51 protein-coding genes and 1 pseudogene (2 of these 52 running past the window's edge) are annotated in these 57,052 nt (G+C 69.3%); 18 read left to right on the forward strand and 34 right to left on the reverse strand.

What is annotated here, in order from left to right; all coding sequences use genetic code 11:
• The 5 genes from Aco03nite_RS33665 to Aco03nite_RS33685 all read left to right on the forward strand — a co-directional run.
• Nucleotides 1–392, forward strand: partial view of a bifunctional DNA primase/polymerase gene (locus Aco03nite_RS33665; protein ID WP_203802377.1) — the end only. Its footprint begins 661 nt before the window's first position; the window shows 392 of its 1,053 coding nt (coding positions 662–1,053); its start codon lies beyond the left edge, outside the window; its stop codon occupies nt 390–392.
• Entirely contained in the window at nt 389–1,609 is a 1,221-nt protein-coding gene (locus Aco03nite_RS33670; protein ID WP_203802387.1) for a DUF3631 domain-containing protein, read from the forward strand. Before Aco03nite_RS33665 ends, Aco03nite_RS33670 begins: the two co-directional genes overlap by 4 nt.
• A gap of 118 nt (nt 1,610–1,727) precedes the next feature.
• Nucleotides 1,728–2,072, forward strand: a complete 345-nt coding sequence (locus Aco03nite_RS33675) for a helix-turn-helix domain-containing protein (protein WP_239145663.1) — start codon at nt 1,728–1,730, stop codon at nt 2,070–2,072.
• A gap of 98 nt (nt 2,073–2,170) precedes the next feature.
• The gene (locus tag Aco03nite_RS33680) at nt 2,171–3,331 is read left to right on the forward strand and encodes a tyrosine-type recombinase/integrase (protein WP_203802390.1); all 1,161 of its coding nucleotides are present in this window, start codon (nt 2,171–2,173) and stop codon (nt 3,329–3,331) included.
• Between the two features lie 335 nt (nt 3,332–3,666).
• Nucleotides 3,667–4,476, forward strand: a complete 810-nt coding sequence (locus tag Aco03nite_RS33685) for an HAD family hydrolase (protein ID WP_203802392.1) — start codon at nt 3,667–3,669, stop codon at nt 4,474–4,476.
• Nucleotides 4,477–4,946: 470 nt separating this feature from the next.
• Here Aco03nite_RS33685 and Aco03nite_RS33690 read toward each other — a convergent pair whose 3' ends face one another.
• Complete coding sequence (locus Aco03nite_RS33690; RefSeq protein WP_203802393.1) at nt 4,947–5,567, reverse strand: TetR/AcrR family transcriptional regulator; 621 nt, start codon at nt 5,565–5,567, stop codon at nt 4,947–4,949.
• Between the two features lie 100 nt (nt 5,568–5,667).
• Here Aco03nite_RS33690 and Aco03nite_RS33695 point away from each other — a divergent pair, with 100 nt between their 5' ends.
• Nucleotides 5,668–6,705: a medium chain dehydrogenase/reductase family protein gene (locus Aco03nite_RS33695; RefSeq protein ID WP_203802394.1), complete on the forward strand. Its 1,038-nt coding sequence runs from the start codon at nt 5,668–5,670 to the stop codon at nt 6,703–6,705.
• Here the strand turns inward: Aco03nite_RS33695 and Aco03nite_RS33700 are convergent.
• Together Aco03nite_RS33700 and Aco03nite_RS33705 are read right to left on the reverse strand one after the other, a co-directional pair.
• Nucleotides 6,702–7,178, reverse strand: coding sequence for a PH domain-containing protein (locus Aco03nite_RS33700; protein WP_203802395.1), 477 nt, complete (start codon nt 7,176–7,178; stop codon nt 6,702–6,704). The two genes, Aco03nite_RS33695 and Aco03nite_RS33700, sit on opposite strands and share 4 nt — an antisense overlap.
• Nucleotides 7,179–7,198: 20 nt before the next feature.
• On the reverse strand, nt 7,199–7,930 hold the full coding sequence (locus tag Aco03nite_RS33705) for a Fic family protein (protein WP_203802396.1): 732 nt from the start codon (nt 7,928–7,930) through the stop codon (nt 7,199–7,201).
• Nucleotides 7,931–8,142: 212 nt separating this feature from the next.
• Between Aco03nite_RS33705 and acs the strand changes: the two genes are divergently transcribed.
• The 4 genes from acs (at nt 8,143) to Aco03nite_RS33725 (ending at nt 14,269) form a co-directional block, all read left to right on the forward strand.
• The gene (gene acs / locus Aco03nite_RS33710) at nt 8,143–10,104 is read left to right on the forward strand and encodes an acetate--CoA ligase (RefSeq protein WP_203802408.1); all 1,962 of its coding nucleotides are present in this window, start codon (nt 8,143–8,145) and stop codon (nt 10,102–10,104) included.
• A 286-nt stretch (nt 10,105–10,390) separates the two neighbouring features.
• On the forward strand, nt 10,391–12,715 hold the full coding sequence (locus Aco03nite_RS33715) for an immune inhibitor A domain-containing protein (protein ID WP_203802543.1): 2,325 nt from the start codon (nt 10,391–10,393) through the stop codon (nt 12,713–12,715).
• Between the two features lie 111 nt (nt 12,716–12,826).
• Nucleotides 12,827–13,276, forward strand: coding sequence for a hypothetical protein (locus Aco03nite_RS33720; RefSeq protein ID WP_203802410.1), 450 nt, complete (start codon nt 12,827–12,829; stop codon nt 13,274–13,276).
• Nucleotides 13,277–13,342: 66 nt separating this feature from the next.
• A complete protein-coding gene (locus Aco03nite_RS33725; protein ID WP_203802413.1) occupies nt 13,343–14,269 on the forward strand; it encodes an alpha/beta fold hydrolase in 927 nt (308 codons plus the stop codon).
• A 496-nt stretch (nt 14,270–14,765) separates the two neighbouring features.
• Here the strand turns inward: Aco03nite_RS33725 and Aco03nite_RS33730 are convergent, their stop codons facing one another.
• Both Aco03nite_RS33730 and Aco03nite_RS53350 read right to left on the reverse strand, forming a co-directional pair.
• Nucleotides 14,766–15,131, reverse strand: coding sequence for a UCP033725 family protein (locus Aco03nite_RS33730; RefSeq protein ID WP_203802416.1), 366 nt, complete (start codon nt 15,129–15,131; stop codon nt 14,766–14,768).
• On the reverse strand, nt 15,128–17,413 hold the full coding sequence (locus Aco03nite_RS53350) for an SseB family protein (RefSeq protein WP_239145664.1): 2,286 nt from the start codon (nt 17,411–17,413) through the stop codon (nt 15,128–15,130). Before Aco03nite_RS53350 ends, Aco03nite_RS33730 begins: the two co-directional genes overlap by 4 nt.
• Nucleotides 17,414–17,546: 133 nt before the next feature.
• Between Aco03nite_RS53350 and Aco03nite_RS33740 the strand changes: the two genes are divergently transcribed.
• Nucleotides 17,547–17,864, forward strand: a complete 318-nt coding sequence (locus tag Aco03nite_RS33740; RefSeq protein ID WP_203802419.1) for a hypothetical protein — start codon at nt 17,547–17,549, stop codon at nt 17,862–17,864.
• 1,177 nt (nt 17,865–19,041) lie between these two features.
• Here Aco03nite_RS33740 and Aco03nite_RS55070 read toward each other — a convergent pair.
• From Aco03nite_RS55070 to Aco03nite_RS33750, 3 genes and pseudogenes are all read right to left on the reverse strand, one after another.
• A pseudogene (locus Aco03nite_RS55070) lies at nt 19,042–19,441 on the reverse strand (SseB family protein); the annotation flags it as partial.
• A 253-nt stretch (nt 19,442–19,694) separates the two neighbouring features.
• Nucleotides 19,695–19,988, reverse strand: a complete 294-nt coding sequence (locus Aco03nite_RS33745; RefSeq protein WP_203802422.1) for a WXG100 family type VII secretion target — start codon at nt 19,986–19,988, stop codon at nt 19,695–19,697.
• Between the two features lie 22 nt (nt 19,989–20,010).
• Complete coding sequence (locus Aco03nite_RS33750) at nt 20,011–20,328, reverse strand: WXG100 family type VII secretion target (RefSeq protein ID WP_203802425.1); 318 nt, start codon at nt 20,326–20,328, stop codon at nt 20,011–20,013.
• Nucleotides 20,329–20,626: 298 nt separating this feature from the next.
• Here Aco03nite_RS33750 and Aco03nite_RS33755 point away from each other — a divergent pair, with 298 nt between their 5' ends.
• The 3 genes from Aco03nite_RS33755 to rarD all read left to right on the forward strand — a co-directional run bounded on the left by Aco03nite_RS33755 (nt 20,627) and on the right by rarD (nt 24,446).
• Nucleotides 20,627–22,408 carry a type VII secretion protein EccE gene (locus Aco03nite_RS33755; RefSeq protein ID WP_203802427.1) on the forward strand — a complete coding sequence of 594 codons (1,782 nt, stop codon included), beginning with the start codon at nt 20,627–20,629 and terminating at the stop codon, nt 22,406–22,408.
• A 263-nt stretch (nt 22,409–22,671) separates the two neighbouring features.
• Nucleotides 22,672–23,049, forward strand: a complete 378-nt coding sequence (locus Aco03nite_RS33760; protein ID WP_203802428.1) for a phage holin family protein — start codon at nt 22,672–22,674, stop codon at nt 23,047–23,049.
• Between the two features lie 464 nt (nt 23,050–23,513).
• Complete coding sequence (gene rarD / locus Aco03nite_RS33765) at nt 23,514–24,446, forward strand: EamA family transporter RarD (RefSeq protein WP_203802430.1); 933 nt, start codon at nt 23,514–23,516, stop codon at nt 24,444–24,446.
• Here the strand turns inward: rarD and Aco03nite_RS33770 are convergent.
• On the reverse strand, nt 24,443–25,144 hold the full coding sequence (locus Aco03nite_RS33770; protein ID WP_203802432.1) for an anti-sigma factor family protein: 702 nt from the start codon (nt 25,142–25,144) through the stop codon (nt 24,443–24,445). The genes rarD and Aco03nite_RS33770 overlap by 4 nt on opposite strands.
• A gap of 219 nt (nt 25,145–25,363) precedes the next feature.
• Nucleotides 25,364–26,158, reverse strand: a complete 795-nt coding sequence (locus Aco03nite_RS33775; protein ID WP_203802434.1) for an IclR family transcriptional regulator — start codon at nt 26,156–26,158, stop codon at nt 25,364–25,366.
• A 154-nt stretch (nt 26,159–26,312) separates the two neighbouring features.
• Between Aco03nite_RS33775 and Aco03nite_RS33780 the strand changes: the two genes are divergently transcribed.
• Entirely contained in the window at nt 26,313–27,497 is a 1,185-nt protein-coding gene (locus tag Aco03nite_RS33780) for an MFS transporter (protein ID WP_203802436.1), read from the forward strand.
• A gap of 67 nt (nt 27,498–27,564) precedes the next feature.
• Here Aco03nite_RS33780 and Aco03nite_RS33785 read toward each other — a convergent pair whose 3' ends face one another.
• The 19 genes from Aco03nite_RS33785 to mqnC form a co-directional block, all read right to left on the reverse strand.
• A complete protein-coding gene (locus Aco03nite_RS33785; RefSeq protein WP_203802438.1) occupies nt 27,565–28,524 on the reverse strand; it encodes a polyprenyl synthetase family protein in 960 nt (319 codons plus the stop codon).
• 435 nt (nt 28,525–28,959) lie between these two features.
• Nucleotides 28,960–30,489, reverse strand: a complete 1,530-nt coding sequence (nuoN, locus tag Aco03nite_RS33790; RefSeq protein WP_203802441.1) for an NADH-quinone oxidoreductase subunit NuoN — start codon at nt 30,487–30,489, stop codon at nt 28,960–28,962.
• Nucleotide 30,490: 1 nt separating this feature from the next.
• Nucleotides 30,491–32,029, reverse strand: coding sequence for an NADH-quinone oxidoreductase subunit M (locus Aco03nite_RS33795; RefSeq protein WP_203802444.1), 1,539 nt, complete (start codon nt 32,027–32,029; stop codon nt 30,491–30,493).
• Nucleotides 32,026–33,954 carry an NADH-quinone oxidoreductase subunit L gene (nuoL, locus tag Aco03nite_RS33800; RefSeq protein WP_203802447.1) on the reverse strand — a complete coding sequence of 643 codons (1,929 nt, stop codon included), beginning with the start codon at nt 33,952–33,954 and terminating at the stop codon, nt 32,026–32,028. Before nuoL ends, Aco03nite_RS33795 begins: the two co-directional genes overlap by 4 nt.
• A 13-nt stretch (nt 33,955–33,967) precedes the next feature.
• A complete protein-coding gene (gene nuoK / locus Aco03nite_RS33805; RefSeq protein WP_203802451.1) occupies nt 33,968–34,267 on the reverse strand; it encodes an NADH-quinone oxidoreductase subunit NuoK in 300 nt (99 codons plus the stop codon).
• Between the two features lie 34 nt (nt 34,268–34,301).
• On the reverse strand, nt 34,302–35,045 hold the full coding sequence (locus Aco03nite_RS33810) for an NADH-quinone oxidoreductase subunit J (RefSeq protein WP_203802452.1): 744 nt from the start codon (nt 35,043–35,045) through the stop codon (nt 34,302–34,304).
• Nucleotides 35,042–35,608, reverse strand: coding sequence for an NADH-quinone oxidoreductase subunit NuoI (nuoI, locus tag Aco03nite_RS33815; protein ID WP_239145665.1), 567 nt, complete (start codon nt 35,606–35,608; stop codon nt 35,042–35,044). The genes Aco03nite_RS33810 and nuoI overlap by 4 nt, the downstream gene beginning before the upstream one ends.
• Before the next feature lies 1 nt (nt 35,609).
• The gene (nuoH, locus tag Aco03nite_RS33820; protein ID WP_203802455.1) at nt 35,610–36,977 is read right to left on the reverse strand and encodes an NADH-quinone oxidoreductase subunit NuoH; all 1,368 of its coding nucleotides are present in this window, start codon (nt 36,975–36,977) and stop codon (nt 35,610–35,612) included.
• Nucleotides 36,974–39,469: an NADH-quinone oxidoreductase subunit G gene (locus tag Aco03nite_RS33825; protein WP_203802457.1), complete on the reverse strand. Its 2,496-nt coding sequence runs from the start codon at nt 39,467–39,469 to the stop codon at nt 36,974–36,976. The genes nuoH and Aco03nite_RS33825 overlap by 4 nt, the downstream gene beginning before the upstream one ends.
• Nucleotides 39,469–40,785, reverse strand: coding sequence for an NADH-quinone oxidoreductase subunit NuoF (gene nuoF, locus Aco03nite_RS33830; RefSeq protein WP_203802459.1), 1,317 nt, complete (start codon nt 40,783–40,785; stop codon nt 39,469–39,471). The genes Aco03nite_RS33825 and nuoF overlap by 1 nt, the downstream gene beginning before the upstream one ends.
• Nucleotides 40,782–41,618: an NADH-quinone oxidoreductase subunit NuoE gene (nuoE, locus tag Aco03nite_RS33835; protein WP_203802462.1), complete on the reverse strand. Its 837-nt coding sequence runs from the start codon at nt 41,616–41,618 to the stop codon at nt 40,782–40,784. The genes nuoF and nuoE overlap by 4 nt, the downstream gene beginning before the upstream one ends.
• Nucleotides 41,615–42,940 (reverse strand): NADH-quinone oxidoreductase subunit D, encoded by a 1,326-nt coding sequence (locus tag Aco03nite_RS33840; RefSeq protein ID WP_203802465.1) that lies wholly within the window; start codon nt 42,938–42,940, stop codon nt 41,615–41,617. The genes nuoE and Aco03nite_RS33840 overlap by 4 nt, the downstream gene beginning before the upstream one ends.
• Nucleotides 42,937–43,644 (reverse strand): NADH-quinone oxidoreductase subunit C, encoded by a 708-nt coding sequence (locus Aco03nite_RS33845; RefSeq protein ID WP_203802468.1) that lies wholly within the window; start codon nt 43,642–43,644, stop codon nt 42,937–42,939. The genes Aco03nite_RS33840 and Aco03nite_RS33845 overlap by 4 nt, the downstream gene beginning before the upstream one ends.
• A complete protein-coding gene (locus Aco03nite_RS33850; protein ID WP_203802471.1) occupies nt 43,641–44,312 on the reverse strand; it encodes a NuoB/complex I 20 kDa subunit family protein in 672 nt (223 codons plus the stop codon). The genes Aco03nite_RS33845 and Aco03nite_RS33850 overlap by 4 nt, the downstream gene beginning before the upstream one ends.
• 6 nt (nt 44,313–44,318) lie before the next feature.
• On the reverse strand, nt 44,319–44,684 hold the full coding sequence (locus Aco03nite_RS33855; RefSeq protein ID WP_203737666.1) for an NADH-quinone oxidoreductase subunit A: 366 nt from the start codon (nt 44,682–44,684) through the stop codon (nt 44,319–44,321).
• Between the two features lie 86 nt (nt 44,685–44,770).
• A complete protein-coding gene (locus Aco03nite_RS33860; protein WP_203802476.1) occupies nt 44,771–46,066 on the reverse strand; it encodes a geranylgeranyl reductase family protein in 1,296 nt (431 codons plus the stop codon).
• A gap of 118 nt (nt 46,067–46,184) precedes the next feature.
• Nucleotides 46,185–46,445 carry a hypothetical protein gene (locus Aco03nite_RS33865; RefSeq protein WP_203802479.1) on the reverse strand — a complete coding sequence of 87 codons (261 nt, stop codon included), beginning with the start codon at nt 46,443–46,445 and terminating at the stop codon, nt 46,185–46,187.
• A gap of 41 nt (nt 46,446–46,486) precedes the next feature.
• Complete coding sequence (locus Aco03nite_RS33870; RefSeq protein WP_275415929.1) at nt 46,487–47,182, reverse strand: demethylmenaquinone methyltransferase; 696 nt, start codon at nt 47,180–47,182, stop codon at nt 46,487–46,489.
• A gap of 301 nt (nt 47,183–47,483) precedes the next feature.
• A complete protein-coding gene (gene mqnC / locus Aco03nite_RS33875) occupies nt 47,484–48,722 on the reverse strand; it encodes a cyclic dehypoxanthinyl futalosine synthase (protein WP_203802487.1) in 1,239 nt (412 codons plus the stop codon).
• An 88-nt stretch (nt 48,723–48,810) separates the two neighbouring features.
• Between mqnC and Aco03nite_RS33880 the strand changes: the two genes are divergently transcribed.
• From Aco03nite_RS33880 to Aco03nite_RS33890, 3 genes are read left to right on the forward strand one after another with little or no spacing between them, the layout of a single operon-like run.
• Nucleotides 48,811–51,801 carry a DEAD/DEAH box helicase gene (locus tag Aco03nite_RS33880; protein WP_203802490.1) on the forward strand — a complete coding sequence of 997 codons (2,991 nt, stop codon included), beginning with the start codon at nt 48,811–48,813 and terminating at the stop codon, nt 51,799–51,801.
• On the forward strand, nt 51,801–52,616 hold the full coding sequence (locus Aco03nite_RS33885; RefSeq protein WP_203802492.1) for an SWIM zinc finger family protein: 816 nt from the start codon (nt 51,801–51,803) through the stop codon (nt 52,614–52,616). The genes Aco03nite_RS33880 and Aco03nite_RS33885 overlap by 1 nt, the downstream gene beginning before the upstream one ends.
• The gene (locus tag Aco03nite_RS33890) at nt 52,609–53,562 is read left to right on the forward strand and encodes an aldo/keto reductase (protein WP_239145666.1); all 954 of its coding nucleotides are present in this window, start codon (nt 52,609–52,611) and stop codon (nt 53,560–53,562) included. The genes Aco03nite_RS33885 and Aco03nite_RS33890 overlap by 8 nt, the downstream gene beginning before the upstream one ends.
• 40 nt (nt 53,563–53,602) lie before the next feature.
• Here Aco03nite_RS33890 and Aco03nite_RS33895 read toward each other — a convergent pair whose 3' ends face one another.
• The 5 genes from Aco03nite_RS33895 to Aco03nite_RS33915 form a co-directional block, all read right to left on the reverse strand.
• On the reverse strand, nt 53,603–54,454 hold the full coding sequence (locus tag Aco03nite_RS33895; RefSeq protein WP_203802495.1) for a menaquinone biosynthetic enzyme MqnA/MqnD family protein: 852 nt from the start codon (nt 54,452–54,454) through the stop codon (nt 53,603–53,605).
• 67 nt (nt 54,455–54,521) lie between these two features.
• A complete protein-coding gene (locus tag Aco03nite_RS33900) occupies nt 54,522–55,736 on the reverse strand; it encodes an MFS transporter (protein WP_203802497.1) in 1,215 nt (404 codons plus the stop codon).
• A 61-nt stretch (nt 55,737–55,797) separates the two neighbouring features.
• Nucleotides 55,798–56,376, reverse strand: a complete 579-nt coding sequence (locus tag Aco03nite_RS33905) for an ArsR/SmtB family transcription factor (protein WP_203802499.1) — start codon at nt 56,374–56,376, stop codon at nt 55,798–55,800.
• 44 nt (nt 56,377–56,420) lie between these two features.
• Entirely contained in the window at nt 56,421–56,738 is a 318-nt protein-coding gene (locus tag Aco03nite_RS33910; RefSeq protein WP_203802501.1) for a helix-turn-helix domain-containing protein, read from the reverse strand.
• A protein-coding gene (locus tag Aco03nite_RS33915) for a type II toxin-antitoxin system RelE/ParE family toxin (protein WP_203802503.1) crosses the window boundary here: on the reverse strand, nt 56,738–57,052 show its 3' portion. It continues 81 nt past the right edge of the window; 315 of the gene's 396 nt are visible here — the last part of the coding sequence; its start codon lies beyond the right edge, outside the window; the stop codon is at nt 56,738–56,740. The genes Aco03nite_RS33910 and Aco03nite_RS33915 overlap by 1 nt, the downstream gene beginning before the upstream one ends.

Consider the following 57,052-nt stretch of genomic DNA (forward strand, 5'->3'; position numbering starts at 1 on the left):
AGCCTTACCGCCGCATCGGGGACCGGGACCTGGCCGAGATGCCCCCGCCGCTGGTCGCGTTGTGCCGGCCGATTCCCGCGCCGACCGCGTTACCCGTTGGCACGGTGACGCCACTGCGCCGGGGGGAGGGCATCTCGGACCCCGCCGCGCTGCTCGACGCGAACCTACGGGCGGTCGCCACCGCTCCTGAGGGCCACCGCCGCAACGTCCTCTACGGCGCGGCACGCGGCATCGCTCGCATGGTCGCCGCCGGAGCGCTCACCCCCACCGACGCCTACACCGCGCTCTATCAGGCCGGACGTGCCGCCGGACAGACCGACCGGGACACCCGCACGGCCATCACGGGCGGCTTCCGCGCCGAAGCCGTCCCCACGGAAGGGATCGCCGCATGACCCAGCTCCATCGGGTGATCGAAGGAACCGCCATCCTCGATCGCCTCCACCAGGCGCTCACCCGCTACGTCGTCCTGCCGTCGCCGGAAGCGATCGACGCCGTCGTGTTGTGGGTCGCCGCCAGTCACGCCGTACCCGCTTGGGCCTACGCGCCCCGGTTGGTCATTCGCGCCCCGGAGAAACGGTGTGGCAAGTCGAGGCTGCTCGACATCGTGGAAGGGACGTGCTTCAACCCACTGATCACGGTCAACGCGTCACCGGCCGCCGTCTACCGGTCGATCGGCACCGACGACCCGCCGACGATCCTGCTCGACGAGGCCGACACGATCTTCGGTGGCAAACAGGCGGAAGCCAACGAGGATCTACGCGGCCTGCTCAACGCTGGTCACCAGCGCAACCGGCCCACCATTCGATGGGACAACGCCCGCAACCGGATGGAGAAGATCGGCACGTTCGCCATGGCCGCGCTCGCCGGTATCGGGCAGATGCCCGACACCATCGAGGACCGAGCCGTTGTGATCCGGATGCGCCGCCGGGCCAACGGCGAAAAGGTCGCACCGTACCGGCAGCGCCGCGACGGCCCAGGACTTCAGCAGATCGCCAACGACCTCAACCAGTGGATTCGTGGTCACCTGCCCGCGTTGGAACGCGCCGAGCCGACCATGCCGCTGGAGGACCGGGCAGCCGACACGTGGGAACCGCTGATCGCCGTCGCCGACCTGGCCGGAGGTGACTGGCCCGGCCGGAGCAGGCACGCCGCCGAATCGCTCACCGCCGAACGCGACGGCCATACCGTCACCTCCGACCGGATCCGTCTGCTGACCGACTGCCGCGCCGCTTTCGGCCAGCACGACGCGATCCCGACCGCCGTCTTACTCGACCGGCTCAAGACCGACCCCGAAGCGCCGTGGGCCGACTACGGCGGTACCGGCCTGAGCGCGATGAAACTCGGCTCGCTGCTCCGCGAGTACGACATCACCTCCGGCAACGTCCGCTTCACCACCGGACAGGCCAAGGGCTACCAGCGCGCCGACTTCACCGACGCGTGGCAGCGCTACTGCCCCGACCCCGATGGAGAGGCGTCCCAGCCGTCCCAGCCGTCCCCTCCCAGCTCAGCACCGGGACGGCTCGCCAAGGTGGTACGGCTCAAGCCGTCCCAACCCGCCCTCGACGACGGGATGCCCCCGCCCCCGGCCGACGCCACCGGGACGGCTTGAGCCGTCCCGCTCCCCCAGCCGTCCCAGCCCTGACCTGCACCGGGACGGGTGGGACGGCTGGGACGACTCACCCCGACGGACCACCTCTCGGACCCCTCTCCTTGGAGGTATCGCCCCTGTGAATGCCCGCGTCTACGACTTCACCCCGCGTACCAGCCCGACCGCACCCACCGATGCGGAGACGCCCGCCCCGGTCGGCCGCGTGGTGTACACCGTCAAGGAGGTCGCCGGGATGCTCTCGCTCAACCTGGGCGGCACCTACGCCCTGATCCGCTCCGGAGAGATCCCCGCGATCAAGTTGGGCGGCCGATGGGTCGTCCCGAGGGGTCGTTTCCACACCTGGCTGGAAACCTGCCACGCCGAGCCCGAATCGGTCGCGCCCGTCGGCCTCGCCCCGATCGAGCAGGCGCACGCCGAAGTGCTCGCCGCCATCACGCGTCGCCGTAGCCGGCGCGGAGCCTGACCCCAGCGTGACCCCGGCGGGTGCGGCCATCCCGACATGGCCGCACCCACCGGCATGCCATCCCGCGACGACATCCCACTCAGAGGAGATCCGCCACCATGGGTCACGTAACCCCGACACCGGCAGGCAATTGGCGTGCCAACTGGCGCGACCCTTCCGGCAAGCAGAAAGCCAGGACGTTCAAGACCAAGAAGGCAGCCAATGCCCACCTCGCCGACGTCGAAAACAGCAAGCACCGAGGTACCTACGTCGATCCGGACGCGGGCAAAGTCCGGTTCGCTGACTTCGCCGCGCGCTGGCTTCTCGGCCGCGAGGTCGAGGCCCGGACGGCGGAACGCACGATGTCGCTACTGCGGACGCACCTCATCCCCCGGTGGGGCACCTTGCAGCTCGCGCAGATCGACTACATGTCGGTTCAGCATTGGGTGGTGGACCTGGGTACCAAGCTCGCTCCGCCGACCGTCTCCAAGTGCTACGGCCTCTTAAAGGCCATTCTGGACACAGCGGTCCGGGCGCGCATCCTGCCGTTCAATGCGGCTGAGGGTGTGAAGGTGCGCCGGGAGGCACGCGAAGCCACCCCGCGTTCTTCGGCGATCACCCGTGACGAATTTTTCGGCAAGCTGTTGCCGGCCGTGCCCGTCCGGCACAAGGCGATCGTCTGTCTGGCTGCGGGAGCCGGTCTGCGCTGGGGAGAGTGCGCCGGACTGACGTGGGGCGCCCTTGAACTCGACGTTGCCACGGTGCGCGTGGTCCAGGTCGCCGAGGAGACGCCCCAGGGCGTGACCCTCCGGCCGTACCCGAAGACGAAGTCCGGTGTTCGCACCGTGCCGCTCCCCTCGTTCCTGAAAGCGGAACTGTGCGCCCATCTCGGTCGGTTCGGCGAGCGGCCCGCGCCGACCGATCTCGTCTTCCAGACCCGACACGGCAGACCGATCCTCCGGGGCAACTTCCGCCGGGAGGTGTGGAATCTCGCGCTCGCTCGCTCCGGCCTGCCGACGACCCTTCGGTTTCACGATCTACGGCACTCGTACGCGACGTGGCTCATCTCCGACGGAGTACCCGTCAACGCCGTACAGAAGGTCATGGGGCACGCCAACGCATCCACGACCCTCGACCGCTACACCCACGCCCCGACCGACTATCAGGCGCTTGTCCGGGACGTTTTCGACCCCTCTGCTGACGATCTGCTGACTTTTCCGGCCCCGGACCGCTCGGACGATGACGACGAGGGTGGGGCAGCCTTGCCGATACCTGCATAGAAACGCGATCGGGGGTCGGTCCCGGATAGGGAACGACCCCCGTCGGGGGAGACGGGGGCCGTCCTTGGATTCGGCTCCGGGGGGGGTCGAGCCGAATCGCCCGGTGATCGCGGGGGGCGCAATCACCGGAAACCGATATGACTCACCGCAGTGGTGACAGCACTAAGTCGGTAGCAAACACAAGTTTGCCTCAGTATCGGGCTCCCCGTCGAGTACCGAAAATCGCCCGCTCGGGCACTCCCGGCCCGCCTGACCGTTTTCACTGCGCGTCACCGGCGGGCGCGTCGGACGCGCGGGGCGGCCCTGGCGCGCGGTTGCGGCTACACTTTCGGCCCGTGGGCTTGAGCGCCGCGTTTTTCGACCTCGACAAGACCGTCATCGCCAAGTCCAGTGCGCTGGCTTTCGGACGGCCGTTCTATCGTGACGGCCTGATCAGCCGCCGTGACGTGGTGAAAACCGCCTATGCCCAGCTGATGTTCCGGCTGGGTGGCGGCACCGATGAGCAATCGATGGCACGCACCCGCGACTACATGGCCGCCCTGTGCAAGGGCTGGAGTGTGGAACAGGTGCGGCAGATCGTCGCCGAAACGCTCAACGATCTCATCAACCCCTATGTCTACGCCGAGGCCGCCGCACTGATCGCCGAGCATCAGGCCGCTGGTCGGGACGTGGTTCTGGTCTCCGCCTCGGGTGACGAGATGGTCCGCCCGATCGGTGCCCTGCTCGGCATCACCGATGTCATCGCGACGCGAATGGCCATCACCGACGGTCGATACAGCGGCATGGTGGAGTTCTACGCGGCCGGCCCGGCGAAGGCGGTCGGGGTGCGCGAATTGGCCGGCGAGCGCGGCTACGACCTGACCGAGTGTTACGCCTATTCGGACTCCAGCAGCGATCTGCCCCTGCTGGAGGCGGTCGGTCATCCGAGCGCGGTGAATCCGGATCGCGCGCTACGCCGGGTCGCCACCCAGCGCACCTGGCCGATTCTCGAATTCCGCCACCCGGTGCCGCTCGGAAAGCGTCTTCGCGACCGTCCGGCGGTTCCGGTCGCCGCGGCTTTGAGCGTCGGCGTGGGGGTGGCGATCGGGGTGGCCCTTTACGGCCGTCATCGCCGCATCCGGGCAGCGGCCACCACGGCCCCTTAGACCCATTTTCCGGTACGCCACAGCAAGGAACCGTCGCCACCACGCGAGCGATGCGCGGCACGGGACCGACCCGCGACCGCCGGGCCGATTGCGGTGGTCACCGTCGAAATCCGGCGTGGCATTCCACGGTGCCTCCCGGCGCTGTGGTCCGGCGCCGCGCGCTTCCCGGCGTACAAAAATCGGTCTGAGTATTAAAGGTCCTGCTCCCGGGGTTGCCAGAAATCTGGTGATCTTGGGTTGGGCGGCGTAGAAATGGGAGTGCGGGGCCCGTTGATTCGGGAACCGTGCACGGCCACCGGGAACCCACGCGCGATCAGCCACGTTTGGCACGTTGCGACGGGACCTCCGCCTCTCGCAGGCCCAGGACCGTCGACAACGACCCAGGTGCACGCCTGATAACCCGGTCCGGACGCGCAAAGCCGGCGCCCCCGCGAGGGACGCCGGCTCTTTTTCTGCGTGCCGGACCCGGATCAGCTCTCCCGTAGCCGGGCCAGCGTCGTGACCATCCGGTCGTCGATGCCGGGTGGGCCGGGGAAGATCCGGGTGGCGGCGCGCTGGTGGGCCAGCCCGTGCAGGCCGAGCCAGAGCGCGATCGTGTCGGTGGCCGGATCGGTGCTGGTGGAGATGCCCGCGGCCACGCACCCGGCGAACGCCTCGCCGAGCAGGCCCAGGCAGTCCGCGCCGAGTTCGACGAGATCCTGCTCGGTCACCGAGCTCTCGCCCAGCACCGGGATCCACAGGCCGCCGAACATCGTGCGGTAGCGCTGCGGGTGGGTGCGGGCGAAGTCCAGGTACGCATGGCAGATCGCGTGCAGCCGGGCCGCCGGATCGTCGCCGGCCGCGTCCAGTGCGGTGCTCAGCGCGACCGTCAGCTCCGCGAACGCGCTGCGCACGACGGCCAGCATGACGGCTGGCTGGTCCGGGAAGTGCGCGTAGATCGACGGCGCCGCGATCCCGGCCCGCCGGGCGATCGAGCGCAGCGTGAGGGTGCGCTCGTCACCGGACTCGTCGAGCAGATCCACGGCTGCTCTGACGATCTCGTCGCGCAGCAGCGCCCCCTGGCCCCGCCGGTTGCGGACTCTGTTTTCCATGCTCAGAACCTTACAGGCAAAAGCTTATGCCCGTAAGCTTGCGACCGTTAGGTTACGTGTGTAAGTTTATCGGCATCGCTACCGAGATCGGAGTTCCGAGATGAGCAGCACCGCCACCGAGATCGTTCTGCCCGGCAAGGTCGAGCCCACCGGCCTGGAGATCCGCGTCCGGGAGCTGCCCGCCCCCGCCGCCGGCCAGGTGATCCTGCGGATGGACGCGACCGGCGTCTCCTTCGCCGAGCAGCAGATGCGCCGGGGGAAGTACTACGACCAGCCGGCGTTCCCCTTCGTCCCCGGCTACGACGTGGTCGGCACGGTCACCGCGGTCGGCCCCGGTGTCGACCCGGCCATGGTCGGCGGGCGCTACGCGGCGGTCACCAAGATCGGCGGCTGGGCCAGCCTGCTGCGGCTCGACGCCGCCGATCTGGTGCCGGTGCCGGACCGGCTCGACCCCGCCGAGGTGGAGACGGTCGTGGTCAACGGCATCACCGCCTGGCAGATGCTGCACCGCGTCGCCAAGGTCCGCCGGGGCGGCACCATCGTGGTGCTCGGTGCCAACGGCGGTGTCGGTTCGACCCTGGTCCAGCTGGCCCGGCACGCCGGCATCACGGTGATCGGCACCGCCGCGGCCCGGCACCACGAGATGGTCCGCGAGCTGGGCGCCACCCCGGTCGACTACCGCGGCCCCGGTCTCTACGCCCGGATCCGCGAGCTGGCGCCGGACGGGGTGGACGCGGTCTTCGACCACGTCGGCGGCGACGGCCTGGTCGAGTCCTGGCAGCTGCTGCGCCGCGGCGGCACCCTGGTGTCGTACGGCACGGCGACCAGCAAGGACGTCGAGGGCAACTCGCAACTGCCGGTGCTGAAGCTGTTCGGCCGCCTGATGCTCTGGAACTACCTGCCCAACGGCCGGGGCGCCCACTTCTACAACTTCTGGGCCGGTCGCCGCTTCACCCTGAAGGCCTTCCGCAGCCGTCTCCGCACCGACCTGACCGAGGTCCTGAAGCTGCTGTCGGCCGGTGTCGTCACCCCGCAGGTCGCCGCCCGCATCCCGCTGTCACAGGCCGGCACCGCCCTGACCCTCGCCGAGTCCCGCACCGTGGCCGGCAAGGTCGTCCTGCTCCCCGACGCCGCCTAGACGCCGGTCGCGGTCTGATGCCGGCCGCGAATCTCCTGGTAGACGGCTCGGAAGAGTTTGGGGCGGGCGTGGAAGTCGACGCCCTGGGCCCACAGTTCGGTGTTGACGGTGGCGCCGTCGTGGCGCTCGATCACCACCGTCATGTCCTTCTGCAGCTCCCACCGGCCCAGTTTGTGAATGGACTGGTGCAGGTGCACACCGGCGATGTCGTGCCAGTGCATCCGCCGGGAGCGCACCAGGCCACGGATCAGCAGGCCGTGGCTGCTGACGTAGACGCCGTGTTGCAGGATCCGCCACGCGCCGATCACCCAGACCAGGCCGAGCACCACGGTGATCGCCTTGACGCCGTGCCCGATCAGGTCGAACTGACGGATCGAGGCCCAGGTGAGGAAGCCGAGTGCGACCGCCTCCCAGGCGATCACGAGCCAGCGGCCGGTTCCGGGCGGGTAGGGGCGGATCCAGTACGAAGCCACGAGATGAAGTATGCCGCCGCTTATACGCCGGCCAGCACCCGATCCCCGATGACGGTGATTTCCTCAGCGCCCGCGGTGATCGCGGCCGCGTAGTGCCGCAGCCACGACCGGACGCCGTCCGGGGTGCCGGTGGCGTAGGCGCCTGCCGATCCGACGTACTCCGGTTCCCGGTCCCGATGACCGACCTCGACGGCGACCAGGCCGCGTGGGTCGAAGCCCCGGCCGACCAGGGTGAGGCGGGCGGCCGCCCGGGCCACCACACCGGCCGGACCGGCGAACGGGCGCAGCGTGATCAGCTCCGCGTGCACGACGGCGGCGAGCAGCATCGGCGGGGTGGTCTGATTGCCCGCGACCAGTCCGGCAAGGGCGTCGATCCGGTCCGCGCCGGAGGTGAGACGGCCCAGATCGTGGTCGTGCACCACACCACGGGCGGCGAGCACGTGCAGTTTCGCGAGGACCTGGCGAGGCGCGCGGGACCAGAGGTCGACCAGTCCGGGCAGGGCCTCGGCGACACGCAGGGCGCCCTGCACCACGGGATCGGTGACCGTTCCCCCGCGTACCTCATCGAGATCGAAGGTGTTGCCTTCCAGGGCCGCGCTCGCGACCGCGACGCGCAGGCTGACTTCGGCGGCGACCGGACCGCCGTGCTTGCGCAGGGCGCGGTGCCGGTGCGCGGCGTCGACGGACTCGCGGGCGGCGGCGAAGGCGGGCCCGACATCGGCCAGATCGAGCAACGGGGCTAGTGGATCCACGTGACCACGGTAATGAACGCCGCCGGCGGTAAAACAGCGGAAACATGGGGTGCACAAACGCGCTCGTAACTGGCAAGATTCGCGCAGTAGCGAGCATCGATGCGCCAGTCAGCGCGCGCACGAGACCATCGGGCGCGCGCCGGGTCGCAAACCGCTCCGGCGCAACTAGTGTGCAGTGAAGAGATCCCGGTCACGGCAGAGGAGCCGCTCTCATGAGTGAGACATTGGAGAATCTGTACTCGGAGAAGCGGCAGTTTCCGCCGCCCGCCGACCTCGCGGCGAACGCGAACGTCAAGGCGGACGCGTATGAGGAGGCGGCCTCCGACCGCCTCGCGTTCTGGGCGAAACAGGCCGAGCGCCTGAGCTGGGCCAAGCCATGGGACGAGGTCCTGGACTGGTCGAACCCGCCGTTCGCCAAGTGGTTCGTCGGTGGCGAGCTGAACATCGCGTACAACTGCGTGGACCGCCATGTCGAAGCCGGTCACGGTGACAAGGTCGCGATCCACTGGGAGGGCGAGCCCGGCGACACTCGCACGGTCACCTACGCCGAGCTGCTGAAACTGGTCAGCCAGGCGGCCAACACGCTCACCGACCTGGGTGTGACGGCCGGCGACCGGGTGATGATCTACCTGCCGATGATCCCGGAGGCCGCGGTGGCGATGCTCGCCTGCGCCCGGATCGGCGCCACCCACAGCGTGGTGTTCGGCGGGTTCTCGGTGGAGGCGCTGGCCACCCGGATCGACGACGCCGACGCCAAGGTGGTGATCACCGCGGACGGTGGTTATCGGCGTGGCAAGCCGTCGGCGCTCAAGCCCACCGTCGACGAGGCGGTCGGCCGCACCGACAAGATCCAGCACGTGCTGGTGGTCCGGCGTACCGGCCAGGAGGTCGCCTGGACGGAGAAGGACAAGTGGTGGCACGAGACGGTCGAGCAGGCCAGCCCGGTGCACGAGGCGCAGGCGTTCGAATCCGAGCACCCGCTCTTCATCCTCTACACCTCGGGCACCACCGGTAAGCCCAAGGGCATCCTGCACACCACCGGCGGTTACCTGACCCAGACCTCGTACACACATCACGCGGTCTTCGATCTGAAGCCGGAGACCGACGTCTACTGGTGCACCGCCGACATCGGCTGGGTGACCGGGCACTCCTACATCGTCTACGGGCCGCTCTCCAACGGCGCGACCCAGGTGATGTACGAGGGCACCCCGGACACCCCGGACCGCGGGCGGTTCTGGCAGATCGTCGACAAGTACAAGGTGTCGATCCTCTACACCGCGCCGACGCTGATCCGCACCATGATGAAGTGGGGCGAGGACATTCCGGCGAAGTACGACCTGTCGTCGCTGCGTGTGCTCGGCAGCGTCGGTGAGCCGATCAACCCGGAGGCCTGGATCTGGTACCGGGAGCACGTCGGCCGGGAGCGCACCCCGATCGTGGACACCTGGTGGCAGACCGAGACCGGCTCGATCATGATCTCGCCGCTGCCCGGCGTGACCGCGGCGAAACCGGGTTCGGCGATGACCGCGCTGCCCGGCATCGGTGTCGACGTGATCGACGACCAGGGCCAGTCGGTGCCGAACGGCGGCGGTGGCTTCCTGGTGCTGACCGAGCCGTGGCCGTCGATGCTGCGCACCATCTGGGGTGACGACCAGCGCTTCATCGACACGTACTGGTCCCGGTTCGAGGGCTTCTACTTCGCCGGCGACGGTGCGAAGAAGGACGAGGACGGCGCGCTCTGGCTGCTCGGCCGGGTCGACGACGTCATGCTGGTCTCCGGGCACAACATCTCGACGACCGAGGTGGAGTCGGCGCTGGTGTCGCACCCGGCGGTGGCCGAGGCGGCCGTGGTCGGCGCGACCGACCCGACGACCGGTCAGGCGATCGTCGCGTTCACCATCCCGCGCGGCAATGTGGACAGTTCCGGCGATGCGGGCGAAGAACTCATCAAGGAACTGCGCAACCACGTCGCCAAGACGCTCGGCCCGATCGCCAAGCCGCGGCAGATCATGCTGGTGGCGGAGCTGCCGAAGACCCGCTCCGGCAAGATCATGCGGCGCCTGCTGCGGGACGTGGCGGAGAACCGGTCGCTCGGTGACGTGACCACGCTGCAGGACTCGACGGTGATGGACCTGATCTCGTCCGGGCTGAAAACGGCCAAATCCGAAGACTGATATGCGTGAATAAAGGCTGGCAGAGTGTAATCTCTGCCAGCCTTTTGCGTAGTATGCCGGTTCTTGCGTTATGGCAAGGTCATATCGAATAACCGTTGGTCATCAATATCCTCGACGTTCCCCGAACATCGGCTCCTTTGCATACGTTCACCTTTCACGCCGGAAACCCGTTCCCCCGGGACCCCGGCTGTCGAAAGCGGAGGTAAACGTAGTGCGCAAGGTGGTCGCAGGACTGCTCGGCGCCGTGGTCGTGACCGGAGTCGGAGCCTTCGCCCCGGTCCAGGTCATGGCGGCGCCACCATCGGAGTCCGCGCCGGAGTCGGCTCACGTCGACGATCACGATCTGCCCAACCCTCTCGAGGAGAAGCGCCGCGCACTGCGCGAGCAGGCGGTCTCCGAGGTGTTCAGCGGGAACGCCAAGGTCGAGACCCGCAACGGCAGCAAGGTCGTCAACCTCGGCAAGACGTACGGCAAGGGCGGTTTCGGGCACCCCGGCAAGAACCAGTACGTCGAGCTGGCCCGGGAGAAGACCGACAAGATCTTCGTGATCCTGACCGAGTTCGGCAACGAGCGTCACCCGAACTTCCCGGACCAGGACACCACCACTCAGTACGCCGGACCCTCCACATTCGAGGGCCCGCTGCACAACGCCATCCCGGCACCGGACCGCAAGGTCGACAACAGCACCATCTGGCAGTCGGACTACTCGCCCGACTACTTCCGGAAGCTGTACTTCGGTACCGGTAAGAACACCGAGTCGGTCAAGACCTACTTCGAGACCCAGTCGTCCGGGCGGTACAGCGTCGACGGCCAGGTCTCCGACTGGGTCAAGGTCAAGTACAACGAGGCCCGGTACGGCCGGTCGAACGACAACCCGGCCGACGAGAACGGCGACGACCCGAACGTCTGCGCCAGCAGCAACTGCACCAACGTGTGGGCGCTCGTCCAGGACGGCGTCAACAACTGGTACGCCGATCAGAAGGCCGCCGGCAAGACCGAGGCCCAGATCAACGCCGCGCTCGCCGAGTACGACGTCTACGACCGTTACGACTACGACGGTGACGGCAACTTCAACGAGCCCGACGGATACCTGGACCACTTCCAGATCGTCCACTCCGGCGGCGACCAGGCCGACGGTGACCCGTACCAGGGCGAGGACGCGATCTGGAGCCACCGCTGGTACGCCTACAACAGCAACATCGGCCTCACCGGCCCGAACTTCAACAAGCTCGGTGGCGCCAAGGTCGGTTCGAGTGACCTGTGGGTCGGCGACTACACGGTGCAGCCGGAGAACGGCGGCCTGAGCGTCTTCGTCCACGAGTACACCCACGACCTGGGTCTGCCGGACGACTACGACACCAGCGGTCTCGGCGACAACAGCAACGAGTACTGGACGCTGATGGCGCAGAGCCGGCTCAGCGCCAAGAACGACCAGGGCATCGGCACCCGCCCCGGCGACCTCGGCGCCTGGAACAAGCTCCAGCTCGGCTGGCTCGACTACGAGCTGGTCAAGGCGGGCACCAAGAAGGTCGTGAACCTGGGCCCGCAGGAGTTCAACACCAAGAAGAAGCAGGCCCTCGTGGTCCAGCTGCCGGACAAGCAGGTCACCACCGACCTCGGGCAGCCGTACGCGGGCACCAAGCAGTTCTTCTCGGGTAACGCCGACGACCTGAACACCTCGCTGTCGAAGACGGTCGACCTGACCGGCAAGACCAGCGGCAGTGTCTCGCTCAAGGGCCGCTACTCGATCGAGGCCGACTACGACTACCTCTACGCCGAGGCGTCCACCGACGGCGGCGCCAACTGGGTCAAGCTCAACGGCACGGTGGCGGGTGCTCCGTTCGTCGCCGACGGTGCGGGCAGCCCGGCGATCACCGGTTCGTCGAACGGCGCGTGGGTCGACATCAACGTCCCCCTCGACGCGTACGCCGGTCAGAAGATCGACTTCCGGCTGCACTACCTGACCGACGGTGGCGTTTCCGAGGGCGGCTTCTTCGGTGACGAGCTGACCGTGACCGCCGACGGGGCGGTCGTCTCCACCGAGGGCGCCGAGGGCACCTCGACCTGGACCCTGGGCGGCTTCACCATCGTGGGCAACTCGGTCAGCCAGGGTTACCCGCACTTCTACATCGCGGGCAACCGCACCTACACCTCGTACGACAAGTACCTGGAGACCGGCCCGTACAACTTCGGCTGGGCCAACTCCAAGCCGGACTGGGTGGAGCACTACAACTACCAGCAGGGTCTGCTCATCTCCTACTGGGACACCTCGCAGGCGGACAACAACACCAACGTCCACCCCGGTGAGGGCCGCAACCTGATCATCGACGCGCACCCGAAGCCGGTCCTGAACCCGACCGGGGTTCCGTGGCGGTCCCGGGTCCAGGTCTACGACGCGCCGTTCGGCTTCTGGCCGACCGACGGCATGACGCTGCACCTGAACGGCGCGAAGTCGGTCGTCAAGCCGCAGCTCGGCAAGCCGGTCTTCAACGACAAGGACAAGTACTTCTACGAGGAGCTGCCGAACCACGGCGTCAAGCTCCCCGCGGTCGGCGTGAAGATCGCGGTGCTCGGCCAGTCCGGCACCTCGGTGACCGTGGCCACGTACTGATTTTTCAACGCGACGCCCGGGGGATTCCCCGGGCGTCGTTGTATTTCCGGGAACCGTTCGCGCCTGCGATTCGTCCCATCTACGACGCCTTACGCGGGAAGGATGAGTTTCATGCGCACTCACGCCACGTACCGGATCGGTTTGGCGGTAGCCGCCGGAGCGGTCATCGCCGGATGCGCCAACGGCACCGCCTCGCCCGCTTCCTCGGCTTCTGCGCCACCGTCCTTCTCCCCCGCGCCCTCGCTGTCGCCGGCACCGTCTCTGTCGCTGCCGCCGGATCACCCGTTGCCCACCGTCACGCTGACCGAGAAGCCGCCCAAGGAGCCGACCGACAACCTGCCCTCGGACGGCTGGGTCGCGGGCATGGTCACCGTCGGCGGGAAGGGCCCGTGTTACGGACTGATCGCCGACGACGGCCAGCGGTACGCGTTGTACAGCACCGCCGGCACCGAACTGGCCAAGGGCGCCCGGGTGAAGGTCAAGCTGGAGACCACTCTGATCCGGATCTACTGCGGCCCCGGGACATTGATGGCGATGACCGAGTCGGAGACGATTCAATGATCACGGTGCGGCTCCAAAACGCCACGGCCCGGCACCGTGTGTGACAACGGGACTTAGGCTGACCACATGGGTGGTCGAGTGGACGAGTCGTGCGTGCTGACGGAGGGGCCGTGGAACCACCGTTTTGTCGGCGCCAACGGCAGCCGCTTCCACGTCGCTGAGGTCGGCACCGGGCCACTCGTCCTGTTCCTGCACGGCTTCCCCGAGTTCTGGTGGGCCTGGCACGACATCATGGTCCGGGTCGCCGACGCCGGCTTCCGGGCCGCCGCGATCGACCTGCGCGGTTACGGTGCGAGCGACAAACCCCCGCGGGGGTACGACGGGTACACGATGGCCGCCGACGTGACAGGCCTGATCCGCGCCCTGGGTGAACGCTCCGCGACAGTGGTTGGCGCCGGAGCCGGCGGCATGATCGGCTGGGCGGCTGCCTCGTTCCATCCGAAACTGGTGAACCGCCTGGTCGTGCTCGGTGCCGCGCACCCGCTGCGACTGCGCGCCTCGCTCTTCGCCGATCCGCGCGGGCAGCTCTCCGCGTCGTCGCCGGTGGTCAAGTTCCAGGTGCCGCGCTTCGAGCACGTGCTGACCAAGGACGACGCCGCCATGGTCGGTGAGCTGATGACCCGGTGGAGCAGTCCACGGTTCGCGGCCAGCCCCGAGTTCGCGGAGTACTCGGCGCGCTGCCGGGAGGCCATGCAGATCCCGCAGGCGTCGTTCTGCGCGCTGGAGGCGTACCGGTGGGTGGCCCGCAGCGCGCTACGGCTGCAGGGGTACCGGTTCGTCAAGCTGATGCAGCGCCCGTCCAGTGTGCCGACCCTGCAGCTGCACGGCGGACTCGACACCGCTGTGTTACCTCGCACCGCGCAGGGATCGGGACGCTACGTGACCGCGCCGTACGAGTGGCGGCTCCTGCCGGAGGTCGGGCACTTCCTGCACCAGGAGGCCCCGGACGTGGTCACTGGCGAGATTCTGCGCTGGTTGAAGACCCCTTCTTGAGTACGGGGTTATGGTCAGCTTAAGTGACAATTAATTGATCAATCTCGGCGCGGATCTGCTCTAATCTCACGTTCAGTAGCGATTGGTACCGCTCCCAAGATTACTGAACGTAGCTGAGCCCCGCCCCTTCCCACCCGATGTGTCGTCCTCCCGGTCGGCACGACAACTCCGGGCACCAGGGCCGCCGACCCCTGCCGCGGCGGCCCCGGTACTCGGCAGGCCGACCCGTCACCACGGTTCGCTACCCCCACACGAACCGCGGACGACGATCGGCCCGGAGAGTCCGAACCCACCACCGGTGACCACCCCCTTTCTCTCCTCCTCGGTCATCGGAGGCCCGGAACGGACGAAGGGCTCCCCGCGCAGAGCGGGGAGCCCTTACCCACAGCCTCCGCCCGGCGGACGCGTCGACGGCCCGGAGCCGGGCCCACCTCGCGTCGTCGCCAGGGGACGGGTAGTCGCTTCCGGCACCCCGTAGGCGTACCGGAAAAAGGGGTCAGACCTTGTGTTCGTACCGGTCGCGGACCTCGTGCGCCGGCGCCCAACCCTGGTAGACGCCGTAGTCGAACTCCTCGAGCCCGAGCTGACGCGCGACCGGGGCACGACCGCCGGTGTACTCCAGGCGCAGCCAGTTGTCCGCCTCGGCCAGGACCACGAACGGCTCACCCCGCCAGGTGCAGAGCGTCCGGACGTACGACATCTCGTCGTACTCCTCGGGATCCAGCACCCGGACGTAACGCCCCGGCTTGACCTCCTGGAAACCGTCGCCCGGAGTCGTGTCGTAGATCCGCACCTTGTCGCCGTCAGGGGCGGCGTCGTACTCCCGCCCCTGCCAGGTGACCACGTAACCGTCGCGCATCACTCACCCACCCGGCGCCACATCGGGCCGTCCGCGTCGAAGATCGCCAGCATCCGCTCGTTGCCGTCCGCGTCGGTCCGCCAGAGCTGAGCACCGTGCGGCAGACGGACACTGTCCACCTTGAACTCGGCGATCACGTCCTTGCCCTCGCCGGCCGCGAAACCGTTGCCCCGGAACGGCGGGCGCTCGATCACCCAGCCGTCCATGGCGCGCAGGGCCTGCTCGTTCTGCCCGCCGTACGGGATGCGGTAGAGACTCGGCCGGTACGCCGGCCAGCGCAGCACGAACGCCTCCTTCGCGTCCGGCTGGAACGGCGACGCCTCGTAGAACAACCCGAGGGCACCGAACAGCTCGGCCGGCGTGCGCAGGTGCTCGACCTCGGACGCCCGGTGCACAAAACCGGCAACCCGGTCGTAACCCCGGTCGAGGTAGTAGTCGACCTGCTCCGCGGAGATCGTCTTCTGCATGACGGTGGCCTGCTGCGCCTCGTCACTGGCCGGCTGCGGAGCCGGCACCGGGGCCACCGCGAGCTCGGTCACCACGGTCTCCGCCGGATCCGCGCCGAGACCGGCCTCGGTGGCCCAGTTCGCCAGCGCGATGATCTGGGCGCCCGGGTACTTCGCGCCGACCGGGGTGCCCGGGTTGACCGCAAACGACCAGGACGGGTCCGGCCAGTTGCGGATCAGCTCGTAGAACCGGGCCTCCACCGTGCGGGTCGGCTCGCCGAAGTGCTCGAACAGCCGGTCCTTGCTGGTGAAGACGATCAGGAAACGCTCGCCGTCGACCTCCTCCGGCAGGAACGCGAAACCGGACTCGCCGGGCGCGCTCCCCGGGCGGGAGTGGCCGGCCACCGGGACCAGCACCTTCGCCAGCAGCAGCGTGGACAGGAAGACATCGGTGTTGCCGGTGTCCGCGGCGTCCTGCAGTTCCCGCTCGGTCTCGTTCGACGGCACGAACTCCTCCGCCGCCGGACCACGCGAACCGGTGGCCGACCCGGAGACGCCCATGTTCGTCGGGGCCGGCGGGTTGTAACCGCCGGTCGCCAGCGGCAACACCTGGGTGGCAAAGGCCGACTGCGACTGCGTGGCGTACGCCGAGGCCGGGCTGCCCTGGGGCGGAAGCCCGTAGGACGGCGCCGGAGTGGACGCCGGCGGAGCGGTGTACGCCTGCGGGGCCGCCGGACCGGAACCACCCGGAACCGCGGCACCGTAACCCGGAGCCGGGTAGACCACCGACCGCTCCGGCCCGGGCGCGCCCGGGATCACCGGCGGGAGCAGGTTCGTCATCGTGGTGGCCGCGGGATTGCCCGCCATCTCGGGACGCGGCGGGGCGATCGACGGCGCGGGCCCGGACGGGCCGAACCGGTCCGCCACCTCGTCCTGCCTGGTCCAGGTCGGTGCGGCAACCTCACCCGTCGGTGTACGGCCGGCACCGAGCGCCTGCGCGGCGGCGGCCATCGACGTGGGGCGCTCGGAGGGCGGGGTGACCTGACGGCGCGGCAACGCACCGACCGGAGCACCGGACGAGGCGCCCGGGCTGACCGGTTGCTGCCCGGCCGAACCGTCCCCGAAGTTGGCACCCGCTCCGGAGCCGCTGCCACCCGGCCCGGAAAGGCCGGCACCCGGCCCGGAGGCACTGTTACCTGGCCCGGAAGCGCTGTTACCGGGCCCGGAGAGACCCGCGCCCGGCCCGGACGGACCGTAGCCCGGAGCCGTGCCGAAGCCCTGGCCGGAGCCCGGATTGCCGGCTGGGTTGTACCCCGGAGCCGCGCCGGACGGCCCGAACCCCGAACCGGGCCCACCGGAATCAGGCGCACCCGGGGCACCGGGACCGAACCCGGAGTTGGGGCTGGAGCCGGAGCCGGAGGGACCATAGCCGCCCGGAGTGAACCCGGAACCGGGCGTACCCGGAATGGGCGAACCGAAGCCGGGCCCGCCCGAGCCTGCCCGGCCGAAGCCAGGAGCGCCCGAGTCGGGCTGGCCGAAACCGGGCGCACCCGAACCGGCCGGACCGAAGCCGGGGCCGCCCGAGGCGGGCGCACCTGAACCGGGCCCGCCGAAGCCGGAGCCGGAGCCGGGGCCGGGGCCGCCGGGCGCGGTGGTGCCGGGTTGCGTGTTGCCGAAACCGCCGTTGGCGGAACCGGGGAAACCGCCGGGAGCACCGAAACCGGAGACCGGCGCGGCCGGAGAGGCCGGGCGGATCGTCGGCGGCGGCGTGGGTGCGCTCGGGGCGCCGTGGTTGGCGGCGTTCGTGCTGGACGGGACGAACCCGGCCATGCTCGACATCGAACCGCCACCCGTGGACTGACCGGGCTGACGCCGGGGCAGGCCACCGCCGAGCGGGGGAGCCGCGGGCGGAGCAGCCGGAGGCGACCCGGCCGCCGAGGCCGCGGCCGGAATCGAGGAAGCGGGCTGCCGGGTGGGCAGCGGCGGAACACCGGACCCGCCGGAACCGGGCGGCCCCGACATCGGCGAAGCCCCCGACGGTGACGATCCGCCCGACAGCGACGAAGCGCCCGACATCGGTGATCCACCCGGCATCGACGAAGCGCCCGGCCGGGGTGAACCACCTGGCATCGGCGATCCGCCTGGCAGGGGCGATCCGCCCGACATGGATGGTGCTGCCGACATCGGCGATGCGGCAGGCGGGGCTGACATCGGCGGCGTGCCGGGCGGGGGCGTGCCCCGGTTGGCGGCCGCCCAGTGCGGGTCGACCTGGGCTTCCGCCGGGTCGTAGGGCGCGACGTGATCGGGCACCGGCGGCGTGTTGGCCATCGGCGTCCGAACCGGCAGCGGCGCCTTCAGATCCTGAAGCGGCCCACGCGGGTCCTCGTCGGGCCGGAAGGGCATCCCGGCCTTGTCCCAGCCCGGGGTAGCCATCCCAGCACTCCCCGCCGCACCGGAACCAGGAGCACCAACTCCGGCGGCACCGCCACCGGGAGCGCCTGAACCAGGAGCACCGAAACCGGGCGCACCAGAGCCAGGACCAGCGGACCCAGGAGCGCCGAAACCAGGAGCACCAGAGTTAGGGGCCGCAGAACCGGGCCCACCAAAACTGGGGGCACCGGAACCTGGGGCACCGGAACCTGGCGCGCCGAAGCCGGGGTAACCGGAGTCGGGCAGGCCGGAGCCGGGGGCGCCGGGAGCCGGGATGGCGGCCGGGTTACCGGACATCGGCACGGCGGAGACCGGGGCGGCGCCCGGACCGGCGAAACCGGACACCGGGATCGCCGAAACCGGCGCGGGGCCGGAAGCCGGGAACCCGGAAGCCGGAACAGCCGAGGTCGGCGCCGGACCGGAGCCCGGAAAACCACCAGCCGGACCGGAACCAGGGAACCCGGCGGGCGAACCAGAGCCAGGGAAACCGCCGGACGAGCCGGAACCGGGGAAACCAGCGGGCGAACCGGGGCCGGGGAATCCACCGGCCGGGCTCTGCGGCGAGGACGACGGCGCACCCGACGAGGGTGGCGCCGACACCGGAGGCTGTGAACCCGGAACGGCCGGCGGCTGGTAGGCCGCGGGCTCGGCAGGGTTACGGGTGGGCAGACCGTTGGCGCCGGTCCCGCCCGGGGTGCGCATCGGCAGGCCACCGGGGCCGACCGGCGGCTGGGCGGCGGGCTGCGGCGGTGTGCCGAACCCACCCGCGGAGCCACCCATCGGCGGAGCGGGCGTGCCCACCGGAGGAATCGGGGCGACCGCCGGAGCAACCGGCGGCGCAGCCACGGGAGCGGGCGGTGCGGCAACGGGCGGCGCGGCGACAGCGACCGGCGACGGCGAACTCGGAGCGGCGACAGCGGCCGGCTCCGGATCGTAGGTCGGGCCACCGGCGGCGCTCTCGGTACCGGATCGGCTCGCCGCGAGCGCGGCCGCACCCAGCTCCTGGATCTTCGAGGTGGTGTTCGCCTCGCGTCCGGGGCCACGGGTGGGCAGCCGCAGGTCGCCTCGGGCGAGCTGGGCGACGAACCAGGCCGGTAGGTATCCCTCGATGGGCAGGCCGGGGTTTACCGCCAGCCACCACTCGAGGTTCGGCCAGGTATTGGCGAGCTCGGAGTACGGCACACGACGTGCCGACCCCGTGTAGTCCGCCAGACAGGACCGCAATGCGGCGTTCGACGTGAACGCCAGCACGTGGGTGCGACCACCCGTGCTCCACGTGCCCCAGCCCATCGGCGCAAGGCCGGCCAGGACGTCAGCGGAGACCGGTAACAGTAGGTCGACACCGGCGAGAATGCGGAAGTAGGACTCCTGGTCGTCGGTGCGCAACGCATCGCGCATCGCGACCTCGGCGTCCGTAGCCGGTTCCCACTCGGACACGTCCACCTCTCCCCACGCGTGTCAACGAGCCAACTCAACGCGTATAACCTACAAGGTCGGCCCGTAATCACAATGGGCGGCGGCATGCTGTCCATCGGAACGTACTTCTGGCACGTTCGACACGACCTCGCTCAGCCCCCGCGAGCACACTTCGATCGCCCGAGGCGATCTTTCAACAACCGATGGTAACCGCGGGAGCCGGCCAGGCCACTACGCGAACGGGCGACCCGTCCTCGGACTCACGGACAGCGCGTCACTGGAAGCGCTGGGTCGCCGCCCGCTCGGTGTCGCTGTAGTCGGTCGCCGAGTCGGTGACCGCGCCCTGGATCTGCCGCAGGATGTTGGACAGGTCCTCGGAGGCGTTCCGCCAGCGCTGCTGACGCTCGGCGTACGCCTGCTTCGCCTCGCCGTCCCACTCCTGGGCCAGCGCGCCACCGACGGACTCGGCCTCGTCGAGCTTGGCGCGCATCGTGCTCAGCGCCTTCTGGATGTCGGCGCTCGCCTGCTGAAGCGCGCCGAAGTTGACGAGCAGCATGCCGTCACTCATGGGGTTTCCTCCTTCTTCGGAATCAGAGCGGCAGGGAGAACGTGCCGCCGGTCTTGGCGACGCGGGAGGCGGCCTCGGTGTCGGCCGAGGTGTAGCTGGTCCCGGAGGTGCGAATCGCCTCCGCGGTCTCGGTCAGAGCGTTGTTGAGGCTCCGCAGATCAGCCGCGTACTCCTGCTTGACCTGCTCGAACGCGGCAGCGCCGAGACCCTTCCAGGAACCGCTGAGCGCCGACAGGTTGTTCATCAGGTCGGACAGCATCTTCTGCAGGTCGCTGTTGACCTCGTCGAACTTCGATGCCGCGCTCGCCATCGCATCGGCACTGGCTCTGGTCTCCGCCATCGGACGTCACCCCTCTCGTAGAACAATCCGCTGTGGACCAGCGCCATATCGACGCAGGTCACTAGGCTAGTCCGCCGCGACCAGGCTACTGTTCGCGACCGACATCGGCGACGACGTTAGCTGCCCGATGCGACTCACGTCAGCCCCGGGACCTCAACCTGTGGATAACCCCGCATTCCTGCTCAGGCCTGTGGACGACCCCGAACCCGGCGGCCGACTGCCCTACGATGGGCCGCGCGTCACCGTGAACGACCGTCGCGCGACCGAGAAGGTAGGGGCACATGAGCGAGCTCGCGGCATGAGTACCGAAGTCGCGGTCCCCATGACCGAAAGCCTGATCCGTCCGGGTGTGGGCGGCCGGCTGCTCGGTGTCCGCCCGGAGCAGATCGTCGCCACCCAGGTCGCGGTGGTCCTGGTGCTGGCCGGGCTGGTGCTCGGCGGGATCGCCATGGTCCCGCTCGTCATCGTCGCGATCGGCGTGCTGGTCCTGGCCTGGCTGCGGCTGCGCGGCCGGTGGGCCTTCCAGTGGCTCGGGGTGGCGGCCCGATTCGGTGGGCGCCGCCGGACCGCGCCGGTCGACAGCCCGGGCGCTCTGCTGGCCTACGCGGCGCCCCGGGTCCGGATGACGACTCTCGACCTGCCCAGCGGGCCGGCGGCGGCGTTCGCCGACGACTCCGGGCTCACCGTCCTGGTCGAGCTGGGTGACCCGGCCGACGAGGCGTCGCCGGTGCCGTCCTTCTCGACGCTGCTGCACGCCACCGGGCGCGACCAGTCGCCGTCCGGTGGCGACCAGCCACAGATCCGGGTCCAGCTGGTGCTGAGCGCCGTCTCCGCGCTGTCCACCCGGGCCGGCACCGACCGGGCACAGGGGTCGTACCGGACACTCGCCGAGGGCAGCTCGCTCGGTCATCTGCGGGCGGTTCTCGCGCTGCGGGTCTCCCGGGCCGGCGGCTGGTCGGAGGAGGAGTTGCACCGCAGCCTGGCCGGGCTGACCCGGCGGCTGACCCGGCGTCTCGGTGCCGCCCAGGCCCGGCCGCTCGGCGACGTCGCCGCGCACCGGGCCATGGCCGATCTGGCGAACATCGAGGGCGGCGACACCGTCGGTGGCCGCGAGAGCTGGAACAACCTGAGCCTTGGCGGCCTGGTTCAGGCGACGTTCCGGTGTCAGCCGGCGTCCGGCGCCGACCTCTCCGGCAACCTGGTGACCCGGATCCTGCATCTGCCGGCCGCCGCCACCACGGTGTCCCTGACGTCGACGGCGCTCTTCGTCCGGCTGGCCGCGTCCGACGTCACCGAGTTGGAGACGGCGTCCCGGGCGTTGCGGGCGCTGCTCTCCGCCGAGCACGTCCGGCTCCGCCGGTGGGACGGGGCGCATCTGCCGGGTCTGACCGCGACGCTGCCGCTCGGTGGCACGGCGGTGGACGGGCCGGCGTTCGCGGTCCCCGAGGTGCCGATCAGCCCGGCCGGCATGATGCTCGGCCGCAACCAGAGCGGCGGGCCGGTCCTGATCCGCCTGTTCCGGCCGGAGCCGACCCGGGCGATGCTGGTCGGTGGCCTGCCGGGGGCGCAGATGCTGGCGTTCCGGGCGATGGCGGTGGGCGCCCGGGTGCTGGTCCGGACGACACGACCACAGGCGTGGGAGCCGTTCGTGCGCGGCGCGGCCGTGCCCGGTGAGTCGATCACGGTGATGCCGGCCGGGCGTTCGTTCGAGTCCCCACCCGGTTCGGTGCGGCGGCCCACCCTGACGATCCTGGACACCGGCTCGGCACCGGCCGGCCCGGAGCCGGATCGTGAGGCCGGCTGGCGGACCACCCTGATCGTGCGGGACGAGTTCGGCACCTCCGACGTGCCACACGCCTCCGAGGCCGACCTGGTCGTGCTCCAGCAGCTCCGGCCGGCCGAGGCCACCCTGCTCGGCAATACGCTCGGGCTCGGCGACACCGCGAAGTACTTTCCTCGGATGCGCCCCGACATGCTCGCGGTGATCAACCGGCGGGCGGTCCGGTGGGCGGTGTGGTCCCAGACCCCGATCGAACAGAGCTTGATCGGGGAGCCACTGCGCGGTCAGACCACGCCCTGAGGAAACCGCCCGGCAGACAGGCCGGGCGGACCGCCCGGCAGACAGGGTCGGCAGACGGATCGGCGGACCGCCCGGCAGACGGGTCGACGGACGGGCCGGCAGACGGATTTGCGGACGGGGCCAGGAGACAGTTGGCGGACGGATCGGCAGGCGGGTCGGTGGATCACGGGATCGGCTCGGATTCTTAACTCCGGCATAGATCTCGAACATGATCGCGGGGTGTCGTTTCCACAGGTGGACAGCCCGTGGCACGATCGCGTGCCATGGGCATCCTCATCCGGTTGGTGATCACCGCCGTTTCGCTGTGGATCGCGACACTCGTGATCGACGGCATCGAGTTGAACACCGACAGCACTACCGGCAAGGTGGGCACGCTGCTCGCCGTTGCGGTGATCTTCGGTCTGGTCAACGCGGTTCTACGGCCGATCATCAAGACGATCGGCTGCGGCCTCTACGTTCTGACGCTCGGCCTGGTCGCGATCCTGGTCAACGGGCTGCTCCTGCTCCTGACCAGTTGGATCGCCGCGCAGTTCGACCTGGGCTTCCACGTGGACGGCGTTCTGTCGGCCGTTCTCGGTGCGCTCCTGGTCGGCATCGTGAGCTGGATCCTCAACATGCTGGTCCCGGACGGCGACGACTGATCCCCCGACACCCGCCCGCCCGCGCTGAACCCAGCGCGGGCGCAAGGTGGAAAGCACGACCCAGGCGAAGGCTGGGCGGAATGCCGAACGGTGGCCAGCCCCAAGGTCGAACCCCGAGCGCAAGCCAGGCGCGCGGTAAGAGCCCACCGCGAGCCAGGCCCGAGGCGAAAGACCGACCGCAAGCCAAGCTCAAGGTCAAACCGACCGTGGGCCAGACGCGGGGTAGGGGCCCGCTGCGGGCCAGAGACGAGGCGAAAGCCGGGCGTGGGCCAAGAGGTAGGTAAGGCCGGGCGCAAGGTGGAAAGCCGACCGCGAGCCAGGGGTGAGTGAGGGCCGGGCGCGAGGTCAAAAGCCGGGCGCGGGGTGAGTGGGGCCGGGGTGTGCAGGCCACTGGTTGTGGATCGGCATCGTGAGCTGGTTCATATGCAAGGACCGGCGGATCGGTGTGCCCTTACCGTGGGGGCATGAGCGACGAGCGGCGCGGATACCTGTACGGCCTGACGGCCTACGTGCTGTGGGGCTTCTTCCCGATCTACTTCAAGACGCTCCGGCCGGCGCCCGCGCTCGAGATTCTCGCGCACCGGGTGCTCTGGTCGGTTCTGTTCGTCGCGTTGCTGCTCGCCGTCATGCGTAACTGGCGTTTTCTCGGGCGGCTGCTGCGCACGCCCCGGCTGCTCGGCGGGATCGCCCTGGCCGCGCTGCTGATCGGCATCAACTGGGGCACCTACATCTACGCCGTCAATTCGTCCCGGGTGGTGGAGACGGCTCTCGGCTACTTCATCACGCCGCTGGTCATCGTCCTGCTCGGGGTGACGGTGATGCGGGAGCGGCTCCGGCCGTTGCAGGGTGCGGCGGTCGGGGTGGGCGCGCTGGCCGTGGCGATCCTGACGTTCGACTACGGCCATCTGCCGTACGTCGCGCTGACCCTGGCCGCGTCGTTCGGCTGCTACGGGCTGATCAAGAAGCGGATGTCGCTGCCGCCCGCGGAGGGCCTGTTCGTCGAGTCGGCGGTGCTGGCGCTGCCGGCGCTGGCGTTCCTGACGTGGCTGAACATCGAGCACGGTGCGACGTTCGGGCAGGTGTCCGCCGTACACACGGTCCTGATGGTCCTGTCCGGGGTGGCGACCGCGGTGCCGTTGCTGTTGTTCGCGGGCGCCGCCAACCGGGTGCCGATGGTGGGCCTGGGCATCCTACAGTACGTGGCGCCGATCCTGCAGCTGGGCGTGGGTGTGCTGCTCTACCACGAGCCGATGCCGCCGGTCCGGTTGGCCGGTTTCGCCCTGGTCTGGCTGGCCCTGATCATCTTCACCGTGGACGGCATCCGGAGCGCCCGGAAGAACCGGAAACCGGCGCTTCAAAAAGCAAGCCAGGAAACGGGCCAGAAGGCAGAGGCCTAGCGCGGCGGTTCGTAGACCAGCATCACTTTGCCGTCGTACCGGACCAGCTCCAGACGGGACAGGCTGCCCTGTGCGAAGTGGGTGGCCGCCGGCATCAGGAAGTCCGCCCCGGGCTGGGCCAGCCAGGACCCGAGCTGTTCGCTCTGCTCGTCCGGCCCGTACGCGATGAGCCGGAACGTGTAGGGCTTCCCGGTGGTGCTGTACTGGCAGTGCATCTCGACCCGGCTGCCACCGGGGGTGCTGGTGATCCGGATGGTGGCCGCAATCGGCGACCCGTTCTCCACCGCGGTCATCGCGATGGCCGGCCCGAGCGGTGGCCCGTCCGTCCCGCTCGGGTTCAGGCCCCAGGCGACGACTCCGCCGCCGATGCCGAGCACGAGGACGGCGGCGACGGCGGTGCTGGCGATCCGGGTCCGCAGCCGCTTGGAGCGTTTGACGGCGGGCTGCCCGTTGCCGACGCGGGGCCGGCGGTCGGCGGACCGGCGGGCGCCTTCGTGGGTGAACAGGTCCGGGTCGAGCAGCCGTTCGAACTCTTCGGCGTCGAGCCGGTCGAGCATGTCCGGCACCTGTGCCAGATCGGCCACCGCTTCCCGGCAGAACGAGCATGTCGCCAGGTGGTTCTCATATGCGGCCCGCTCGATCGGCGACAGGGCGCCGAGGACATAGGCGGCGTCGTCGTGCCCGTCCTCGCATCGCATCCGTACCGCCTCCCACCGGGTCTGCCCTTCCCGGTTGGAGGTACGCGGCCCGAGCCCCGAAGGTTCAACGCAGCCTTAGAACTCCACCTCAAGCCGTGGCGACCTGAATCCGGAGAGCTACCACTGAACTTTTTTCAAATCGGCGAGGCCGGACCGGCCCGGCGGCGGGCCGACAACCGCCTTCGATGGGCTCGATGCCGAGTTGAAAAAGGTTCATTTTCAGGCGGTTGCGGACTCGCCTCCGGACAGGGCTTCGGCCACGTTGCGGGCGGCCGCGGTGAGCTTGGCGCGGACCACCCGGGCCGAGGTCAGCATCTCGGCGGCGGGCATCGAACAGGCCAGGACCAGGCGTCGTTCCATGTCCCGGTCGGCCACCACGACGACCGAGGCGGAGGCCAGCCCCTGCCGGAACTGACCCATCTCGATCTGCATGCCGCGTCGTTCCCCGGCGGCCAGGTCGGCTTCCAGGGCTTCGGGGGTGGTGAGGGTGGCCGGGGTGAAGGCCCGCATCCCGTAGTCCCGCAGGTAGCGGGAGCGCTGGTCGGGGGTGAGGGTGGCGAGGAGCGCCTTGCCCAGGGCGGTGGCGTGCCCACCTTCGTCGAAGCCGGGGGCGACGTCGTCCATGAACGGCGACCGGGTGCCCTCGGCGGAGGCCGTGACGGCGATCCGCCCACCGACGAATCGGCCCAGGTAGTGGCTGTATCCACTGTCGACGGCGGCCCGGCGCAGCGCCTCACCGACGGCGGGCGGGCCACGGAAGGCCGACACCAGCTCGCGGTACCGGTCGGCGATCTCCAGTCCGACGATGTACGTGCCGTCTTCACGCCGGATGACATAACCCTCGTACGCCAGTGTCCGCACGAGGTGGTACGTCGTAGCGACGGTCAGCTCGCACCTGCGGGCGATCTGTTTGACGGTGAGCCCGCGTGGCGCCCGGCCCACCGATTCCAGCACGCGCAGGGCACGCGACACGCTCCGGATGAGATCTGACGGCTCCGCTAAGGGGTCACGCACAGCTACCTCCGAGGCCCAGGGACTTACACCATATGAAGAATCGTCTGTCGACGGAATGCCAAACGGAAGTGGATCACGGTCGATTTACACAGCGCGTGTGATCAATGGAACTGTGCGCATCAGAACCGGGGGTGAATCGCCTAGTCTGCCTCCAATGCACGAGCTCGCGAAAGATCCCGCCAAGACCGGTTCCACCAGCACAAACACGGTCCGGGTGACGAGCGGTGCACTTACCACGACGGTTGCTGTTTCGATACCCGTCTTCCTGGTCGGGGGCCTCGCGGTCCAGGTTGGGGACGAGCTGAATTTCTCGCCGGCCGGTCTGGGACTGGCGGTGTCGGCCTACTTCGGAGTGAGCGCCCTCGCCTCGATCCCGGCGGGCAATCTGGTGGAACGGTACGGTTCCACCAGAATCGCCCGGATAGCCATCGCACTGGCCGGGGCGTCACTGATCGGTATCGCCGTCGCAGCCCGGTCATTGTGGACACTGATCGCGATTCTGATGCTCGGCGCGGCCGCCAACGCGATGGGACAACTCGCCAGCAACACCAGCCTTTCCCGATTTACCCCGGCGAATCGGCAGGGCCTGACATTCGGCATCAAACAGGCCGCCATCCCGGTCTGCACCCTGCTGGCCGGGGCGGCGGTCCCGGTGCTCGCCCTGACCGCCGGCTGGCGCTGGGCGTTCGTCCTGGCCGGCGTGCTGGCCTCGGCAGCGGTGCTGCTGGTGCCGGGTGACGACCGGGCGGCGAAGAAGGACAGACCGGCCACCGAGAAGACGGGGCCGCTGGTGGTGCTCGGCGTCGCCGCGACCCTGGCCGCCGGTGCGGCCAACGCCCTCGGCACGTTCGTCGTCTCGTCGGCGGTGGAGCGCGGCATCGACCCCGGCCCGGCCGGCCTGGCGCTCACCCTGGGCGGCGCGGTGTGCGCCGTGGCCCGGATCACCGGCGGCTGGCAGGCCGACCGTCACCCGAACCACCAGATCGGCGTCATCGGCGCTCTGCTGGCCGTCGGGGCGGCCGGACTGACCCTGCTGGCCGTCCCGGGCACCCCGGCGCTGCTGGCCGGCGTGGTGCTCGGCTTCGGGTTCGGCTGGGCCTGGCCCGGCCTGTTGAATTTCGCGGTGGTCCGGCTGCACCCGCAGGCGCCGGCCGCGGCCACCTCGATCACCCAGACCGGCGTCTACGCCGGCGGTTGTATCGGCCCGATCGCCCTGGGCGCGGTCGCGCACACGGCCGGTTATCCGGCGATGTGGGTCACGGCCGCGGGCGCGATGCTCGCCGCGGCCGTCCTGATGATCCTGGGAAGCCGGCTGATCAGCTCATCCGGCCGGCGATAGGACGGCGGGCGATAAGACGGCCAGCGATAAGACGGACAGCGGTGAGACGGCCGCGATGGTCCGGGGATCAGCTCGTCCGGTCCGCGATGAAGTCGCAGAGCGCCTCCATCGCCCGCTTCGCCTCGCCGTCCGGCAGCGGGGCCAGGCTGGACCGGGACGCCTCGGCGTAACCGCGGACGGTCTCCCGGGCCCGTTTCATCGCCGCCGACCCGCGCAGCAGGGTCAGCGCCTCGGCGTGCAGCGCGTCGTCGGTGAGCGGCCCGGACGACAACAGCTCCCGGAGCCGGACCGCGGACGGCTCGGCGTCGTCGTCGGCCAGCGCGTAGAGCATCGGCAGCGTGGGCACACCCTCGCGCAGGTCGGTGCCGGGCGTCTTGCCGGACTGGACCGACTCGCTGGAGATGTCCAGCAGGTCGTCGGAGAGCTGGAAGGCGATGCCGATGGTCTCGCCGTAGCCCGCGAGGGCCTCCACGAACTCCGGCCGGGCGCCGGAGAAGAGCCCACCGAACCGGGCCGCGGTGGCGATCAGCGAAGCCGTCTTCTCGGTGATGACGTGCAGGTGATGCTCGATCGGGTCGGTGCCGCGCGGGCCCACCGTCTCGGCGATCTGCCCGTGCACCAGCCGCGCGAAGGTGGTCGCCTGCAGGTGCACGGCCTCGGTGCCGAGGGTGGCGGCCAGGTCGGCGGCCCTCGCGAAGAGGTAGTCACCCACCAGGATGGCCACCGAGTTGCCCCAGCGGGCGTTGGCGCTCGCGGCACCGCGCCGCACGGCGGCCTCGTCCATCACGTCGTCGTGGTAGAGCGTCGCCAGGTGGGTCAGCTCGACCACGTTCGCCGCGTCGACGACCTGCGGCGACGACGGATCACCGAACTGGGCGCCGAGCGCCACGAGCAGCGGCCGGAACCGCTTGCCGCCCGCCTCGGCGAGATGCAGCGCGGCCTCCGCCACCAACGGATCGGCGCTGGACACATGGCCGCGCAGCGCGGACTCCACAGCGGCCAGCGTCGCGGAGACCGACTCGTCCATAGCAGGATCGACATCGAGACCCAACGATGACAGCACTAGCTCGCGCGGGCTCGAATCACCGGTGCTAACCACGCTTTCACCTTGCCATACCGATCTGACGGTTTCAGTGCCAGGGTGGCACGAGACAAGATCAAAAATCTGACAGCGACGGTACGGACCACAAAGGTGCCCGTGGCTACCGTCGGACGTAGGCGTCACTCCAGGTATCCGCCTGTCGTTCCGGGCCGGGAGCGGTGGTCCGGGTGAGAGCGATGGAAATCGGTCACCGCCCATGTCACGGTTGATGAGACGGGGGGGCCACTGGCGCCTTCTCCCGGCGTACCGGCAACCGGTGTGGCCCTTAAAGATCACTCACCGTGACCGAACCGCCGGTCTGGAAACGGACATCGGCGGGAATCCGGAGGACTCCCGCCGATGATCAGTTCCGGATATCCGTCACCTGACGAACTCTGCCGCCTCGCGGGTCAGATCGATCAGCGGCGCCGGAACGACACCCAGCGCGACCGTGACGATCACACCGAGGGCGAGCACCGCCGAGGTGAGGAAGCCCGGGATGGAGACGGCCGGAGTCGTCTCGCCCGGCTCGGAGAGCCACATCAGCACGACCACCCGCAGGTACGGGAAGGCCAGCAGCATGCTGCTGATCACGCCGAAGACGACGAGCCACGTCTGCCCGCCCTCGACAGCCGCCCCGAAGACCGCGAACTTGCTGGTGAAACCGCTGGTCAACGGGATGCCGGCGAAGGTCAGCAGGATGAACGTGAAAACGCCGGCCAGCAGCGGGCTCTTCCGTCCGATGCCGGCCCACCGGGACAGGTGGGTGGCCTCGCCGTCGGAGTCCCGCACCAGGCTGATGATCGCGAACGCGGCCAGGATCGAGAACCCGTACGCCACCAGGTAGAACATCGTGCCGCTCAGACCCGACTCGTTGAGCGCGAGCACCCCCACCAGCAGGTATCCGGCGTTGGCGATCGACGAGTAGGCCAGCAGCCGCTTCAGGTCGGTCTGGGTGACCGCCAGGATCGCGCCGACGAACATGGTGAGGATCGCGATCACCCCGAGGACCGGCTGGAAGTTCCAGCGCACCCCCTCGAAGGCCACGTAGAGCACCCGCAGCAGGGCCCCGAACGCGGCGACCTTGGTGCAGGCCGCCATGAACGCGGTGATCGGCGTCGGCGCGCCCTGGTAGACGTCGGGCGTCCAGACGTGGAACGGGGCGAGGGCCGCCTTGAACAGCAGACCGATAGCGATCATCGCCAGGCCCACGAAGAGCAGCACCTCGCTGCGCTGCGGGTTCGCCACCGCCTCGTGCACCACGCTCAGCTGGATCCCGCCCGAGAAGCCGTAGATGAAGGCCACCCCGAACAGGAAGAACGCCGACGCGTACGAACCGAGCAGGAAGTACTTGAGCGCCGCCTCCTGACTGAGCAGTCGCCGCCGGCGGGCCAGCGCACACAGCAGGTAGAGCGGCAGCGAGAAGACCTCCAGCGCCACGAACATGGTGAGCAGGTCGTTCGCCGCGACGAAGAGCAGCATGCCGCCGAGCGCGAAGACACTCAGCGGGTAGACCTCGGTCGCACCCGGGCTGGTGGCCTGCCTGGTGTCCTTCTGCGAGCCGACGGTGACCGCGGCCTGGGCCACGAACGCGCCGCCCCGCTCGATGGAACGCTCACCGATCAGCAGCAGTGACACCCCGCCGAGGACGAGGATCGCGCCCTGCAGGAACAGGGTCGGCCCGTCCACCGCGACCGCGCCGCCGATGGTGACCGTCCGGACGTCCCGGGCCAGCACCACCGCGGTCAGCGACGCCGTCACCGCGAGCAGCGCCAGGACCAGCTGGACCACGTTGCGGGCCCGCTTGGGCACCACGATCTCGACGACGATCCCGGCGCACGCGGCGCCGAAGAGGATCAGCATCGGGAGCAGTGCCCCGTACTCGATGGGAGGCAGTTTCAACGGTTCCATGTCAGCCGCCCACCTTTCCGCCGGCCTCCACCGTGGGGACCGGGTCCTTGACGCCGACGTCCTGCATGGTCGCCTGCACCGCCGGGTTGATCACGTCGGTGACCGGCTTCGGGTAGAAGCCGAGCACCAGCAGCAGGGCGATCAGCGGGGCGACGACCGCCTTCTCCCGCAGGGTGATGTCCTTCGACATCGCCGGCACCTCGGTCAGCGCCGGGTTGAGGGTGCCCTGGGTGGTCCGCTGGATCATCCAGAGCACGTAGGCGGCGGCCAGCACGATGCCGAGGGTGGCCACCACCGCATAACCCTTGTTGGTGCTGAACGTGCCGATCAGGACCAGGAACTCGCTGACGAACGGCGCCGTGCCGGGCAGCGCCAGCGAGGCGAGACCGGCGAAGAACAGCACCCCGGCCAGCACCGGCATCAGCTTGCCCGCCCCGCCGAAGTCGCTGACCAGCGACGATCCGCGCCGGGCCACGAACATGCCGACCACGATGAAGAGCAGGCCGGTGGCCAGGCCGTGGTTGACCATGTAGAGCACCGCGCCGGTGCCGGCCTGGGTGGTGAAGGCGAAGATGCCGATGCCGATGAAACCGAAGTGCGCGATCGACGTGTACGACACCAGGCGCTTCAGGTCGTTCTGGCCGACCGCGAGCAGGGCCGCGTAGATGATGCCGATCACCGCGAGGGCCATCGCCGCCGGAGCGAACCAGCGCGACGCCTCCGGGAACAGCGAGAGGCAGTAGCGCAGGATGCCGAACGTGCCGACCTTGTCCATCACGCCGACCAGCAGCGCGGCGGCTCCGGCCGGGGCGGCGCCACCGGAGTCCGGCAGCCAGGTGTGGAACGGGAAGAACGGCGCCTTGATCGCGAACGCCACGAAGAAGCCGAGGAACAGCCAGCGCGCGGTGTCGGTGTCCAGGTCACCGGCGACCGCGGCGAGGGCGGCGAAGTCGAAGGTCTTCCCGCCGACCACCCACAGCCCGATCACCGAGGCCAGCATGAAGAGGCCGCCGACCAGGCTGTAGAGGAAGAACTTGACCGCGGCGTACTGCTTCTGGCCGCTGCCGAACGAGCCGATGATGAAGTACATCGGGATCAGCATGATCTCGAAGAACACGTAGAACAGGAACACGTCCGCCGCGGCGAACACCCCGATCATGGTGAACTCGAAGACCAGCAGCAGCGCGAAGTAGGCGGGCGCCGACCGGGTGCTCTGGTCGACGTCGTGCCAGGACGCCAGCAGCACGATCGGGAACAGGATCGCGATCAGCATCAGCATGACGAGCGCGATGCCGTCGGCCGCGAACGTGAAGTTGGCGCCCCACGCGGGGATCCAGGCGTACGACTCGTGGAACTGGAACCGGTCGCCGCCGACGCTGTAGGCGATCCACATGAAGACGCTGAGGACCAGCACCAGGATCGACCAGCCGAACGCGACCAGCTTGGCCAACTCCGCCTTCGACCGCGGGATGAAGGCCACCACCAGCGCGCCGACCAGCGGCAACAGGGTGAGGACGGAAAGGAACGGGAAGTCTTTCACGCCAACCACCCCAGTTGGATCGCGAGGAAGGCGCCAACCACGAGCATGGCGCCGGTGAGGATGGACATGGCGTACGACCGGACGAAGCCGGTCTGGAAGCGCCGCAACCGGCTGGAACCGCCGCCGACCCCGGCCGCGATCCCGTTGACCAGGCCGTCGATCCCCTTGTTGTCGAGGAAGACCAGCGCCCGGGTCAGGTAGATGCCGGGCCGTTCGAACACCGCCTCGTTGAACGCGTCGGTGTAGAGGTTGCGCCGGGCCGCGGTGACCAGCACCCCGGCCGGCTGCGGTTCGAGCGCCGTGCCCTTGCGGAAGATCGCCCAGGCCAGACCGGCGCCGAGCACCGTGACCAGCAGCGACAGGATGGTGATGACGGTGTGCGAGAGCACCCCGTGTGCTTCGCCCTCAGCGGCGGGCAACACCGGCGTCAGCCAGTCCGGCACGCTGGTGCTGAGCAGGAAACCGGCCCCGACCGAGCCGATGGCCAGCAGGATCAGCGGAATCGTCATGATCGCCGGGGACTCGTGCGGGTGCTGGTTGTCCTCGGTCCAGCGGGCCGGGCCGTGGAATGTCAGCACGAAGAGCCGGGTCATGTAGAACGCGGTCAGACCGGCGCCGATCAGCGCGGCCAGCCCGAAGACCCAGGCCTCCCAGACGACCTCCCGCTCGAAGGCGGCCGCGATGATCGGCTCCTTGGAGAAGTAGCCGGACAGCGGCGGGATGCCGATGATGGCCAGCCAGCCGGTGCCGAAGGTCAGCCAGGTGATCTTCATGTGCTTGGACAGGCCGCCGAACCTGCGGATGTCGACCTGGTCGTGCATCCCGTGCATGACCGAGCCGGCGCCGAGGAACATGTTGGCCTTGAAGAAGCCGTGTGCCAGCAGGTGCACGATGGCCAGCGCGTACGCCCCGCCGCCGAGCCCGACGCCGAGGAACATGTAGCCGATCTGGGAGACCGTCGACCAGGCCAGGACACGCTTGATGTCGTCCTTGGCCGAGCCGATCAGACAGCCGATCAGCAGGGTGACCGCACCGATGCTGACTACGATCAGCTGCAGCGTGGCGTTCGCCGAGAAGATCGGGTTGGACCGGGCGATCAGGTAGACACCGGCGGTGACCATGGTGGCCGCGTGGATGAGCGCGGAGACCGGAGTCGGGCCCTCCATCGCGTCCGGGAGCCAGGCCTGCAACGGGAACTGGCCGGACTTGCCGCACGCGCCGAGCAGCAGCAGGATCCCCATGATCAGGATCGTGCCGGCGGCCAGCGAGTCGACGCCGTTGAAGACGTCCGCGTACTGCGTGCTGCCCAGCTCGGTGAACATCAGGAAGATGCCGATGGCCAGGCCGGCGTCGCCGACCCGGTTCATCAGGAAGGCCTTCTTGCCGGCGGTGGCCGCCGACGGCTTGGTGTACCAGAACGAGATCAGCAGGTACGACGCCAGGCCGACGCCCTCCCAGCCGAAGTACAGCATCACGTAGTTGTTGCCCAGGACCAGCAGCAACATCGCCGAGACGAACAGGTTGAAGTAGGCGAAGAACCGCCGGCGGCCGGGATCGTGCTCCATGTACCCGACCGCGTACAGGTGGATCAGCGATCCGACGCCGGTGATCAGCAGCACGAAGACGCCGGCCAGCGGGTCGAAGAGCAGGCCGAAGTCGACCTTCAGCTCGCCGACCACGATGAAGTCCCAGAGGCTCAGCTCAGCCGAACGCCTGCCGTCCTCCAGCCCGGCGAGATTCAGGAAGAAGATCAGTCCGAGTACGAACGACGTGGCGACCGAGGCCACCCCGAGCCAGTGCCCCCACTTGTCGGCCCGCTTGCCCAGCAGCAGCAGGATCACCGCGCTGGCCAGCGGGATCGCCACGAGCAACCAGATGTTGCTCAACACTCCCGCCGCGGGGGCGAACTCCACAGTCTGTTCCATGCGAAGGCCCCTTTCAGTACTTGAGGAGGTTGGCGTCGTCGACACTCGCCGAGCGCCGGGTCCGGAAGATCAACATGATGATGGCGAGGCCCACCACGACCTCGGCGGCCGCGACGACCATCACGAAGAACGAGATGATCTGGCCGTCCAGTCCGCCGTTGATCCGGCTGAAGGTGACCAGCGCCAGGTTCGCCGCGTTCAGCATCAGCTCGATGCACATGAACAGGACGATCGCATTGCGCCGGACCAGCACGCCGGACGCCCCGATGGTGAACAGGATCGCCGCGAGGACCAAGTAATAATCAGGTGTCACTTCGCTGCACCCTTCTTGGTCGTTCCGCTGCGCTTCACTTCTCTGTCCCCTTCGGCGCTGCCTCGTCCGGAGTCAACTCGCGGATCGGCAGGATCGGCGAGATGCTCCGCTCGGCCCCGTTACCGTCCGGCAGCCGGGCAGGCGCGGCCACCGACATGGTGTTCGCGTAGACGCCGGGGCCGGGCTTGGCACCCGGGTAGTTGCCGGGACGGAAGCGGTCCTTCATCCGGGTCACCTGGTCCCGCGTCTCCTCCTTGGTCTTCTCGACGTGCGCCAGGATCATGGCGCCGACCGCCGCGGTGATCAGCAGAGCCGAGGTCACCTCGAAGGCGAAGACGTACTTGGTGAAGAGCAGTGCGGCCAGGCCCTGGACGTTGCCGTTCTGATTGGCCGCGTCCAGGCCCACCGACGGGCTGGTGCCCAGCGCCCGGGCCAGACCGGTACCGATCAGCGCGGCGAAGGCCACACCCAGCACGATCGCGGCGATCCGCTGCCCGCGCAGGGTCTCGATCAGCGAGTCCGACGCGTCCCGGCCGACGAGCATCAGCACGAACAGGAACAGCATCATGATCGCGCCGGTGTAGACGATGATCTGCACGAAGCCGAGGAACGGCGCCGAGTTGATCACGTAGAAGAACCCGAGGTTCAGCATCGTGACGACCAGCCACAGTGCGGAGTGCACCGCGTTGCGGGCCAGCACCATGCCGAGCGCGCCGATCACCGCGAGCGAGCCGAGGACCCAGAACGCGATCTGCTCCCCGGTGGAGACGGCGGTCATTCCTCCACCCCCTGCCCCTTGTGGAGCGGGGCCGTCTCGGCGCCGGCCGACGTGCCCGGGTTGGTGAGAGCGCCGACGTAGTAGTCCTTGTCGGTCTCGCCCAGGCGCATCGGGTGCGGCGGCTGCTCCATGCCCTCCAGCAGCGGGGCCAGCAGTTCCTTCTTCGTGAAGATCAGGTCCTGCCGGTTGTCCCGGGCCAGCTCGTACTCGTTGCTCATGGTCAGCGAGCGGGTCGGGCAGGCCTCGATGCAGAGCCCGCAGAAGATGCACCGGGCGTAGTTGATCTGGTAGATCTTCGCGTACCGCTCGCCCGGCGAGAACCGCTGCTCGTCGGTGTTGTCGCCGCCCTCGACGTAGATCGCGTCGGCCGGGCAGGCCCAGGCGCACAGCTCGCAGCCGATGCACTTCTCCAGCCCGTCCGGGTGCCGGTTCAGGATGTGCCGCCCGTGGTAGCGCGGCGCCGGCTTCGGCGGGGAGAACGGATAGTCGGTGGTGATCACCTTGCGGAACATGTGCGCGAAGGTCACGCCGAACCCTTTGAAGGAACCGGTGAACGTACCCACGTCACACCTCCTTCGAATCTGGCTCGACACCCACGGTCGCCGGGGCACGTTCGGCCACGGCTCGGCGGGCTCGGGGGCTCGGCGGAACCTGGAGGTCCATCGGCGGGACCGGGAAACTGCCCGGCGGCCGCTGGTGCAGCTCCTCCTCGATGGACAGCTGCTTCGCCTTCTTCGGCGCCGGCCAGCCCCAGGCGACGGCCAGGACCAGCACCGCGACCACGCCGGTGATGACGTACCGGGTGGTGCTGGAGATCGCGCCGCTGTTGGCGACCTTGAAGAACGCCAGGCAGAGGATCCAGACCAGGTTGACCGGGATCAGCACCTTCCAGCCGAAGCGCATGAACTGGTCGTAGCGCATCCGGGGCAGCGTGGCCCGCAGCCAGATGAATCCGAACAGCAGGATCAGCACCTTGCCGAAGAACCAGAGCAGCGGCCAGTAGCCGGAGTTGGCGTCCGCCCAGAACGTGGTGATCGGGGCCGGAGCCCGCCAGCCGCCCAGGAACAGCGTGGTCGCGAACGCCGAGACGGTGATCATGTTGATGTACTCGGCGAGGAAGAACAGCGCGAACTTGAACGACGAGTACTCGGTGTGGAAGCCGCCGACCAGCTCGGACTCCGCCTCGGGCAGGTCGAACGGGGCACGGTTGGTCTCACCGACCGCCGCGATGATGTAGATCAGGAAGCTCGGCAGCAGCTGGACCGCGTACCACCCGGGGGTGGTCAGCTCGAACCCGAACAGCTCCATCGGGCTGCCGTGCGCCTGCGCCTTGACGATCTGCGAGGTGCTCATCGTTCCGGCGGTCATGAACACCGCCACGATGGACAGACCCATGGCGACCTCGTACGAGATCATCTGGGCACTTGATCGCAGGCCGCCGAGCAGCGGGTAGGTGGAGCCGGACGCCCACCCGGCCAGCACCACGCCGTAGACCGCCATCGACGAGCAGGCGAGCAGCACCAGCACCGAGACCGGCACGTCGGTGAGCTGCAGCGCGGTCTGCTGACCGAACATGTTCACCACGCCGCCGAACGGGATCACCGAGAACGCGGTGAACGCCACCGTCGCGGAGATCACCGGGGCGATGAAGTAGACCACCTTGTCGGCGGTCTTCGGGATGATCTCCTCCTTGAACGGCAGCTTGATGCCGTCGGTGAGGCTCTGGAACCAGCCCTTGGGGCCGACCTGGTTGGGGCCCGGCCGGACCGCCATCCGGGCCACGACCTTGCGCTCGTAGTTGATCGTGAACAGCGTCAGGAGCAGCAGCAGCACGAACAGGCCGAGTAGCTTGACCAGCGAGATCCACCAGACGTCGTTCTCGAACGTCTCCAGCGTGGGGTCGATCGCCCCGGCCAGAACAAGACTCTTCATCGCTCCACCTGCTCGGCGAGGATCGGGCCGGGGACGCCGGCCGTCAGCTTGACCACCGCGCCCGCGGTGACGCCGAGATTGCGCCGCACCGTCGAGCCCGGCGAGTTGGTCGGCAGCCACACCACCCGCGGCGGCATGTCGGTGATCGCGGCCGGCAGCGTGACCGAACCGCGGATCGTGCTGACCGTGATCAGGTCACCGTCGACGACCTGCAGCGACTCGGCGAGGAACTTGCCGATCCGGGCCACCGGGGGCCGCGCGGTGCCGGCCAGGATCCGGTCGCCGTCCAGCAGCGAACCCAGGTCGATCAGCTGGTGCCAGGTGGCCAGGACGGCCTCGTCGGCGGCCGGTTGCGCGGCGCGCTCGGCCTCCGCGGACGGCCGGATCGTGCTTCCAGTACCGCCCGGCAGCGTGCCCAGCTCGCGCCGGACCGCCGTCACGTCCCCGGTGCCGAGGGTGACGTCGAGCAGGGCCGCGAGCGCGTCCAGCACCCGGCCGTCGGTCATCGCGGTGCTCTTCAGCACCGCGCCGAACGAGCGGAGCCGGCCCTCCCAGTCCATGTAGGTGCCGGCCTTCTCCACGGCGGGCGCGATCGGCAGCACCACGTCCGCCCGCCGGGTCACCGCGTTCTGCCGCATCTCCAGGCTGACCAGGAACGGAACCGCGTCGAGCGCCTCCTCGGCCAACTTCGGATCGGTCAGGTCGGCCGGGTCGACGCCGCCGACCAGCAGGGCGCCCAGGGTGCCGTCGGCCGCCGCCGCGATGATCCGGTCGGTGTCCCGGCCGGGGGTGCCGGACAGCACCCCGGCGTCGGTCCGCCAGGCCAGCGACAGCTCGGCACGGGCCGCCGCGTCGGTGACCGGACGGCCGCCGGGCAGCAGGTTCGGCAGGCAACCGGCGTCGATCGCGCCCCGGTCCCCGGCCCGGCGCGGCACCCAGGCGATCTTCGCGCCGCTGCGGGCGGCCAGGTCGGCCGCCGCGCTGAGCCCGCCCGGCACGGTGGCCAGGCGCTCGCCGACGATCAGCAGCGCGCCGGGGGCACTCAGTGCTCCGGCCACCGCGGGATCGGTGTTCAGGACGTGGGCCTCGTCGCCCGGCACGGCCGAGACCAGCACCGCTCCGAGCTTTTCCAGACCCCGGCTGAGGTACGACGAGACCGCGGTCACCGGGAGCTTGCGCCGCACGAAGGCCTTGCGCAGGCGCAGGAAGAGAATCGGTGACTCCTCCTCCGGCTCGATGCCCACCAGGACCACCGACGGAGCGTTCTCCACCTGCTCGTACGTCACCCCGGTCGACCCGGCGACCATGGCGGCCAGGAAGTCGGCCTCCTCGGTGGCGGTCGTGGACGATCCGGTCGCCCGGATCGGGCGGGCCCGGAAGTCGACGTCGTTGGTGCCGAGCGCGGTGCGGGCGAACTTCGCGTAGGCGTACGCGTCCTCCACCGTCAACCGGCCGCCCGGCAGCACCCCGACACCGCGGTCCTTCGCGGCCCGGAGGCCTTCCGCCGCCACGAACAGCGCCTCGCTCCAGGACGCTTCCCGCAGCTCACCGGTACCGGAGTCACGCACCAGCGGCGTCATGATCCGGTCGTTGGCGGTGGCGTACCGGAAGCCCCAGCGGCCCTTGTCGCAGTTCCACTCCTCGTTCACCGAGGCGTCGTCACCGGCGAGCCGGCGCAGCACCTTCCCGCGCCGGTGGTCGGTGCGCTGGGCGCAGCCGGAGGCGCAGTGCTCGCACGCGCTGGGCGTGCTGACCAGGTCGAACGGGCGGGCACGGAACCGGTACTGCTCGCCGGTGAGCGCGCCGACCGGGCAGATCTGGATCGTGTTGCCGGAGAAGTAGGAGTTGAACGGGACGTCCCCCTCGCCCTCCCCGACCTGTCCGTCACCGGTGCCGGTACCTCCGAAGAAGTCGTCCCGGTAGACGTTGATCTGCTCGCCGGAGGACCGGTCCATCAGGTCGATGAACTTGTCCCCGGCGATCTCCTCGGAGAACCGGGTGCACCGCTGGCAGAGCACGCAGCGTTCCCGGTCCAGCAGCACCTGGCTGGAGATGTGGATCGGCTTCTCGTACTCGCGCTTCTCCTCGACGAACCGGGAGTCGGCGCGGCCGGTGCTCATCGCCTGGTTCTGCAGCGGGCACTCGCCGCCCTTGTCGCAGGTCGGGCAGTCGAGCGGGTGGTTGATCAGCAGCAGTTCCATCACTCCGGCCTGCGCCTTGGCGGCCACCGGCGAGCTGAGCTGCGTCTTGACCACCATGCCGTCGGCCACCGTCTGGGTGCACGAGGCGACCGGCTTGCGCTGGCCCTCCACCTCGACCAGGCACTGCCGGCAGGCGCCGGCCGGGGCGAGCAGCGGGTGGTCGCAGAACCGCGGGATGGCGGTTCCCATCCGCTCGGCGACCCGGATCAGCAGCTCGCCCTTCTCGGCTTTGACCTCGACCCCGTCGATGGTCAAGGTGACGAGGTCGGTCCTCTTCTCGACGTCGGTCATCAGTGCGCTCCTACGAGGGACTTCTCGGAGAGCCGCGGTGCGGTGCGGCCCTCGATGTAGCCGAGGTAGTCGTCCCGGAACCACTTGAGCGTCGACATGACGGGCGTCGCCGCGCCGTCGCCGAGGCCGCAGAAGGACCGGCCGAAGACGTTGTCCGCGGTGTCCTGCAGCGTGTCCAGGTCCTGGACGGTGCCGTGCCCGGCGAGGATCCGCCGGTAGGTGCGCACCATCCAGTAGTTGCCCTCCCGGCACGGGGTGCACTTGCCGCACGACTCGTGGTGGTAGAACTCCAGCCACCGCCACGTGTTGTAGACCGGGCAGTCCTGGTCCGAGAAGATCTGCATCGCCGTGGTGCCGAGGATCGACCCGGCCGCGGCGACCCCTTCGAAGTCCATCGCGGTGTCGATGTGCTCGGCGGTCAGCAGCGGCGTCGACGAGCCGCCCGGCGTCCAGAACTTCAGTTCGTGGCCCGGCTGCATGCCCCCGGCCAGCTCGATCAGCTCGCGCAGGGTGATGCCGAGGCCGCACTCGTACTGACCGGGATTGACCACCCGGCCGGAGAGCGAGTAGATCATCGGGCCGGCCGACTTCTCGGTGCCCATGCTCTTCCACCAGTCGGCGCCGCCCAGCACGATGTACGGCACGCTGGCGATGGTGCCGACGTTGTTGACCACGGTCGGGCTGGCGTAGAGGCCGGCGATGGCCGGGAACGGCGGCCGCAGGCGGGGCTGCCCACGGAACCCCTCCAGGGAGTCCAGGAGCGCCGTCTCCTCACCGCAGATGTAGGCGCCGGCGCCGCTGTGCACGACCAGGTCGAGGTCGAAGCCGGAGCCGAGGATGTTCTTTCCGAGATACCCCTTGGCGTACGCCTCCTGAACCGCGTTCCGGAGGCGGCGGGCCGCGTGCACCGCCTCACCGCGGATGTAGATGAACGCCCGCTCGGCCCGGATCGCGTAGGAGGCGATGATCGCGCCCTCCACCAGCGAGTGCGGGTCGTACGTCATCAGCGGCAGGTCCTTGCAGGTGCCCGGCTCACCCTCGTCCGCGTTGATCACCAGGTAGTGCGGCTTGCCGTCGCCCTGCGGGATGAAGCCCCACTTGAGCCCGGTCGGGAAGCCCGCGCCGCCACGGCCGCGCAGCCCGGAGTCCTTGATCAGCTGGATCAGGTCGTCCGGGTGCACGTCCAGGGCCTTGCGGACCGCGAGGTATCCGTCCAGCCGCTCGTAGACACCGATCTGCCAGGCGTCCGGCGAGAGCCAGCGCTTGGTCAGGACCGGGGTGAGCTTCTGCAGGACCTCCTGCCGTGGCTGGCTCATTTTGTCCCCTCCTTGCCGCTCGGGCGCTTGTCACCGGCGGGCTTGGCGTCCGAGGCCGGCTTGTTCGCGGCCACCCCGGCCGCCTCGGCGGGGTTGGCGACCTCGTCCTTGGGCAGCGGCTTGGTCTTGGTGATCGGGGTGTCCGGGTCGAACCCGGCGACCGCGACACCGTGCTCCTGGGCGAGACGCACCCCGCGCAGGGTCGGCGCGCCGGCCACCCCGTCACCGACCGCGCCGTCCCGGGGGTCGGCGAATCCGGCGAGCTGGAACTGCATCTCCTTGAGCGAGCAGATCCGGGCGCCGCGCTCGGGGGCCGGCCGCTGGTCCTGCCGCAGGCTCTCGACCAGCTCGACCGCGCTCTCCCGGGTCGCCTGGTCGACGGTGAAGTCGTAGTTGACCGTCACCACCGGGGCGTAGTCGCAGGCGGCGAGGCACTCCGCGTGCTCCAGCGTGATCTTGCCGTCGGCCGAGGTCTCGCCGTGACCGATGCCGAGGTGCTCGACCAGTTCGTCGTACACCTCCTGGCCGCCCATCACGTTGCAGAGGGTGTTGGTGCAGACGCTGACCAGGTATTCGCCGGTGGGCCGGCGTTTGTACATGGTGTAGAAGGTCGCGACCGCCCCGACCTGGGCCTTGTTGATGCCGAGCAGGTCGGCGCAGAACGCCACCCCGCCCGGGCTGACGAAGCCCTCCTCGGTCTGCACCAGGTGCAGCAGCGGCAGCAGCGCCGACCGCTCACGCCCGGCCGGGTAGCGGGCCAGGATCTCCCGGGCCGGTTCGAGGAGCTTGGCCGCCAGCGGCTCGGCGGCCGGCGAGAAGTCCACCGTTGTCATCGGTCACACCCACCCATCACGGGATCCAGCGAGGCGCCACCGGCGATCACGTCGGCCAGCAGGGCGCCCTCGGCCATCGCGGGGATGGCCTGGAGGTTCACGAAGCTCGGCTCGCGGTAGTGCACCCGATAGGGGTGGGTTCCGCCGTCGGAGACCGCGTGTACGCCGAGTTCGCCACGCGGGTGCTCGATACCGACGTAGACTTGGCCCGGCGGCACCCGGAAGCCCTCGGTCACCAGCTTGAAGTGGTGGATCAGCGACTCCATCGACTGACCCATGATCTTGGCGACGTGCTCGAGCGAGTTGCCCAGACCGTCGGTGCCGATCGCCAGCTGTGCCGGCCAGGCGATCTTCTTGTCGTCGATCCAGATCGGGCCGGGCTTGAGCCGGTCCAGAGCCTGCTCGACGATCTTCAGCGACTCGCGGATCTCCGCCATCCGGACCAGGTACCGGCCCCAGACGTCGGCCGTGGTCGCGGTCGGCACGTCGAACTCGTACGTCTCGTACCCGCAGTAGGGCATGGTCTTGCGCAGGTCCCACGGGAGGCCGGCCGAGCGCAGCACCGGGCCGGTGATGCCGAGCGCGAGGCACCCGGTCACGTCCAGCACGGCGACGCCCTGGGTCCGCTGCTGCCAGATGATCTGGCCGGACAGCATCGCTTCGTATTCCTTGAGCTTCTTCGGCAGGTACTTCAGGAAGTCACGGATCTTGCGAACCGCGGACTCCGGCAGGTCCTGCGCGAGGCCGCCCGGGCGGATGTAGCCGTTGTTCATCCGCAGGCCGGAGGTCTCCTCGAAGATGTCGAGGATGTACTCCCGTTCGCGGAAGCCATACAGCATCATCGAGATCGCGCCCAGCTCCATGCCGGTGGTCGCGAGCCAGACCAGGTGCGAGGCGATCCGCTGCAGCTCCATGAAGAGCACCCGGATGGTGTTGGTCCGCTCGGTGATCTGGTCGGTGACGCCGAGCAACTTCTCCACCGCGAGGCAGTACGCCGTCTCGTTGGACATGTTGGCCAGGTAGTCCATCCGGGTCACGAAGGTGACGCCCTGGGTCCAGTTGCGGTACTCCAGGTTCTTCTCGATCCCGGTGTGCAGGTAACCGATGACCGGGCGGACCTCGGTGACCGTCTCGCCCTCCAGCTCGAGGACCAGCCGGAGCACGCCGTGGGTGGACGGGTGCTGCGGGCCCATGTTGACGACGATCTTCTCGTTGCTGAGCGGATCGACGCTGGAGGTGATGCTGTCCCAGTCGCCGCCGGTGACCGTGAAGACCCGGCCCTCGGTCGTCTCGCGCTCGGTCGCGTACTCAGATGTGGTCACTGGTAGACCCTCCGCTGGTCGGGAGGCGGAATCTCGGCGCCCTTGTACTCGACGGGCACGCCGCCGAGCGGGTAGTCCTTCCGCTGGGGGTGGCCCTCCCAGTCGTCCGGCATGAGGATCCGCGTCAGGTTCGGGTGGCCGGCGAAGACGACGCCGAACATGTCGTAGATCTCCCGCTCCTGCCAGTCGGCCGTCGGGTAGACCCGGGTGACGCTCGGAACGGTGACTCCGTCGGCGACCGCGACCTCCAGCCGCACCCGGCGCCGATAGGTCATCGAAGTCAATTGATAAGCGACGTGGAATCGCCGCTCGTCGGAGCCCAGATAATCCACTCCGTCAACGGACGAACACAGTTCGAAGCGCAGGGAGGCGTCGTCACGCATTACCTGACACACCTCAGCGATGTGTTCAGGGCGTACGTGAAGTGTGAGTTCCGCCCTATCCACGACCACTTTCTCGATCGCTTCGGCAATGGCCGGATATGCTTCCTCAAGCGCGTCATAGACGTCGTCGAAGTATTCGCCGTAGGGCCGTGGGCTGCCAAAAGCAGCAGGCTTGGGGCGGACCAGACGACCGAAGCCGGAGACGTCTCCGGTGCCCTTGACACCGAACATGCCCTTATCCGGGCTGGGCGGCGTCTGAGCGGGTGCGCCCAATTCGGCACCACGGGGCACGTCACCGTCGGTTCCGGATTGAATACTCATTTGTGAACCTCCCGCAAATGCGGCTGGAGTTTCATCCAGTTCTCGATCCGCAATTGCTCTTCGCGTCCCTCTTTCACGGCCTGGGTCCATTCCGCACGGCGGACCTTGTCCACGCGATAGGAGGACGGCATGGCGCCCGGCGCGACGGTCGGAACTCGGCCCTCGGCCTGCCGAGCTGCGAGCATCTTGCGCCCATTCGGGCCGAGAGGCTGTGCCATGACCTTCTCGCGCATCTTGAGGATCGCGTCGATGAGCATTTCCGGTCGGGGCGGGCAACCCGGTAGATAGATGTCCACCGGGACGATGTGGTCGACACCCTGCACGATGGCGTAGTTGTTGAACATGCCACCGGACGAGGCGCAGACACCCATCGAGATGACCGAACGAGGCTCGGGCATCTGGTCGTAGATCTGCCGGACCACCGGGGCCATCTTCTGGCTGACCCGGCCGGCCACGATCATCAGGTCGGCCTGCCGGGGTGAGGCGCGGAAGACCTCCATCCCCCACCGGCCCAGGTCATAGTGTGGGCCGCCGGAGGCCATCATCTCGATGGCGCAACAGGCGAGGCCGAAGGTCGCGCCCCAGAACGATGATTTCCGAGCGTAGTTGGACAGTTTCTCCACACTGGTCAGCAGGATGCCGGCCGGGAGTTTCTCTTCGATTCCCATGGCGCATCAGTCCCAGTTCAGGCCGCCACGTCGCCACACATACGCGTAGGCGATGAAGACGGTGAGGATGAAGAGGACCATCTCCACGAACCCGAACAGGCCGAGCGCGTCGAACGACACGGCCCACGGGTAGAGGAAGATCGTCTCGATGTCGAAGATGATGAAGAGCATCGCGGTGAGATAGAACTTCACCGGGAATCGCCCGCCACCGATCGGTTGCGGCGCCGGCTCGATCCCGCACTCATAAGCGTCGAGCTTCGCGCGGTTGAAGCGCTTGGGCCCGACGATGGGCGCGATGGACACCGAGAACAACGCGAACAGGGCGCCTAAGATCAGCAACCCGACGATCGGGACATAAGGGTTGATCGTCATGTCTACTCCCGTACGACTGTTAGCCGCTTCACACTAGTTACTGTGGTTTTGCAGTCCTTTGGTCGGGGTGCCCTTTTTGTCCAGGTTCAGACGGAGGGCGCCACCTTGGTCAGGCCGTTGATGATGCGATCCATGGCGTCGCCACCCCGGGGGTCGGTGAGGTTGGCCAGGAGTTTGAGGACGAACTTCATGAGCAGCGGCTGAGGCATGCCGTACTTGGTGGCGACCCGCATGATCTGCGGATTGCCGATCAGCTTCACGAAGATCCCACCGATCCGGTAGTAACCACCGAACCGGAGACTCAACTCGGCGGGGTACGCCTGGAGCGCGCGCTCGCGCTCCGGACCCGCGGGACGGGCCAGCGCCTGCACGGCCACCTCGGCCGCCATCTCGCCGGACTCCATCGCGTAGGCGATGCCCTCGCCGTTCATCGGATTGACCATGCCGCCGGAGTCGCCGACCAGCATCACGCCACGGGTGTAGTGCGGCACCCGGTTGAAGCCCATCGGGAGCGCGGCACCCAGCGTGGGACCGTCCGCGTTGGCCTCGTCACGCAGCCCCCAGTCCTCGGGGGTGCTGCCCAGCCAGTCGGTCAGCAGGTTGCGGTAGTTCGTCTTGCCGAACGCGTCGGACGAGTTCAGGATGCCCAGCCCGACGTTGACCCGGCCGTCGCCGAGCCCGAAGATCCACCCGTAACCGGGGAGGAGCCGGCCCGGATCCTGCGCGCTGCGCAGCTCCAGCCAGGACTCCAGGTAGTCGTCGTCGGCCTTGACCGCCGACCGGTAGTAGCGCCGGACCGCGACACCCAGCGGCCGGTCGTCCCGCTTGGCCAGGCCGAGCGCGAGCGGGAACTTGCCGGAGACGCCGTCCGCGGAGATCACCAGCGGGGCGAGGTAACGCACCGGCTCCTTGCCCGGGCCCACCTTGGCCTCGACACCCGTCACGTAACCGTCGTCGTTCAGCACCGGGCCGGTGACGTTCACACCGGTGTGCAGCACGGCGCCCGCCTCGACCGCCTGCCGGGCCAGCATGTCGTCGAAGTCCATCCTGGTCCGGACCAGGCCGTAGCTCGGGAAGCTGGCCAGCTCGGGCCAGTCCAGTTCCATCCGAACGCCCCCGCCGATGACGCGCAGGCCCTTATTCTGGAGCCAGCCCGCCTTCTCCGAGGTGTCGATGCCCATCCGGATCAGCTGACGCACCGCGCGGGGCGTGAGACCGTCACCGCAGACCTTCTCGCGGGGGAACTCGGTCTTCTCCAGCAGCAGCACCCGCACGCCGTGACGGGCCAGGTGGTAGGCGGCCGCCGAGCCGCCCGGGCCGGCACCGACCACGATCACGTCTGCCTCGTCACCGACGGGCCCACTCGCTACGTGGTCGCTCACGGTCCAACCTCCGTCTCGCCGGACGCTCGTGAATTAGTTCACAAGCATGCCTCGATCGGAGTGTATGCCGACAATCGAAGATCTTTGCGCTTAGGTTCGCCTAAATGTTTCGACTGGACTAACGTCCCTGCTCAGGCGCCCGAAGGACCCGGTCCGCCACGCCGAGTGCCGGGCCGTCAAGGTGCTGCCGGATGGTTCCGCCCATCGCCCGGTCGAGCGCCACGATGAGCTCCTCGACCAGATCCTGCGCAAGATCAGGGTCTTCCGCCGCGACCATCCGCAGCCGGCTGGCCAGCTCGGTGGCGCGGCGTTCCCCGGCCTCCCCCTCGTCGATGGCGAGGTCGATGTCGGTGTCGTCGATCTGCCCGATATCAGTCATGAATCGAGCTAAACAGCGGTTTTGGCCGTTTGTTGGGGTTTTCAAATTCTGGTAGCCCGATGGAGGGCCACGATTCCGCCGGTGAGGTTCCGCCAGCCCACCCGGTCCCACTCCCCCGAGCCCGCGATCACGTCGGCCAGGCCCTGCTGCGGGTGCCAGGCGCGGATCGACTCGGCGAGATAGACGTACGCCTCCGGGTTGCTGGAGACCGCGCGCGCCACCGTCGGCAGCGACCGCATCAGGTACTGGAGGTAGACCGTCCGGAAGGGCCCGACGATCGGGTGACTGAATTCGCACACCACCAGCCGGCCACCCGGACGAACCACCCGAGCGAACTCACGCAGCGCAGCGGTGGTGTCGACGACATTACGCAGAGCGAAGGAGATCGTGATCGCATCGAAGGTGCTGTCCGCGAATGGCAGCCGCAACGCGTCCCCCGCGAGCAGCGGCACGTCGGCCCGCACCCGGCGGCCCGCCCGCAGCATGCCCACCGAGAGGTCCGCACCGACCGCGAACGCCCCGGACCGGCCCAGCTCCTCGGTGGAGACGCCGGTGCCCGCCCCGACGTCCAGGACCCGCTCCCCCGGGCGGAGCCCGAGCGCGGCCCGGGTGGCGCGGCGCCAGCCCCGGTCCTGGCCGAAGGAGAGCACGGTGTTGGTGAGGTCGTACCGATCGGCCACGCCGTCGAACATCTCGGCGACCTCGTGCGGCTGCTTGTCCAGGTCTGCGCGTGTCACGCATCCGAGTTTCGCACCAGGGACGGCAAACAGCGCGGGCGGGATGGTTTCCCATCCCGCCCGCGCCTTGTGCGTTATATATACGACCGCCATCGGTCGGGTCCGAATGCTCGTCACCGGGCGCTGAACCGCGACCTGCGACGTATCTGAGTTACCAGGGCCTTACACAGGCAACGTAACCAGCGGACCCGAGCGGGTACAGCCAACTGCCAGGCTCGTTACGAAGGAGCAACACGGCATCGTCGGTCCGACGACCCGAACCTGGCCGAACGGACTACTGCCACCCCCGAAGGGGCCACTTCTAATTCGCCTCGACCAGCGGAAGGGACTTGCGGACCCCTCCTCCGGGCAGCGCGATCGAGGAGAAGTGCGAGACCACCCGGTCGTCGGTGGGGTCGTCGGCGGGCGTGTGGTGCACGGCCAGGTGCTCGTACCAGGTGTCGCGCCACGCCGGGATGCGCCCCGCGGTGCGGATCATCGTGATCAGCTCCTGGAGGTTCGACCGGTGCTTGGCGCCGGCCGAGGAGATCACGTTCTCCTCCAGCATGATCGAGCCCAGGTCGTCGACACCCATGTGCAGCGCGAGCTGGCCGGCCTCCTTGCCGGTGGTCAGCCAGGACGCCTGCAGGTGCGAGAAGTTGTCGAAGAACAGCCGGGAGACCGCGATGAACCGCAGGTACTCGATCGTGGTGGCCTGGGTGCGGCCCTTCAGATGGTTGTTCTCCGGCTGGTAGGTCCACGGGATGAAGGCCCGGAAGCCGCCGACGTCGTGCGACTGCTCGACCGGGACGTCCTGGTAACCGTTGGCCACCGCCAGGTCCTGCACCTCGCGGATCATGCGGATGTGCTCGATCCGCTCGAAGTTCGTCTCGCCGGTGCCCATCATCATGGTCGCGGTGGAGGACAGCCCGTGCCGGTGGGCGATCGCCATCACCTCGAGCCAGCGGGCGCCGCTCTCCTTGAGCGGGGCGATCGCCTTGCGCGGCCGCTCCGGCAGCATCTCGGCGCCGGCGCCGGCGATCGAGTCCAGCCCGGCGGCCTTGATCCGGATCACCGCGTCCTCGATGGAGACGCCGTCGACCTTGGCCATGTGCAGGATCTCGCTCGGGCCGATCGAATGGATCGCGAGCTGCGGGAACGCCTGCTTGACCGAGGAGAAGAGATTCTCGTAGTACGCCACCCCGAAGTCCGGGTGGTGACCGCCCTGCAGCATCACCTGGGTGGCGCCCAGCTCGACCGCCTCACCGGCCCGGTGCAGGATCTCCTCGATCGGGTGCGCCCAGCCCTGCTTGTGCTTGGGGGCCCGGAAGAAGGCACAAAACTTGCACGCCGTCACACAGACGTTCGTGTAGTTGATGTTGCGGTCGATCAGATAGGTGACGATGCCCTCGGGATGACGCCGTCGCCGGACCGCGTCGGCAGCCTCGCCCAGCGCGTGGAACGGGGCGTCCGTGTAGAGGAGCAGGGCCTCCTCGGGCGTGATGCGCCCGCCGTCGGCTCCGCGCTGCAGGATGCTGTCGATCTCCGGGTTCGCGGTCACGAACCGAAGCGTACGTCCACCGCATCCCGATCGTCAGCGGCGAGGGTCACGCACCGGTACCTCCCCGATCGGCGGATATGGTCGACAAGTGCTCGTTGTTCACGGGGGCTGGTCACCGGGCCGGCTGATCATCTGGGCCGAGGATCCCGCGCTGCCCTCGACCACCACCTCCCGGGCCCGGTCCCGGCCGCACCCGTTCGCCGCCCCGGATCCCGGGTCGGTCATCGAGGCCGGCCGGGCCGAGACCGTCCAGCTCACACTGCCCAGCACCGGCCGCGCCCCGGTGCCGTCGCCGGAGACCGGTCTCGACGCGACAGCCCGCGGTCTCAAGCTCGCCACCTGGACGGTTCCGGCACTCGTCGTCCCGGCCGAGGAGGCGCTGGCCGTCCTCGCGACGCTCACCGACCCGGCGCCGGACCGGCCGTGGATCGCCGGGCCGTCGCTGCGTTACCTCGGCCTGCTCGCCGGCTACGCCTGTGACCTGGCCCGGCGCGGCCGGATGCTGCCGCAGCTGGTGACCGAGGCGGGCGTTCCGGCGGCCCGCTGGCGCCCGGTGCTGACCGGGTCGGACGCGGCCACCTTCAAGGACTTCGCGGCCGGGATGCCTCCCGTGGTCCGCGCCTCCGGCGAAGGACAGTCCCTCGGCCGTACGATCCGGGACGCTCTCGCCGCGATGCTGGACAGCGCGGCCCGGTCGGTCATGCCCGAGCGGATCATGGTGGGTCCGCGGCCCGGCCCGAAAGCGGCCCTCAGCGACCGCTGGCTGTCCGCGCTCACCGGCGATCCGGCGCTGCCCGGCGCCGCCGACGCCGACGTGCGTGAGCTGCGAAAAGCGCTCGACGACTGGATGCGGGCGGCGAACGAGGCGAACGGGCCGATCCGGGTCAGCTTCCGCCTGATCGAACCGCAGCCGGACCCCGAGTCCGAAGCCTCGCCGGACGAGTGGGCGCTGGAGTTCGCGCTGCAGTCGGCCGAGGATCCCGGGCTCTATCTGCCGGCCCGTGACCTGTGGGCGGGTGAGCGGTTCCCCGGTCTGCCCCGGCAACCCGACGAGACGCTGCTCGCCGGGCTCGGGCGGGCGGTCCGGCTCTTCCCGGTGCTGCACACGGCCCTGCTCGAACAGCGGCCGGCGGCGATGCGGCTGAGCACCGGGGAGGCGTACGAGTTCCTCCGGCAGACCGCGCCGCTGCTGCAGGCGGCCGGGTTCGGGGTGCAGCTGCCGGCCTGGGCCGGGCGCAAGGCGGTGGGTCTCAAACTGACCGCCCGGTCGAAACCGAAGTCGAAGGCCGGGGCGTCCCGGGCGGTGGCCGACTCCGGGTTCGGGCTGGAGCAGCTGGTCGACTTCCGGCTCGACCTGGTGATCGGCGAGGGCGCGGTGACCGCGGAGGAGCTGGCCGAGCTGGCCCGCGCCAAGATTCCGCTGGTCCGAGTGCGGGGCCAGTGGGTGGAGTTGGACGACCGGCAGCTCAAGGCCGCGCTCAAGGCGGTCGGGCGGCGGCGCGAGGGCGAACTCACCGCCGGCGAGGTGCTGCAGCAGGTGGTCGACGGCGGGGACGAGGACCTGCCGCTGGTCGAGGTGGACGCCGACGGTGACCTGGGCGATCTGTTGTCCGGGCAGGCGGCCGACCGGCTCACCCCGCTGCCGACGCCGGACGGCTTCCAGGGGACTCTCCGCCCGTACCAGGAAAGGGGCCTGTCGTGGTTGAACTTCCTGGGCCGGCTCGGGCTGGGCGGGATCCTCGCCGACGACATGGGCCTCGGCAAGACCGCGCAGACACTGTCGCTGCTGCTCACCGACCAGCCGTCGAAGACCCTGCTGATCTGCCCGATGTCGCTGGTGAGCAACTGGGTCAAGGAGGCCGGGCGGTTCGCGCCGGAGCTGCGGGTCTACGTGCACCACGGCGGAACCCGGCGGCGGGACGAGGATTTCCAGGCCGCGGTGGCCGGTGCGGACCTGGTTCTCACCACCTACGGGACTGCGCTCCGTGATCTAGAGACATTACGCAGCGTGAATTGGAGCCGGGTCGTCTGCGACGAGGCACAGGCGATCAAGAACAGCGGCACCCGTCAGTCGCAGGCGGTCCGGGCGATCCCGGCCCGCACCCGGCTGGCCCTGACCGGCACGCCGGTGGAGAACCATCTCGCCGAGCTCTGGTCGATCATGGACTTCTGCAATCCCGGTCTGCTGGGCCCGGCGAAACGGTTCCGCCGCCGTTTCCAGGAGCCGATCGAGAACCGGCAGGACGAGGACGCCACCGCCGCCCTGAAACGGGCCACCGGACCGTTCGTGCTGCGCCGCCTCAAGACCGACAAGAGCATCATCTCGGACCTCCCGGAGAAGAACGAGATGAAGGTGTGGTGCTCGCTCACCCCCGAGCAGGCCACCCTCTACCAGGCCGTGGTCGAGGACATGATGGCCGAGATCGAGAGCACCGAGGGCATCCAGCGGCGCGGCAACGTGCTGGCCGCGATGATGAAACTCAAGCAGGTCTGCAACCATCCGGCCCATCTGCTCAAGGACGGTTCCCGGCTGCCCGGGCGGTCCGGCAAGCTGGCCCGGCTGGAGGAGCTGGCCGACGAGATCATCTCCGACGGGGAGAAGGCGCTGGTCTTCACGCAGTACGCGGAATGGGGCTCGCTGATGCAGCCCTACCTGGCCGCGCACACCGACCGGCCGGTGCTCTGGCTGCACGGCGGTCTGAGCAAGGCCCGCCGCGACGAGCTGGTCGAGCGTTTCCAGACCGACGACGAGCCGATGATCTTCCTGCTCTCCCTCAAGGCCGCCGGCACCGGTCTCAACCTGACCGCCGCCAACCACGTCGTCCACTTCGACAGGTGGTGGAACCCGGCGGTCGAGGACCAGGCCACCGACCGGGCGTTCCGGATCGGGCAGTCCCGCGACGTGCAGGTCCGCAAGTTCATCTGCACCGGCACGCTGGAGGAGAAGATCGACGCCATGATCGAGCGGAAGAAGGCGCTCGCCTCCGCGGTCGTCGGCACCGGCGAGCAGTGGATCACCGATCTGAGCACCGACCAGCTGCGCGAACTGTTCTCGCTCGACACCTCGACGGTGCGGTGATGGCCTTCTTCGAGAGCGGCCGCCCGATCGAGGTCGACGGAGGGCTCGCGGTCCGGTCGAAACGCGGCAAGATCGGCGAGCAGTGGTGGTCCCGGCGATTTGTCGACGTACTGGAAAAGGTGTGTGATCCGGGTCGTCTGTCGCGGGGACGGGCCTATGCGCGCAAAGGGCAGGTCATCGACTTCGCCCTGACGCCGGGGCAGGTGCAGGCCCGGGTGCAGGGCTCGCGTCCGGCGCCCTACCAGGTGACGATCAAGATCGAGCATTTCGGTACGGACCGGTGGACCGGCATCGTCGAGCAGCTCGGCGCCCGGGCGCTCTACCGGGCCGCGCTGCTGGCCGGCGAGATGCCGCACGAGATCGTCGACCTCTTCACCGAACTGGGCCTGCCGCTCTTCCCCGACCGCCTGGACATCGCCTGCTCCTGCCCGGACTGGGGAATCCCCTGCAAACACGGGTCGGCGGTGCTCTACGTGCTGGCCGAGGCGTTCGACGACGACCCGTTCCTGGTGCTCGCCTGGCGTGGCCGCGGCCGCGACGAACTGCTCGGCGCGCTGCGCGGCACCCCGGAACCCGAGGACACCGTCGATCCGCTGGCCGTCGACGACGAACCCCTCGACGACCGGCTGACCGACTTCTACTCCCCGGCGATCAGCCTGGGCCGGCTCCGGGAACGGCCGGCCCGGAACACCACCCCGCCGGAGCTGCTGTTACGGGCGCTGGACGCCCCACCGGTCAAGGTCCGGCACGTGCCGCTTGTCGACGTGCTCCGCCCCCACTACCGCGATCTAGCTGAAGGAACCCCTGATGAGTGAGATGACGTACCGCAGGCTCGGCGACTCGGGCCTGGTGGTGTCCGTGGTCGGCATCGGCTGCAACAACTTCGGCCGCAAACTCGACGCCGACGGCACCCGCGAGGTCGTCGACGCCGCCATCGACCACGGGATCAACCTCTTCGACACCGCCGACATCTACGGCACCCCGCACGGGTCGTCCGAACACCTGCTCGGCGCCGCGCTCAAGGGCCGCCGGGACGAGGTGGTGCTGGCCACCAAGTTCGGCATGGACATGGAAGGCATGAACGGGCGGGACTTCGGCGCCCGTGGCTCGCGGCGCTACATCGTCCGGGCCGTCGAGGCGTCGCTGCGGCGGCTGGAGACCGATCACATCGACCTCTACCAGATGCACGAACCCGACCCGGCGACCCCGATCGAGGAGACCCTGGCCGCGCTCGACGACCTGGTCCGCTCCGGCAAGGTCCGCTACCTGGGCAACTCGAACTTCGCCGGCTGGCAGATCGCGGACGCCGACTGGACCGCCCGGGGCGGCAACCTGACCCGGTTCGTCAGCGCGCAGAACCGGTACAGCCTGCTGAACCGGGGTGTCGAAGCCGAAGTGGTGCCGGCCTGCGAGCAGTTCGGGCTGGGTCTGCTGCCGTTCTTCCCGATCGAGGCGGGACTTCTCAGCGGCAAGTACCGGCGGGGTGCGCAGCCGCCCGCCGGCAGCCGGATGTCGACCGAGCGTTACCGGTCGTGGCTGGCCGGCGCCGACTGGGACACCATCGAGGCGCTCACCGCCTTCGGGGCCGAGCGTGGCCACAGCCTGCTGGACGTGGCGATCGCCGGGCTGGCCGCCCAGCCCGCGGTGGCCAGTGTCATCGCCGGCGCCACCACCGCCGAGCAGGTCCAGGCGAACGTGACGGCCGGGACCTGGCAGCTGGACGCCGCCGACGTCGCGGCCCTGGACGCGCTGCTCTCCTAGGGCCGGTCTTTGCCGACGTCTTTCTCAGACGTCGTCTTTCTCAGACGTCGGCAAACCGGGGACCGTCGGCCGGGAGCGGAGGCACCTCGCCGCGGTCCGCCGCACGCCGGGCGAACTCCCGGACGCCGGCGATCTGCCGCTCACCCAGCGAGAAGTCGAGCACCCGGAAGTAGTTGGCCAGCGTCGCCGCGTCGAACGGCTCCCAGCGGGCCGCCGCCTCGGCGACCTCGTCCAGCTCGGTCAGGCACAGGTCACGGGACCGCTGGAAGGCCTCGTGCACCTCCTTGACCAGGCCCGGGTGAGCCTCCGCGAAGTCCTTGCGGACCGCCCACACCGCGAAGACCATCGGCAGGCCGGTCCACTCCTTCCACGCCTCGGCCAGGTCGATGACCTGCAGTCCGTTACCGGGCGCCTCATACATCGCGCGGAGCGCCACATCGCCGATCAGCACACCGGCGTCGGCTTCCAGGAGCATCTGCGACAGGTCCGGCGGGCACCGGAAGAACTCCGGCTCGGCGCCGTAGTGCTCGCTCAGCAGCATCTGGGCCAGCATCACCCCGGTCCGGGAGGTCGAGCCGAGAGCCACCGGCCGCCCGTCCAGCTCGGCCGGCGGGCGGGTGGAGACCAGGTTGACCGACAGCACCGGCCCGTCACTGCCGACCGCCAGATCGGGCAGCAGGAGCAGCTCGTCGGCATGCCGCAGATACTCCACCAGGGTGATCGGGCCGATGTCCAGATCACCGGCGACCAGGCTGGCGCTGAGCCGCTCCGGGGTGTCCTTGTGCAGGTCGACGTCGATCAGGGCGCCGGATCGCATCAGCCCCCAGTAGATCGGCAGACAGTTGAGGAACTGGATGTGCCCGACCCGGGGCCGACGGACGCTGTCGCTCATGGTGCGACGGTATCTCCGGCTCCGGCACAGCCGCCCCGGCACGTGTCCCATATCGCAGGAAACAAGATCAGCCGGCCACCGGGGCGGGTGAGTCGCGGGTGACGCGTGGTTCCCGGGTGGTCCGGACCAGCGGCACACAGGCCAGCGCGGCCAGCAGACCGGCCGCCCCGGCGCCGGCCACCAGCACCCGCGGATCGAAGAGCTCGACGAGTGGCCCGGCCACGAAGAAACCGGCGATGCCCGCCGCCTGCACCGACGCGCCGTAGACCGAGAACGCGCGGCCGTGTGCCTCGGGGCGCACCCGGCTGACGATCAAGACGTTGGTACTGACGTTCAACAGGCCGTTGAAGAAGCCGCCGACCATCCAGGCCGGGATCAGCACCCAGGCGGAACCCGCCGTCGCGCCGCCGATCAGCACCGCCAGGCAGGCGGCGGCCAGCAGCGCGAGCACCGTGCCGACCGTGCGCCGGCGCTCCGGGATGCGGCTGCCGAGCGGGCTGCCGAGCAGCATCCCGGCCGACCACGACGCGGACACCAGGCCGTAGACCGTGGTGGAGGCGCCGAGGGTCTCCCGTACAAAAAAGACATCGAAGACGTTGATCGCACTGACCCCGGCGACCACCGCCGCGACCGCCACCGTCATCACCGCCAGCGTCCGGTCGTCCCGCAACCGGAACGCGGCGGTCACCGCCCGGTCCGCCGCCGACGCACCGTGCCGCCGGGTGCGCAGCAGCAGGCCGATCACCACCAGGGACAGGTAACTGACCGCGGCGATCAGCAGCGGCACCCGCGGCCCGGTCTGCCCGACCAGCACGCCGGCCAGGGCGGGCGCGGCCAGCATGCCGATCTGGCTCGCGCTCTGCACGATGCCGCTGGCCCTGGCGAAATCCGCCTGCCGCACCATCCGTGGGACCAGCGCGGACAGCGTCGGCTGGGTGATCGACAGGCCGCAGGCCAGGGCCGCGACCAGGGCGACGATCACCACCGGGTGGGTGGTGAAGGCCAGGGTCGCGCAGATCACGGCCTGGGCCGAACCCACCACCACCAGCAGCGTACGACTGTCGGCACGGTCCGCGAGCCGGCCGGCGACCGGTGCGAGCAGCGCGATCGGAAGGGTGGCCGCGAGCAGCAGGCCCGCGACGGCGAGCCCGCCGTGGCCGGCCGACTGGAGCACGAGGGCCAGGGTGGTGGCCGCGAGGAGTTCACCGCAGACCGCGATCGCCCGGCCACCGGCGACCAGACGGACGTCGGCCCAGCGCGATTCGGCAGATGTGAAGGACATACTTCGAAAGTATTCCTTCACATCTGCTTTAGGCAACCCCGCCGATGTGTCGCCTTCCGGCTCAGCTTTTTGGAAAAGAGACGTACTGGATCACCACGTGCCGGGCGTCCGCCGGCGCCCCGTCCCGCCGGGCCCGCACCCGGTAAGGGTCCATCAACGCCCGCACCCGGTTGTTGATCTCGGCCAGTTCCTCGGCCGTGACCAGGATCTGCGAGCCCATCAGGGCGCTGGACTCACGCCACTCCGGCGGCTCCTCGTCCTGCCGGCCCAGCCACTCCTGGATACGCACCCGGTCCCGGTTCAGGTAGAGATCGACCAGGGCGTGCTCGGCCGCCATCGACTCCGGGACGCTGGTGTCCCCCGCGAAATCGAGCGTCGAACTCACCGCCTGCCACCGGCGCTCCCGCCCGTCCCCGCGACCCGGGGCGTGCTCGACCAGCCCGTACTTCGCGAGTTCCCGCAGGTGGTAACTGGTCGCACTGGGCGACAGCCCGACCAGCGCGGCACACTCGGTCGCGGTCACCGAGTCCCCGGTCACCGCCAGATGATCGATGATCTCGATCCGCGCCGGATGAGCCAGCGCCCGCATGGTCCGCGCGTCACTGATCCGCCCACCGGCCGCACTCTCCCGCTCCGCCATCCCCCCATTCTCGCCAGCACGCCCCAGCCCGCCTCCGGCAGCTCTCAGGCGACCTTCATCTGCTCGTCCCCGAAGTCGGCGACGAGCCGCAGAGTTCCCCCCAGCGCAGAGATGTATCGACCCAGCACGTCCTGGGTGGAGACCGAGCCGGCTTCGATCTGCGACACCCTGGCTACCGAGATCCCCATCTGCTCGGCGACCTGCACCTGCGTCATCCCACGCCGCTTGCGTAGTTCGACCAGGCGCCAACCCCGCGCCTCATTCAGGATCTGCTGGACCCCGGCCTCGAACGCCTCGAGCCCTCCAGCGGTGCTGATGGCCCGCTCACGATGATCCGTGTCTCGCCAACGCTTCGTTCCCATCAGATCTCCTCCTGCCGCTCTTTCAGATAGAGGGCATAGCTCTGTTCGGCCTCAGGTATGGCGGTGCGGTACCAACGATTCCACTTCCCCGCCTTGTCGCCTGCCACCAGCAGAATCGCTTCCCGCCACGGATCGAAGAGAAAGAGAATCCGGACCTCCGACCGCCCGGACGACGGCGGTCGTAGCTCCTTCAGGCTAGACAGATTGGACGTGACCAGGGAATCCACCAATGGTCGCCCTTCCGCTGGGCCGTTGCTCTCCAGAATCTGGATCGTCTCGTTGACGAGCCGATGGGTCACGCGGTCCGTTTCCCA

This window comes from Actinoplanes couchii, from assembly GCF_016862075.1.
GTDB classification, from domain to species: Bacteria; Actinomycetota; Actinomycetes; order Mycobacteriales; family Micromonosporaceae; genus Actinoplanes; species Actinoplanes couchii.

Excerpts from the sequence above, each read along its gene's own strand:
- Aco03nite_RS33670 (WP_203802387.1), top strand. The coding sequence starts at position 389 with ATGACCCAGCTCCATCGGGTGATCGAAGGAACCGCCATCCTCGATCGC.
- Aco03nite_RS33680 (WP_203802390.1), top strand. The coding sequence starts at position 2,171 with ATGGGTCACGTAACCCCGACACCGGCAGGCAATTGGCGTGCCAACTGG.
- Aco03nite_RS33690 (WP_203802393.1), bottom strand. The coding sequence starts at position 5,567 with ATGGAAAACAGAGTCCGCAACCGGCGGGGCCAGGGGGCGCTGCTGCGC.
- Aco03nite_RS33695 (WP_203802394.1), top strand. The coding sequence starts at position 5,668 with ATGAGCAGCACCGCCACCGAGATCGTTCTGCCCGGCAAGGTCGAGCCC.
- acs (WP_203802408.1), top strand. The coding sequence starts at position 8,143 with ATGAGTGAGACATTGGAGAATCTGTACTCGGAGAAGCGGCAGTTTCCG.
- Aco03nite_RS33715 (WP_203802543.1), top strand. The coding sequence starts at position 10,391 with ATGGCGGCGCCACCATCGGAGTCCGCGCCGGAGTCGGCTCACGTCGAC.
- Aco03nite_RS33720 (WP_203802410.1), top strand. The coding sequence starts at position 12,827 with ATGCGCACTCACGCCACGTACCGGATCGGTTTGGCGGTAGCCGCCGGA.
- Aco03nite_RS33725 (WP_203802413.1), top strand. The coding sequence starts at position 13,343 with ATGGGTGGTCGAGTGGACGAGTCGTGCGTGCTGACGGAGGGGCCGTGG.
- Aco03nite_RS53350 (WP_239145664.1), bottom strand. The coding sequence starts at position 17,413 with ATGTCGAGCATGGCCGGGTTCGTCCCGTCCAGCACGAACGCCGCCAAC.
- Aco03nite_RS33745 (WP_203802422.1), bottom strand. The coding sequence starts at position 19,988 with ATGAGTGACGGCATGCTGCTCGTCAACTTCGGCGCGCTTCAGCAGGCG.
- Aco03nite_RS33750 (WP_203802425.1), bottom strand. The coding sequence starts at position 20,328 with ATGGCGGAGACCAGAGCCAGTGCCGATGCGATGGCGAGCGCGGCATCG.
- Aco03nite_RS33755 (WP_203802427.1), top strand. The coding sequence starts at position 20,627 with ATGAGTACCGAAGTCGCGGTCCCCATGACCGAAAGCCTGATCCGTCCG.
- Aco03nite_RS33760 (WP_203802428.1), top strand. The coding sequence starts at position 22,672 with ATGGGCATCCTCATCCGGTTGGTGATCACCGCCGTTTCGCTGTGGATC.
- rarD (WP_203802430.1), top strand. The coding sequence starts at position 23,514 with ATGAGCGACGAGCGGCGCGGATACCTGTACGGCCTGACGGCCTACGTG.
- Aco03nite_RS33770 (WP_203802432.1), bottom strand. The coding sequence starts at position 25,144 with ATGCGATGCGAGGACGGGCACGACGACGCCGCCTATGTCCTCGGCGCC.
- Aco03nite_RS33780 (WP_203802436.1), top strand. The coding sequence starts at position 26,313 with ATGCACGAGCTCGCGAAAGATCCCGCCAAGACCGGTTCCACCAGCACA.
- Aco03nite_RS33785 (WP_203802438.1), bottom strand. The coding sequence starts at position 28,524 with ATGGACGAGTCGGTCTCCGCGACGCTGGCCGCTGTGGAGTCCGCGCTG.
- nuoN (WP_203802441.1), bottom strand. The coding sequence starts at position 30,489 with ATGGAACCGTTGAAACTGCCTCCCATCGAGTACGGGGCACTGCTCCCG.
- nuoL (WP_203802447.1), bottom strand. The coding sequence starts at position 33,954 with ATGGAACAGACTGTGGAGTTCGCCCCCGCGGCGGGAGTGTTGAGCAAC.
- Aco03nite_RS33810 (WP_203802452.1), bottom strand. The coding sequence starts at position 35,045 with ATGACCGCCGTCTCCACCGGGGAGCAGATCGCGTTCTGGGTCCTCGGC.
- nuoH (WP_203802455.1), bottom strand. The coding sequence starts at position 36,977 with ATGAAGAGTCTTGTTCTGGCCGGGGCGATCGACCCCACGCTGGAGACG.
- Aco03nite_RS33825 (WP_203802457.1), bottom strand. The coding sequence starts at position 39,469 with ATGACCGACGTCGAGAAGAGGACCGACCTCGTCACCTTGACCATCGAC.
- nuoF (WP_203802459.1), bottom strand. The coding sequence starts at position 40,785 with ATGAGCCAGCCACGGCAGGAGGTCCTGCAGAAGCTCACCCCGGTCCTG.
- nuoE (WP_203802462.1), bottom strand. The coding sequence starts at position 41,618 with ATGACAACGGTGGACTTCTCGCCGGCCGCCGAGCCGCTGGCGGCCAAG.
- Aco03nite_RS33845 (WP_203802468.1), bottom strand. The coding sequence starts at position 43,644 with ATGAGTATTCAATCCGGAACCGACGGTGACGTGCCCCGTGGTGCCGAA.
- Aco03nite_RS33850 (WP_203802471.1), bottom strand. The coding sequence starts at position 44,312 with ATGGGAATCGAAGAGAAACTCCCGGCCGGCATCCTGCTGACCAGTGTG.
- Aco03nite_RS33855 (WP_203737666.1), bottom strand. The coding sequence starts at position 44,684 with ATGACGATCAACCCTTATGTCCCGATCGTCGGGTTGCTGATCTTAGGC.
- Aco03nite_RS33865 (WP_203802479.1), bottom strand. The coding sequence starts at position 46,445 with ATGACTGATATCGGGCAGATCGACGACACCGACATCGACCTCGCCATC.
- Aco03nite_RS33885 (WP_203802492.1), top strand. The coding sequence starts at position 51,801 with ATGGCCTTCTTCGAGAGCGGCCGCCCGATCGAGGTCGACGGAGGGCTC.
- Aco03nite_RS33890 (WP_239145666.1), top strand. The coding sequence starts at position 52,609 with ATGAGTGAGATGACGTACCGCAGGCTCGGCGACTCGGGCCTGGTGGTG.
- Aco03nite_RS33895 (WP_203802495.1), bottom strand. The coding sequence starts at position 54,454 with ATGAGCGACAGCGTCCGTCGGCCCCGGGTCGGGCACATCCAGTTCCTC.
- Aco03nite_RS33900 (WP_203802497.1), bottom strand. The coding sequence starts at position 55,736 with ATGTCCTTCACATCTGCCGAATCGCGCTGGGCCGACGTCCGTCTGGTC.
- Aco03nite_RS33905 (WP_203802499.1), bottom strand. The coding sequence starts at position 56,376 with ATGGCGGAGCGGGAGAGTGCGGCCGGTGGGCGGATCAGTGACGCGCGG.
- Aco03nite_RS33910 (WP_203802501.1), bottom strand. The coding sequence starts at position 56,738 with ATGGGAACGAAGCGTTGGCGAGACACGGATCATCGTGAGCGGGCCATC.